The 57,671-nt window shown below is 60.8% G+C and carries 48 protein-coding genes (1 of these 48 running past the window's edge); 24 read left to right on the forward strand and 24 right to left on the reverse strand.

What is annotated here, in order from left to right; genetic code table 11:
- Together PMI16_RS06645 and PMI16_RS06650 are read left to right on the forward strand one after the other, a co-directional pair.
- A partial coding sequence (locus tag PMI16_RS06645; protein ID WP_007877702.1) for a hydantoinase B/oxoprolinase family protein occupies positions 1–2,061 on the forward strand: 2,061 nt, incomplete at its 5' end.
- A 270-nt stretch (positions 2,062–2,331) separates the two neighbouring features.
- Positions 2,332–3,879, forward strand: coding sequence for a methyl-accepting chemotaxis protein (locus PMI16_RS06650; RefSeq protein WP_007877704.1), 1,548 nt, complete (start codon positions 2,332–2,334; stop codon positions 3,877–3,879).
- Positions 3,880–3,949: 70 nt separating this feature from the next.
- Here the strand turns inward: PMI16_RS06650 and PMI16_RS06655 are convergent, their stop codons facing one another.
- Positions 3,950–4,927: an aldo/keto reductase gene (locus tag PMI16_RS06655; RefSeq protein WP_007877706.1), complete on the reverse strand. Its 978-nt coding sequence runs from the start codon at positions 4,925–4,927 to the stop codon at positions 3,950–3,952.
- A gap of 262 nt (positions 4,928–5,189) precedes the next feature.
- Between PMI16_RS06655 and PMI16_RS06660 the strand changes: the two genes are divergently transcribed.
- Positions 5,190–5,891, forward strand: coding sequence for a hypothetical protein (locus PMI16_RS06660; RefSeq protein ID WP_007877708.1), 702 nt, complete (start codon positions 5,190–5,192; stop codon positions 5,889–5,891).
- 73 nt (positions 5,892–5,964) lie between these two features.
- Here the strand turns inward: PMI16_RS06660 and PMI16_RS06665 are convergent, their stop codons facing one another.
- Positions 5,965–6,261 (reverse strand): hypothetical protein, encoded by a 297-nt coding sequence (locus tag PMI16_RS06665; RefSeq protein ID WP_007877710.1) that lies wholly within the window; start codon positions 6,259–6,261, stop codon positions 5,965–5,967.
- A 380-nt stretch (positions 6,262–6,641) separates the two neighbouring features.
- Positions 6,642–9,104, reverse strand: a complete 2,463-nt coding sequence (locus PMI16_RS06670) for an acyl-CoA dehydrogenase (RefSeq protein WP_007877711.1) — start codon at positions 9,102–9,104, stop codon at positions 6,642–6,644.
- Positions 9,105–9,458: 354 nt separating this feature from the next.
- On the opposite strand from PMI16_RS06670, the gene ypfJ reads away from it, so the two are divergent.
- The 13 genes from ypfJ to PMI16_RS06735 all read left to right on the forward strand — a co-directional run bounded on the left by ypfJ (position 9,459) and on the right by PMI16_RS06735 (position 18,456).
- On the forward strand, positions 9,459–10,346 hold the full coding sequence (gene ypfJ, locus PMI16_RS06675) for a KPN_02809 family neutral zinc metallopeptidase (protein ID WP_007877713.1): 888 nt from the start codon (positions 9,459–9,461) through the stop codon (positions 10,344–10,346).
- A gap of 13 nt (positions 10,347–10,359) precedes the next feature.
- The gene (locus PMI16_RS06680; protein WP_007877715.1) at positions 10,360–10,743 is read left to right on the forward strand and encodes an MAPEG family protein; all 384 of its coding nucleotides are present in this window, start codon (positions 10,360–10,362) and stop codon (positions 10,741–10,743) included.
- Positions 10,744–10,752: 9 nt separating this feature from the next.
- Positions 10,753–11,022: a hypothetical protein gene (locus PMI16_RS06685; protein WP_007877716.1), complete on the forward strand. Its 270-nt coding sequence runs from the start codon at positions 10,753–10,755 to the stop codon at positions 11,020–11,022.
- Between the two features lie 30 nt (positions 11,023–11,052).
- Positions 11,053–11,271: an RNA-binding S4 domain-containing protein gene (locus PMI16_RS06690; RefSeq protein WP_007877717.1), complete on the forward strand. Its 219-nt coding sequence runs from the start codon at positions 11,053–11,055 to the stop codon at positions 11,269–11,271.
- Complete coding sequence (locus tag PMI16_RS06695; RefSeq protein WP_007877718.1) at positions 11,268–11,900, forward strand: DUF924 family protein; 633 nt, start codon at positions 11,268–11,270, stop codon at positions 11,898–11,900. The genes PMI16_RS06690 and PMI16_RS06695 overlap by 4 nt, the downstream gene beginning before the upstream one ends.
- A gap of 151 nt (positions 11,901–12,051) precedes the next feature.
- Entirely contained in the window at positions 12,052–12,627 is a 576-nt protein-coding gene (gene pilV / locus PMI16_RS06700) for a type IV pilus modification protein PilV (RefSeq protein WP_007877719.1), read from the forward strand.
- Positions 12,628–12,657: 30 nt separating this feature from the next.
- Entirely contained in the window at positions 12,658–13,581 is a 924-nt protein-coding gene (locus PMI16_RS06705; RefSeq protein WP_237719801.1) for a PilW family protein, read from the forward strand.
- On the forward strand, positions 13,578–14,207 hold the full coding sequence (locus tag PMI16_RS06710; RefSeq protein WP_007877723.1) for a pilus assembly PilX family protein: 630 nt from the start codon (positions 13,578–13,580) through the stop codon (positions 14,205–14,207). Before PMI16_RS06705 ends, PMI16_RS06710 begins: the two co-directional genes overlap by 4 nt.
- Positions 14,208–14,224: 17 nt before the next feature.
- The gene (locus PMI16_RS06715; protein ID WP_034379460.1) at positions 14,225–14,677 is read left to right on the forward strand and encodes a type IV pilin protein; all 453 of its coding nucleotides are present in this window, start codon (positions 14,225–14,227) and stop codon (positions 14,675–14,677) included.
- 15 nt (positions 14,678–14,692) lie between these two features.
- On the forward strand, positions 14,693–15,301 hold the full coding sequence (locus tag PMI16_RS06720) for a GspH/FimT family pseudopilin (RefSeq protein ID WP_007877726.1): 609 nt from the start codon (positions 14,693–14,695) through the stop codon (positions 15,299–15,301).
- Positions 15,302–15,336: 35 nt separating this feature from the next.
- Positions 15,337–16,455 (forward strand): bifunctional diaminohydroxyphosphoribosylaminopyrimidine deaminase/5-amino-6-(5-phosphoribosylamino)uracil reductase RibD, encoded by a 1,119-nt coding sequence (gene ribD, locus PMI16_RS06725; RefSeq protein ID WP_007877728.1) that lies wholly within the window; start codon positions 15,337–15,339, stop codon positions 16,453–16,455.
- Positions 16,456–16,471: 16 nt separating this feature from the next.
- A complete protein-coding gene (locus PMI16_RS06730; protein WP_007877730.1) occupies positions 16,472–17,086 on the forward strand; it encodes a riboflavin synthase in 615 nt (204 codons plus the stop codon).
- Between the two features lie 284 nt (positions 17,087–17,370).
- Positions 17,371–18,456, forward strand: a complete 1,086-nt coding sequence (locus tag PMI16_RS06735) for an alkene reductase (protein WP_007877732.1) — start codon at positions 17,371–17,373, stop codon at positions 18,454–18,456.
- A 154-nt stretch (positions 18,457–18,610) separates the two neighbouring features.
- Here the strand turns inward: PMI16_RS06735 and PMI16_RS06740 are convergent, their stop codons facing one another.
- Positions 18,611–20,152, reverse strand: a complete 1,542-nt coding sequence (locus PMI16_RS06740; RefSeq protein ID WP_007877733.1) for a sensor domain-containing diguanylate cyclase — start codon at positions 20,150–20,152, stop codon at positions 18,611–18,613.
- A gap of 206 nt (positions 20,153–20,358) precedes the next feature.
- Between PMI16_RS06740 and PMI16_RS06745 the strand changes: the two genes are divergently transcribed.
- The 3 genes from PMI16_RS06745 to mctP all read left to right on the forward strand — a co-directional run bounded on the left by PMI16_RS06745 (position 20,359) and on the right by mctP (position 24,222).
- Complete coding sequence (locus tag PMI16_RS06745; RefSeq protein WP_007877738.1) at positions 20,359–22,263, forward strand: AI-2E family transporter; 1,905 nt, start codon at positions 20,359–20,361, stop codon at positions 22,261–22,263.
- 277 nt (positions 22,264–22,540) lie between these two features.
- Positions 22,541–22,720 (forward strand): DUF3311 domain-containing protein, encoded by a 180-nt coding sequence (locus PMI16_RS06750; protein WP_007877740.1) that lies wholly within the window; start codon positions 22,541–22,543, stop codon positions 22,718–22,720.
- Positions 22,720–24,222, forward strand: a complete 1,503-nt coding sequence (mctP, locus tag PMI16_RS06755) for a monocarboxylate uptake permease MctP (RefSeq protein WP_007877741.1) — start codon at positions 22,720–22,722, stop codon at positions 24,220–24,222. The genes PMI16_RS06750 and mctP overlap by 1 nt, the downstream gene beginning before the upstream one ends.
- A gap of 75 nt (positions 24,223–24,297) precedes the next feature.
- Here mctP and PMI16_RS06760 read toward each other — a convergent pair whose 3' ends face one another.
- From PMI16_RS06760 to PMI16_RS06770, 3 genes are all read right to left on the reverse strand, one after another.
- The gene (locus PMI16_RS06760) at positions 24,298–25,632 is read right to left on the reverse strand and encodes an MFS transporter (protein WP_007877742.1); all 1,335 of its coding nucleotides are present in this window, start codon (positions 25,630–25,632) and stop codon (positions 24,298–24,300) included.
- Positions 25,633–25,751: 119 nt separating this feature from the next.
- Positions 25,752–26,699 (reverse strand): dihydrodipicolinate synthase family protein, encoded by a 948-nt coding sequence (locus tag PMI16_RS06765; RefSeq protein ID WP_007877743.1) that lies wholly within the window; start codon positions 26,697–26,699, stop codon positions 25,752–25,754.
- A 126-nt stretch (positions 26,700–26,825) separates the two neighbouring features.
- Positions 26,826–27,704 (reverse strand): LysR family transcriptional regulator, encoded by an 879-nt coding sequence (locus tag PMI16_RS06770; protein WP_007877744.1) that lies wholly within the window; start codon positions 27,702–27,704, stop codon positions 26,826–26,828.
- A gap of 191 nt (positions 27,705–27,895) precedes the next feature.
- On the opposite strand from PMI16_RS06770, the gene PMI16_RS06775 reads away from it, so the two are divergent.
- The gene (locus PMI16_RS06775; RefSeq protein ID WP_007877745.1) at positions 27,896–29,023 is read left to right on the forward strand and encodes a mandelate racemase/muconate lactonizing enzyme family protein; all 1,128 of its coding nucleotides are present in this window, start codon (positions 27,896–27,898) and stop codon (positions 29,021–29,023) included.
- Positions 29,024–29,103: 80 nt separating this feature from the next.
- Here PMI16_RS06775 and PMI16_RS06780 read toward each other — a convergent pair whose 3' ends face one another.
- The 5 genes from PMI16_RS06780 to PMI16_RS06800 form a co-directional block, all read right to left on the reverse strand.
- On the reverse strand, positions 29,104–30,234 hold the full coding sequence (locus PMI16_RS06780; RefSeq protein ID WP_007877746.1) for a porin: 1,131 nt from the start codon (positions 30,232–30,234) through the stop codon (positions 29,104–29,106).
- A gap of 316 nt (positions 30,235–30,550) precedes the next feature.
- Positions 30,551–31,588 carry an L-idonate 5-dehydrogenase gene (locus PMI16_RS06785; protein WP_007877748.1) on the reverse strand — a complete coding sequence of 346 codons (1,038 nt, stop codon included), beginning with the start codon at positions 31,586–31,588 and terminating at the stop codon, positions 30,551–30,553.
- 28 nt (positions 31,589–31,616) lie between these two features.
- The gene (locus tag PMI16_RS06790) at positions 31,617–32,402 is read right to left on the reverse strand and encodes an SDR family NAD(P)-dependent oxidoreductase (protein ID WP_007877754.1); all 786 of its coding nucleotides are present in this window, start codon (positions 32,400–32,402) and stop codon (positions 31,617–31,619) included.
- Positions 32,403–32,433: 31 nt separating this feature from the next.
- On the reverse strand, positions 32,434–33,984 hold the full coding sequence (gene gntK, locus PMI16_RS06795) for a gluconokinase (RefSeq protein WP_007877758.1): 1,551 nt from the start codon (positions 33,982–33,984) through the stop codon (positions 32,434–32,436).
- A 38-nt stretch (positions 33,985–34,022) separates the two neighbouring features.
- On the reverse strand, positions 34,023–35,375 hold the full coding sequence (locus PMI16_RS06800; RefSeq protein ID WP_007877759.1) for a GntP family permease: 1,353 nt from the start codon (positions 35,373–35,375) through the stop codon (positions 34,023–34,025).
- Positions 35,376–35,797: 422 nt separating this feature from the next.
- On the opposite strand from PMI16_RS06800, the gene PMI16_RS06805 reads away from it, so the two are divergent.
- Complete coding sequence (locus PMI16_RS06805) at positions 35,798–36,847, forward strand: LacI family DNA-binding transcriptional regulator (protein ID WP_007877760.1); 1,050 nt, start codon at positions 35,798–35,800, stop codon at positions 36,845–36,847.
- 220 nt (positions 36,848–37,067) lie between these two features.
- On the forward strand, positions 37,068–38,831 hold the full coding sequence (gene ggt, locus PMI16_RS06810; RefSeq protein WP_007877761.1) for a gamma-glutamyltransferase: 1,764 nt from the start codon (positions 37,068–37,070) through the stop codon (positions 38,829–38,831).
- Between the two features lie 848 nt (positions 38,832–39,679).
- Here the strand turns inward: ggt and tcdA are convergent.
- The 4 genes from tcdA to yajC all read right to left on the reverse strand — a co-directional run bounded on the left by tcdA (position 39,680) and on the right by yajC (position 44,001).
- Positions 39,680–40,543 (reverse strand): tRNA cyclic N6-threonylcarbamoyladenosine(37) synthase TcdA, encoded by an 864-nt coding sequence (gene tcdA / locus PMI16_RS06815; protein WP_007877762.1) that lies wholly within the window; start codon positions 40,541–40,543, stop codon positions 39,680–39,682.
- 89 nt (positions 40,544–40,632) lie between these two features.
- Entirely contained in the window at positions 40,633–41,577 is a 945-nt protein-coding gene (gene secF / locus PMI16_RS06820; protein ID WP_007877763.1) for a protein translocase subunit SecF, read from the reverse strand.
- Between the two features lie 69 nt (positions 41,578–41,646).
- Positions 41,647–43,545 carry a protein translocase subunit SecD gene (gene secD, locus PMI16_RS06825; RefSeq protein WP_007877764.1) on the reverse strand — a complete coding sequence of 633 codons (1,899 nt, stop codon included), beginning with the start codon at positions 43,543–43,545 and terminating at the stop codon, positions 41,647–41,649.
- 123 nt (positions 43,546–43,668) lie between these two features.
- Positions 43,669–44,001 (reverse strand): preprotein translocase subunit YajC, encoded by a 333-nt coding sequence (gene yajC / locus PMI16_RS06830; protein ID WP_034379446.1) that lies wholly within the window; start codon positions 43,999–44,001, stop codon positions 43,669–43,671.
- 276 nt (positions 44,002–44,277) lie between these two features.
- Here yajC and PMI16_RS06835 point away from each other — a divergent pair, with 276 nt between their 5' ends.
- Positions 44,278–45,927 carry an acyl-CoA synthetase gene (locus PMI16_RS06835; protein ID WP_007877781.1) on the forward strand — a complete coding sequence of 550 codons (1,650 nt, stop codon included), beginning with the start codon at positions 44,278–44,280 and terminating at the stop codon, positions 45,925–45,927.
- A 10-nt stretch (positions 45,928–45,937) separates the two neighbouring features.
- Here the strand turns inward: PMI16_RS06835 and PMI16_RS06840 are convergent, their stop codons facing one another.
- The 7 genes from PMI16_RS06840 to PMI16_RS06870 all read right to left on the reverse strand — a co-directional run bounded on the left by PMI16_RS06840 (position 45,938) and on the right by PMI16_RS06870 (position 55,445).
- Positions 45,938–48,352 carry a glycoside hydrolase family 31 protein gene (locus PMI16_RS06840; protein WP_007877782.1) on the reverse strand — a complete coding sequence of 805 codons (2,415 nt, stop codon included), beginning with the start codon at positions 48,350–48,352 and terminating at the stop codon, positions 45,938–45,940.
- A gap of 43 nt (positions 48,353–48,395) precedes the next feature.
- Positions 48,396–49,451: an ABC transporter ATP-binding protein gene (locus tag PMI16_RS06845; RefSeq protein ID WP_007877783.1), complete on the reverse strand. Its 1,056-nt coding sequence runs from the start codon at positions 49,449–49,451 to the stop codon at positions 48,396–48,398.
- A 25-nt stretch (positions 49,452–49,476) separates the two neighbouring features.
- The gene (locus PMI16_RS06850) at positions 49,477–50,529 is read right to left on the reverse strand and encodes a carbohydrate ABC transporter permease (RefSeq protein WP_007877784.1); all 1,053 of its coding nucleotides are present in this window, start codon (positions 50,527–50,529) and stop codon (positions 49,477–49,479) included.
- A 52-nt stretch (positions 50,530–50,581) separates the two neighbouring features.
- The gene (locus tag PMI16_RS06855) at positions 50,582–51,562 is read right to left on the reverse strand and encodes a carbohydrate ABC transporter permease (protein WP_007877797.1); all 981 of its coding nucleotides are present in this window, start codon (positions 51,560–51,562) and stop codon (positions 50,582–50,584) included.
- Between the two features lie 121 nt (positions 51,563–51,683).
- Positions 51,684–52,976 (reverse strand): ABC transporter substrate-binding protein, encoded by a 1,293-nt coding sequence (locus PMI16_RS06860; protein WP_007877801.1) that lies wholly within the window; start codon positions 52,974–52,976, stop codon positions 51,684–51,686.
- A gap of 134 nt (positions 52,977–53,110) precedes the next feature.
- Positions 53,111–54,295, reverse strand: a complete 1,185-nt coding sequence (locus PMI16_RS06865) for a porin (protein ID WP_007877803.1) — start codon at positions 54,293–54,295, stop codon at positions 53,111–53,113.
- Positions 54,296–54,647: 352 nt separating this feature from the next.
- Positions 54,648–55,445, reverse strand: coding sequence for a FadR/GntR family transcriptional regulator (locus PMI16_RS06870; RefSeq protein ID WP_007877805.1), 798 nt, complete (start codon positions 55,443–55,445; stop codon positions 54,648–54,650).
- Positions 55,446–55,754: 309 nt separating this feature from the next.
- Between PMI16_RS06870 and manD the strand changes: the two genes are divergently transcribed.
- On the forward strand, positions 55,755–56,963 hold the full coding sequence (manD, locus tag PMI16_RS06875; protein WP_007877806.1) for a D-mannonate dehydratase ManD: 1,209 nt from the start codon (positions 55,755–55,757) through the stop codon (positions 56,961–56,963).
- Between the two features lie 121 nt (positions 56,964–57,084).
- Here the strand turns inward: manD and tgt are convergent, their stop codons facing one another.
- Positions 57,085–57,671 carry the 3' portion of a tRNA guanosine(34) transglycosylase Tgt gene (gene tgt, locus PMI16_RS06880; protein WP_007877808.1) on the reverse strand. It continues 541 nt past the right edge of the window, so only the last 587 of its 1,128 coding nucleotides appear in the window; its start codon lies off the right edge, out of view — the gene reads right to left on this strand; its stop codon occupies positions 57,085–57,087.

Here is a 57,671-nt window from a genome sequence, read left to right on the forward strand (position 1 = left end):
AACAAACTGGCTACGCAAGCCGCCGACGATCTGCTGTCGCAAGGCGTGACGCCGGCGCAGATCGACGTCATCAAACGCGCCCACCTGCGCTATGACGGCACCGATTCGGTGATCGTGGTGGCCTTCGGCGATATCGCGGGCATGGTGGAGCAGTTCGAGTCTGCTTACAAGAAGCGCTATTCCTTCCTGATGCCGGAAAAGGCCATGATCATCGAAGCCATTTCGGTGGAAGCAATCGGCGTGTCCAATGACCGCGAAGAAAAAGCCGAGCAACTGCCGCCGCGCGCCGGCGCGTTGCAATCGACCGAAACCGTAAAGCTGTTCTCCGGCGGCCAGTGGCACGACACCGCGCTGTATCGCCGTGAAGACATGCGTCCCGGCGACATCGTGCACGGCCCCGCGATCATCGCGGAAAAGAATGCCACCAATATCGTCGAACCCGGCTGGCTGGCCGAAGTCACGCCGCTGAACCATCTGGTGATGCAACGCTATCAGGCGCGCACGCAACGCAAGGCCATCGGCACCACGGCAGATCCGGTGATGCTGGAAGTGTTCAACAACCTGTTCATGAGCATCGCCGAACAGATGGGCCTGCGCCTGCAAAACACCGCCTTCTCGGTCAACATCAAGGAGCGCCTGGACTTCTCGTGCGCGCTGTTCGACGCGCAAGGCAACCTGATCGCCAATGCGCCGCACATCCCGGTGCACCTCGGTTCGATGGGCGAGAGCATCCGCACCATCATCCGCGAGAACGCCGGCAAGATGCAGCCCGGCGACGTCTTCATGCTCAACGATCCCTACCACGGCGGCACGCACTTGCCCGACATTACGGTGATCACGCCGGCCTTCGACAAGGACGGCCGCGACATCCTGTTCTACGTCGGTTCGCGCGGCCATCACTCCGACATCGGCGGCATCACGCCGGGATCGATGCCGGCCAACAGCACCGTGGTGGAAGAGGAAGGCATCCTGATCAACAACTTCCAGCTGGTGCGCGCGGGACGTTTCCTCGAACAGGAAACGGTTGCCCTTCTCGGTTCCGGCCCCTACCCTGCGCGCAACATCGCGCAGAACCTGGCCGACCTGCAGGCGCAGATCGCCGCCAATCAAAAAGGCGTCGACGAGCTGCTGAAGATGGTCGATCACTTCGGCCTGGACGTGGTCCAAGCCTACATGGGCCACGTGCAGGACAACGCCGAAGAAGCCGTGCGTCGCGTCATCACGCTGCTCAAGGACAGCAGCTACGACTACCGGCTCGACAACGGTGCGGTGATCAAGGTGGCCATCCGCGTGAATCACGCCGAGCGCACCGCCGACATCGACTTCACCGGCACCTCGCCGCAATTGAACAACAACTTCAACGCGCCGAGCGCAATCTGCATGGCGGCAGTGCTCTATGTGTTCCGCACGCTGGTGGACGATGAAATCCCGCTCAACGCCGGTTGCCTGAAACCGCTCAACGTGATCATCCCGGAAGGCTCGATGCTCAATCCGCGTTATCCGGCGGCGGTGGTGTCGGGCAACGTAGAAACCTCCAGTTGCATCACCAATGCGCTCTACGGCGCACTCGGCGTGCTGGCCTCGGCGCCGGGCACGATGAACAACTTCACCTTCGGCAACGGCGAGTACCAGTACTACGAAACCATCTCCGGCGGCTCGGGTGCAGGCAAGGGTTTCAACGGCACCGACGTGGTGCAGACGCACATGACCAACTCGCGCCTGACCGATCCGGAAATCCTGGAGTGGCGTTATCCGGTCCGACTGGAGAGCTACGAGATCCGCGAAAATTCCGGCGGCATCGGCCAGTGGCATGGCGGCAACGGCGGCGTGCGCAAGATCCGTTTCCTTGAAGCGATGACGGCGTCGATCCTGTCCAACAACCGCATCGTCCCGCCGTTCGGCGCAGCCGGCGGCAGTCCCGGCCAGTGCGGCCGGAACATGGTGATCCGCAAGGACGGTACGCAGGAAGAACTCGGCTTCGTCGCCAGCACGGAAATGCAGCCGGGCGACGTGTTCGTCATCGCCACGCCGGGCGGCGGAGGTTACGGCAAACCGGTCTGAAGCCGTCGCATGGTTGTCAATATTATTTTCTGAGCAAGTCGTCCCTTTGCGGTATTGCCATCTTTCCGGAAGGCAATACCGCTTTTTTTTCAGGAAAAGGCTGAAGCTTTACCCGTTAATTCAACGTTTTCAAATACATGCATCGTGCTAAGATTTTTCATCATAAATACGACCAAGTATCTTTCGGCAAGCATCGTACAAAAACGATCAACATCGTGGTGTAGGATGCATTTACTCGTCGCAGGAAATATTTAAAAAAGGGGACACGCGGTGAACAACCTGTCTTTGAAACAGAAACTCTGGCTTCCGCTGATTTTTTCCTGGGTCGCGCTGTTTGCGCTGTCGCTCTGGAATATTTATGAAACCAGAAATCTCCAGATCGCCGACCGCCAGCATGCGCTGATCGATATCACGGAGATGTCCTACTCCATCGTCAACGGGCTTGCCCGGCAAGCCGCCGACGGCAAGATGTCAGTCGACGACGCCAAGAAAATGGCGATCGCCCGCGTCGCCGACCAGCGCTATACCGGCAGCGGCTACATCACGCTGGTGGGCGCCGATTCGACGGTGGTCATGCATCCGATGAGTCCCAAACTCAACGGCAAGAACATGTACGACTTCAAGGACGCCAAGGGCAACGAGCTGTACAAGATGATCGCCTCCACCGGTTCATCGGCGGCCGGCGAAGGCTTCCTTGAATACTGGTGGCCGCGTCCCAAGGAAGAAAAAGCCAGTTCCAAGATGGGCTTCGTCAAACGCTTCAAACCGTGGAACTGGGACTTCGTCGCCAGCGTCTACCAGGATGACATCCAGGCCGACTTTTATCGCGCACTGATCCGCGCCGGCGTCGTGCTGCTGATCCTCGGTGCGGTGATGTCCGGCATTGCCATGCTGGTGGTGCGCAACATCTACCGTTCCATCGGCGGAGAACCGGGCGAAGCCTCGCAGATCGCGCGCAAGATCGCCGAAGGCGACCTCACCGGCGTGATCGCCGTGCGCAAGGGCGACGAAGCCAGCCTGGTATCATCGATCGCCTATACCCGCGACCGCATGGTCGACACGGTCAACAGCATCCTGAGCGCAACCGGCTCGATCAAACAATCGGTCGATGAAATCGCCAGCGGCAACATGGACCTGTCCAACCGCACCGAAGAGCAAGCGAGCTCGCTGGAAGAGACCGCCTCTGCGATGGAAGAAATCACCTCGACCGTGAAGCAGAATGCCTCCAACGCCAGACAAGCCAGCGAACTCGCGGTGTCGGCCTCCGAAGTCGCCGAGCAAGGCGGCAATGTAGTGCAGCAAGTGGTGAAGACCATGGATTCGATCAACGCCTCATCGAACAAGATCGTGGAAATCATCAGCGTCATCGACGGCATTGCCTTCCAGACCAATATCCTGGCCTTGAACGCTGCGGTGGAAGCCGCGCGTGCCGGCGAACAGGGACGCGGTTTTGCCGTCGTGGCTTCGGAAGTGCGCAGCCTGGCGCAACGCTCGGCTGCGGCAGCCAAGGAAATCAAATCGCTGATCGACGGCTCGGTGCAGGAAGTGCGCGCCGGATCGGACCTGGTCGGCCAAGCCGGCAAGACCATGGGAGAAGTGGTCGACAGCATCCGCAAGGTCAGCGAAGTGATCAAGGAAATCGCTGTCGCCAGCCACGAGCAAAGCGAAGGCATCGATCAGGTCAACCTGGCCATCACGCAGATGGACGAAGTCACGCAGCAAAACGCCGCGCTGGTGGAAGAAGCTGCCGCCGCATCGAAGTCGATGCAAATGCAGGGCGACAATCTGGTGAAGGTGGTCAGCGTGTTCAGGCTGTAAGCGCCGTCCCCATTAAAAAAGCCCACGGTCTTGCGGCCGTGGGCTTTTTATTTTGTGCGGCACTGACGAATCAATACGGTCCGCGAATCGCTGCATGAATCTTGTCGCGATACAACGCCGCGAGTTTTTCGTGCAGCTCGACGGATAAGCGCGGCAAGGCCGAGACGCCGGCGTTCGACAGCACCTGCGCCGGCGAACTGGCGCCCGGGATGATCACCGACACGGCGTCGTGATCGAGGATCCAGCGCAAGGCCATCTGCGCCATGTTCATGCCGGCGGGAACCAGCCCGGCGATCTCCTGCGCCAAATCGACGCCGGTGTCGAACTCCAGGCCGGCGAAAGTTTCGCCGACGTTGAATTGCTGGCCGTCGCGGTTGAAGTTGCGATGATCGTCGGGCTTGAAGGTCGTCGCGCGGGTCATCTTGCCGCTCAGCAGACCGCTGGCCAGCGGCAGACGCACGATGATGCCGACGCCCTTCTCTTTCGCTTTCGGCAGCAATTCCGCCAACGGCTTTTGGCGGAAGATGTTGAAGATCACTTGCAGCGAGGTCATGCCTTCCTGTTCCAGGCAGAGCAGGCCTTCTTCCACGGTCTCGACGCTGGCGCCGAAACGGCTGATCAATCCATCCTGGCGCAGCTCGCGCATCCAGTCGAAAATCTTGCCGTCCTTGAGCACGGCCGGCGGCACGCAATGCAACTGCGTCAGGTCGAGTTTATCGACGCCGAGACGTTCCAGCGAGCGCTGTGTCGCCGCGCGCACGGCGTCGCGGCTGTAGCCGTCCGGATAAATCGCGCCGCGTCCGAGCTTGGTGGCGACGGTAAGGTCCTTGTGCGATTTCAGGAACTGCCCGATCGAGCGTTCGCTGGCGCCGTCGCCGTAAACGTCGGCGGTGTCGATGAAGCGCACGCCGGTGGCGTAGGCCTGCGCCAGCGTCTGCCGGGCGACGTCGTTGTCCCAATGATCGCCCCAGCCGCCGCCGAGTTGCCAGCACCCGAGGCCGACTTCAGGAACGGTAAGGCCATCGCTGGCGAGCTTGCGTGTTTGCATGTGTTGTCCTTGTTGTTGAATGCTGCCGATGTGCAGTCGGCACGGAGGCGGTCATGGTATGTCCGCTGCGGCGCGTTTTCCAATGAATTATTTGCGGCGGCGAATACGGTTTTTGGCATCGCTTGCCGAGAGTCCTGACCATCTCGGACAAGATTTTTCATGGCAAGTCGGCATGGTACATTTATCAGCGGGCTTTTGCAGACGGTCTGAAAAAAACCGTTTGCCGACACTGACTACATAAAAATTAATCGGGGAAAATCAAATGACAGCTTCCGGTACGGCGCGTTTTTCAGGTTCATCCAAATTCAGCATTCGTGCTCTCCTGATTGTTGCAAGCAGCCTGGTTACCATGCCTGGCTGGGCGCAAGAGACCAGCGGTTCCAGCGTGCAGTTCGATGCTGCCCTGTTTGCGCAACAAGCAGCGACCAAGGGAGTTGTACTGATGTCTGCCGACTGGAGCAGGCATTGGGGCTGTGCCCGATATGAAAATGCGCAGCTGCAATTCCTGGCGTTCGATAAGAACGGCGTGCAGAAAACCTCCGCCGACGGGCAATGGGATGTAATGATCAAGGATGGATCGATTTTGCCGTCGAAGAAAAATTACGGGAATTACGCCTTCATCGTCGAGCCCGGTGAATATTTGCTGACCGGATTCCGCATCAAGCTCGGCAAATCGGTCAGCAACGTCGGCAACTTTTACGGCGACCGCAAGAACATGCTGGAAAACGGCAAATCGAAGGGCGGCAGCTTTACCGTCGCAGCGGGAGAAATCGTCTACATCGGACACTTCAGCCTCGATTGCGCCAAAGCGCCGATGCCTTGGCGCTTTTATCCGGAGACCCGGGAGGATTTCAGCAAGTATCTGGATGAGATCCGGCAGGAATATCCCGGCATCGACAAAGATAAGGTGCAATTCCGGCTATTCGAAACGACGATCATGGGATATCCGTTTAGCCTGCCCTGAGCTGCCGCAATGCTGAAATCAATAAAAAAGGCCGGTGTCGCTACCGGCCTTTTTCAATCTGATCGGCTCATACTCAACGCGCAAAGAAAGCAATCACCCCATACACAAACCCCGCAAACGGCCCGACCACCACGATCGTGACCAGCAGCACTTCAGCCAGCACGTAGGCGACGAGGCCGGCGGCGATGCTCGACAGATAGGCGGTGGCGCCAAGCGTACCCGGCACGAACAGGTTGATCAGCGCCAGCACGATGGCGGCGATACCGAGACCGACGATGACGCGGAATGTGGTTGGACGGTAAGGGTTGAGCCAGCGGAACGGCGGCGCGGCAGTTTGCGAGCTGGGGGACAAGCTGTTGGATGTAGTCATGGCAGTACCGGATTTCGAACAGGGAACAGATTAAAGCGGCGCCGTTTCGCACATTGGATAAAACGCCGGACAGATGATCGTGGCCGCCATTATAAGCCTTTGCGGCCGGTCGACAAAGACAGCCGGCTGTGACGCATGGTCAAGCTGCTCAGAACAAAGGACAGCCTTCAGCAACCGCTCAGCAAAATGTTGCCGAGTTTTCAACCAACATTACTTGCACTAAATCACCGGTCGTCCTGACGAACGTCAGGACCCAGTGTCGTATCGACCGTCTTCACGACACTGGGTCCCAGCGTTCGCCGGGGCGACGGCAGAAGATGAAATAGCATTACCGTCGCCACTTTACGCCTGACTTAAGCGCTTTTGATCAGCACCGGCTCTTACGTTTTTTGCAATGCTTCGGCCATATCCAGATCGGCGCCGAAATCGTCCACCTGCACCGTGATGTTGCCGTAATGCGCGAAATCGTCCAGCACCACGCGCTCGTCGGCGCTGATCAGGCCCTGCTCCATCGCGCGTGCATTCCAGCGCCGCATTTCGATCAGGCTTTGCGGTATCGGCGGCAACACGCCGTCCTTGACGGATGGCTTGAGGCGCGTTTCGATGCCATGCACTTGCGGCAGCAAGTTGAAGGCGCGTTCGCCGCAGCCCAGCGGATCGGTTTCCGCATCGGGCTGATACACGTCGGCCACCAGCCGGTCGCGCGAGGCGCCCGGCGTCTGCATGGCCACCGCAACCTCGCTCGCCAAGCGATCCGACGGTTTGCGATACGAGAGACCGAGCGGGAACATCAAAATGCGCAAGGCCAGCGCGATGAAGGGATTGGGAAAATTGTCGAGCACTTCGAGCATCGCTTCCTGGGCGCGGTACAAGGCATCCTGCACCGACCATTCCAGATACGGCAGATCGTCGCGCTGGCGGCCATCGTCTTCGTAGCGCTTGAGCGTGGCGGAGATCAGATACAGCTGCGACAGCACGTCGCCCAGGCGTGCCGAAATGCGTTCTCGGAATTTCAACGAGCCGCCCAGCACCAGCATCGATACATCCGTCAACAGTGCAAAGCACGCCGACATGCGCGACACGGCGCGGTAGTAGACGCGCGTTTCTTCGGCAGCCTGGGTCGGCGCACCGGCCAGCAATCCCGCGCTCAGGCCGAACACCAGCGCACGCGCCTTGTTGGCGGCGACGAAATTCAGATGGCCGAAGAAGGCCTTGTCGAAATCTTCCAGCGCGCGGTCGTGGTCGGGATCGTTGGCGGCCGCCATTTCCTTGAGCACATAAGGATGGCAGCGAATCGCGCCCTGCCCGAAGATGATCAGGCAGCGCGTCAGGATGTTGGCGCCTTCGACCGTGATGGCGATGGGAATCTGCTGGTACACGCGCGCCAGGAAATTGCCCGGCCCCATGCAGATGCCTTTGCCGCCGATGACGTCCATCCCATCGTTGACGACGATGCGGCCGCGTTCGGTGACGTGGTATTTGGAGATCGCCGAAATCACCGACGGCTTCTCGCCCGCATCAACGGCAAGCGAGGACATGCGACGCGTGGCGTCCATCATGTAGAGATGACCGCCCATGCGCGCCAGCGCTTCCTGGATGCCTTCGAACTTGCCGATGGCGATCTTGAACTGGCGGCGCATGGCGGCGTAGGCGCTGGTGCCCCGCACCGCCATCTTGGAGAAGCCGACGCTGGACGACGGCAGCGAAATGGCGCGCCCTGCGGCGAGGCATTCCATCAGCATGCGCCACCCCTTGCCGACCTGCTCCTGGCCGCCGATAACCCAGTCGAGCGGGATGAAGACATTCTCGCCGGAGGTCGGACCGTTCTGGAACACGGCGTTGAGCGGCCAGTGGCGACGGCCGGTGACGACGCCGGGATGTTGGGTCGGAATCAGCGCGCAGGTGATGCCCGGTTCCGCATTGCCGCCCAGCAGATGGTCGGGATCGAGCGCGCGGAATGCCAGGCCGAGTACGGTGGCGACCGGCGCCAGCGTGATGTAGCGCTTGTTCCAGGTGACGCGAAAGCCCAGTACTTCGCGCCCTTCATGCATGCCCTTGCAGACGACGCCGACGTCGGGAATCGCCGCCGCGTCGGAGCCGGCGTAGGGGCTGGTCAAGGCGAAGCAAGGAATCTCATCGCCACGGGCAAGGCGCGGCAGGTAGTGGTTCTTTTGTTCTTCGGTGCCGTAGTGAAGCAGCAATTCCGCCGGCCCCAGCGAGTTGGGCACCATCACGGAAATCGCCGCGACCGAACAGCGCGAGGACAGCTTCATGATCACTTGCGAATGCATGTAGGCGGAGAACTGTTTGCCGCCGTATTGCTTCGGGATGATCATGCCGAGGAAGCCCTTGTCCTTGACGAACTGCCAGGCTTGCGGCTGCAGGTCTTGCCAGGCGACCGTGGTGTCCCAGTCGCTGACCATGGCGCACAGTTGCGTCACTTCGTTGTCGAGGAAGGATTGCTCTTCCGCCGTCAGCGTCGGCGGCGGCAGTTGCATGAGCTTGTTCCAGTCCGGCTTGCCGGAGAACAGGTCGGCGTCCCACCAGACCGTGCCGGCTTCGATGGCGTCGCGCTCGGTGTCGGACATGCTCGGCAAGATCTTGCGGAAGACGTCCAGCGCCGGACGCGTGATCAGCGTCTGCCGCACCGACTTGATGGCGATCAGCAGGGTCGGCACGCACAGCAGGATCGCCAGCAGCGCGCAGGCAACGAAATTGGCCTGGTCGGTGACGCCGCCTATCCAAATCCAGGCCAGTTCCGCCACCAGCCAGGTCCATGCGCCGACGCGCATCATCATCAATGCCAGAGCGCCTGCTACGAAAACTATGAGCCACAAGATCATGAGAGTCTCCCGTTCGAATTGTTGTTATCTGCATGACAACACCCCGAGGTGCAGATCACGCTGCTTATGGTGCAAAGAATGAGGCAAACGAGGATGCGCCGAGTACGCCGAATGCAGGACGCCAAGCGTATTGAGATATTCCCACAGAAGTTGCGATTGTGAAAACCTTTGCAGCAACCCGCCGTGCGATGTCGCAGCATCCTGCCTGCGCTTGTCTTGATGACCGCATTTCTCCGCAGAAATTCATTCTTTCCCTGATATCGGCATGTGGAAATCATCGCGCACGGCCCCGCTCCATTACAATCTCGCTTAATCAAGTCAGCAGCAATTCAAAGCAACATCAAGGAAACAATCATGAAATGGGAAGGCAATCGCGAAAGCGACAACGTTGAAGACCGCCGTGGCGATGATGGCGGCGGCGGAGGCGGCGGTTTCTCCTTCGGCGGCGGCCGCTCGATCGGGTTGGGCGGCATCGCGGTGGCGCTGGTGGCATCCTATTTCCTCGGCATCAATCCGCTCACGGTCATCAACATGCTCAGCGGCGGCGGGCAGATCGCACCCGTGCAGCATTCGGCGCCGGCGCACAAGCCGCCGCCGGACGACCAGATGGCGCGTTTCGTCTCGACCGTGCTGGCCGATACCGAAGACACCTGGGGCGAGATCTTCAAGGCCGGCGGCGCGACCTATGTGCGGCCCAAGCTGGTGTTGTTCTCCGGCAGCACGCCGACCGCCTGCGGCACCGGCCAGACCGCCACCGGTCCGTTCTACTGTCCCGGCGACCAAAAGGTCTACATCGACCTGAGCTTCTACAAATTGATGCAGCAACGCTTCAACGTCACCGGCAATTTTGCGCAAGCCTACGTGATCGCGCATGAAGTCGGCCATCACGTGCAGAACCTCCTCGGCATTTCCGGGAAAGTCGACAAGGCGCGCCGCAACATGTCGGAGAAGCAATCCAACGCGCTGTCGGTGCGCCTGGAACTGCAGGCCGACTGTTTCGCCGGCGTCTGGGCTTACCATGCCAATGAAGCGCGCCACATCATCGAGCAAGGCGACATCGAAGGCGCGCTCAACGCCGCCTCGGCCATCGGCGACGACGCCCTGCAACGCCAGGCGCGCGGCGAAGTGGTGCCGGACTCCTTCACCCACGGCACCTCGGCGCAGCGCGTGAACTGGTTCAAGCGCGGCATCACGCAAGGCAAGGTCAGCGCCTGCAACACCTTCGAAGCCAAGACGCTGTAAGAGCGGGACATCCATGCCTATTTCCTACTGGTGCATACTGATCGCCGGCCTGTTGCCGATGCTGACGGTCGCGCTCGCCAAATACGGCAGCAAGGATTTCAACAATTCCGAACCGCGCGCCTGGCTGGACAAGCAAACCGGCCTGCGCCGCCGCGCCGATTATGCGCACCGCAATCATTTCGAAGCACTGCCCTTCTTTGCCGCCGCCGTGCTGGTGGCGCAGCAAACCGGCGCCGCCCAGGCATGGATAGACGGCCTGGCGATGGCCTTCATCGCCGCCCGCCTGGCCTACACGGCACTCTACCTGAACGACTTGCCGAGCCTGCGCTCGCTGTCCTGGAGCGTCGGCTATGCCTGCGTGATCGGCTTGTTCGTCGTTTCCGCTTATCATTTTTAAACATCCATCATGAGCAACGCCAGCATCCAGACCCTGCACGACGCACTCAACGCCCTGCGCGACGGCGATATCAATGTCGCTGCCTTTTGCACCGCCTGGCGCGCGCAAAGCGATTTGCTCAAACGCCTGCCGCCGCGCTATGAAGAAGTCGCCGAAGACCTGCTCGGCCGCCTGGAGGCGGGCAGCCTGTTCACCGAAGAGAGCTGTTCCTTCAGCCAGGAAGACCTGCTGAACAATCTCGCCGTGTGGCTGCACAAGGCGGAGAAGACACTGGTTTGATTTTTATTGAAACACCACTACAAGGTTGATATGCAACACCTGGAATTCCAACTGCAAGGTCCCTACGTCGAACTGAACCAACTGTTGAAGCTGGCCGGATTGTGCGACAGCGGCGGCGCCGGCAAAGCCATCGTCGCCGACGGCCACGTCAAGGTCGACGGCAAACAGGAGCTGCGCAAGACCTGCAAGATCACCGCCGGCCAGACCGTGGCATTGGGCGACGTGCGCATCCGCGTACTGGCCGAATGAGCGCGCCCGAAAATATCGACGCCATCCTGGCGTTCTGGTTCGGCGCCGACGGCAGCAGTACGGACGCACCGGCCGCAACGGTTTCCGGCCGCCAGTCGGCGCTGTGGTGGGGCAAGGACGCCGTCGTCGACCAGACCATCAAAGCGCGCTTTGAAGCCGACCTGCTGGCCGCTGCCGGCGGCCGGCGCGACGACTGGGCCGAGACGCCGCAAGGCATGCTGGCGCTGATCCTGCTGCTGGACCAGTTCCCGCGCAACATGTATCGCGACGCCGCCCAGGCGTTCGCCTTCGATGCACTGGCGCAACAATGCTGCCATCTCGGCCTGGCCCAGGGGTTCGACCAGCAGCTGGCGCCGCTGCAACGCGTATTCTTCTATCTGCCGCTGGAACACTCCGAAGACATCGACGATCAGGAATACGCCGTGCAACTGTTCCGCGCGCTCGCCAGGCAGAGCGCCAACGAAGATCCGGCCTGCAAGGCAAGCTTCGACAACTACCTGAAGTTTGCGGACCGGCATCACGCCATCATCGAACGCTTCGGCCGCTTCCCGCATCGCAACCTCATTCTCGGTCGCCCTTCCACTCCCGAAGAAACGGCGTTTTTGAAAGAGCCGCATTCCTCGTTCTGAATAAGACGATCGCCTTCAATATCCCCGAGAGGGATCAACAAAAAATTTTAAATAGCAGGAAAATTGCGCGTTACGGCCATCGCAACGCGCAACTTCGTCTTTCCCGCCTTGGAAATTCCCTCACAATCTGGACTTTTTGCATGAACACGCCATGCGATTCCATGTGAACAAGACCGGTAGAACATCCCGCGAACGCGGCTTTACCCTCATCGAAGTCCTGGTCGCCGTCGTCATCCTGACGCTCGGCGCAAGCGGCGTCGCCGCGATGCAATTGCATGCCTTGCGCACGGCGCAGCAAAGCGGATTCCAGACCGCGGCGACGCAGCTTGCCGTCACGCTGGCCGAACTCATGCGCGCCGATCCTGAACTGGCGCGATCCGCCAACAGCCCGTTTTTGTTTTCATATGAAGCAGCTGCAACAGCGACCGCCACATTGCCACCTTCCGTCACTTGCGTGCAGCGTTCCTGCGACAGTGCCGCCATGACCATCGCTGATGTGCAGGGCTGGCAACAGCAATTGCAACAAGCATTGCCGCATGCCAAAGCCGTCGTTTGCCATGACGGCAATCCGGCGACGGCGAATGGATTGCAGTGGTCTTGCGATCATGCCGGCGATGCCGCCATCGTGATCAAGATAGGATGGTCGGCAAGAGAGAAGACGTCTGCTGCGGAGATGTCTTCCCCGGCGCAATCCGCGCCCTTCGTTGCCATCGCCGTCGCCATCTGAATGCGACGCGGCCCTTCCTTTCGACGCTTATTGCAACGCGGGCAATGCAGGCAAGCAGGCCTGAGCCTGATCGAACTGATGATCGCCCTGGCGCTCGGCATGGGCGTCGCGCTCGCCTCGCTGGCATTGCTCAACGCGGCGAAATCCAGCTACGTCGCCGTCAGCGACGGGGCGCTGGTGCAGGACACGGGACGCTACGCGATCGATGTGCTAAGCCGGGCGATCCGGCAAGCCAACTTCGTTCCTTACGACCATCCGGCGTTTGCCGCCACCGACTCGCTCGACATGACGCAGCTCTCTGCGGGCATCCTTGGGATGGACAACGCCAGACTCAATAGCCAGACCGCCGCGCTCACCGCTTCACAATCGAATACGGCCAACTACGGCAGCGATGTGCTGGCGATCCGTTATTTCGGTTCCAGCGCCGGCAACAAGGCGGACGGCAGCATCCTCAATTGCGCCGGATTCGCCGTGGCGGCACCGGCCAATGCGGCGGCGATTGCCACGCCCGCCGCCGCAGACGATGAACGCGGCTGGAGCATTTTTTACGTCGCCGCCGACAGCAGCGACGAACCGGAGCTGCGCTGCAAATACGTCACCAAAAACGACGGCTGGAGTTCCACCGCCATCGCACGCGGCGTCGAAGCATTCCAGGTTCTGTATGGCATCGGCGATGGCGTCGGCAATCACGTCGACGGCCCCGTCGCGCAATATCGCAATGCCTCGCAAATGACGGCGCAGCAGTGGCGTCAAGTCGTCGCCGTGCGTATCGCCATGCTGGTGCGCGGCGAACAGAACAGCGGCAACGATGCGCCGGAGACCGTCTATGAATTGTTCGGTCCGGCCTATCGCAACGGCCTCGATCCCGGAACCACCGTCACGAAACTCAAACAGCAGCACAGGATGCGCAAGCTGTTCCAGGCCACGGTTCGTTTGCGCAATATGCCGTCATGACGAAACCCCATCGCCAGTCCGGCGCCTCCCTGCTGATCGCCCTGATCATGCTGATTGTCGTCATGCTGCTGGGTGTGTCCGCTGCGCGCATGGCGCTGATGAATGAAAAATCGTCGCGTAGCGATCGCGACCGCCAGATCGCCTTCGAAGCGGCGGAGGCTGCCTTGCGCGATGCGGAACTGGATATTTTCGGTGATGCGGCGAATGCGCGCGGGCAGATCGAAGCATTTCCCGAGTTGCCCGGAAGCTGCCATGAGAGCGGCGCCTTCGCCGGACTCTGCAGCACCGGCGACACGCCACTATGGACGATATTCAACATGCGTGCGCCGACGCCCTGGATCGAGTACGGCCGCTACTCCGGGCAACGCTTTCCCTACGGTACGGCATCCCTGGCGTCGCGGCCGCCACGCTATCTGGTCGAGCTGATCGCGGTCGGCAAACCCGGCGCCGGCGCATCCGCCTTGCGACGCTATCGCGTCACCGCCGTCGGCTTCGGCACGCGAGAAAGCACGCAAGTCGTCTTGCAATCCATCCATGCCATCAACGCCGCTCCCGACCAGGCAAACAAGCCGCCCGTCAGGCTCGGCTGGCGAGAAATCGGCAACTGGAAGGAAAATTCTCATTGAAAGAAAACGGCAATATCATGAAACCCCACTCCCACGGCTTTACCCTGATCGAATTGATGTGCGTGGTCGGCATCATCGGCGTGCTCGCACTGTTCGCCTATCCGTCCTACCGCGGCGTCATCCTCAAGGGAAAACGGGCCGAAGCGCGCGCGGCCCTCATGCAGGCCATGCAACAGCAGGAGCGCTTCTTTTCCCGCTACAACAACTACCAGGCCTATGCCGCCGACAACGCAGGCTCGTTCATCTGGTATTCGGGCAGCGCAGCGGCAAGCAGCGCCTACCAGATCAGTGCAGCAGCTTGTCCCGGCGACGCCATCCGGAATTGCGTCCTGTTGTCGGCAACGCCGGGCGGACCGCAAGTCGATACCCGCTTCCAGGATGAAGTTTGCGGCACGCTGACGCTCAACAGTCTCGGCGAAAGGAGTGCGGCCGGATTGCCGGCTGCATCGACGCCTGCAATGTGCCGGTGAAAGCAAGACTGCGACATGCCGGCACACCAGACGCACAACACACGCCAGGCACGCTGCATACGCCGCGCCGGTTTCACCCTGCCTGAATTGCTGATCGTCCTTGGCATCGTCGGCGTTCTTCTCGCCGCCGGCGTGCCCAGCTTCCGCGCCTATCTGCAAACCCAACAACTTGTCACGGCATCAAGCCAGTTCCTGTTTGCGCTGAACCTGGCGCGCAGCGAAGCCATCCAGCGCGGCGCCCGCGTCGACCTCGGGCCGCGCGACGGTTTGCACTGGGAAAAAGGCTGGGTGGTCTTCGTCAATAAAAATGACGACAACCGCCCGCAATACGACGCCGGCGACGAGCTCATCTACAGCCACGACGATCTCGCGACAGGCTTGCAAGTCGCCACCACGCTGAGCGACAAGTCTTATCCCTACATCGCTTACAATGGTAACGGCAGGCCGCGCAACAACCTCAACGCACTGACGCCGCAATGGGGCTCCTGGCAGTTTTCGCTGAACGGCAAGGAAAGAGTCGTGCGCCTCACCCTGGCCGGTCGCGCCCGTTTATGCAACCCGGCGGACGACACCAGTTGCAGGTTCAGCGGCAGCAACACCGGCACGGCGGCAGAAGGCAACTGACCATACTCACCAACACAGACAACGCAAACTTTAACGTGTCCACTAATTTGTCCCTCTATTCCATCGACATCGACAACGACCGGCAAGCCATGACGCTGGCGCTGGCGCAGGCCGAACTCGGCATGTTCACCACCACGCCCAATCCGCGCGTCGGTTGCGTGATCGTCAAGGACCGCCGCGTCATCGGCGCCGGCTTCACCCAACCGCCCGGCGACAACCATGCCGAAATCCAGGCGATGAAAGATGCGCGGGAGCGCGGCAACGACGTGCGCGGCGCCACCGCCTACGTCACGCTGGAGCCGTGCAGCCATTACGGCCGTACGCCGCCGTGCGCCGATGCATTGGTCAATGCCGGCCTCGGCAAGGTCGTCTCGGCCATGACCGATCCCAACCCACTGGTCGCAGGCAAAGGCCTGGAAAAACTGCAAGCCGCCGGCATCGCCGTCGTGTCCGGCCTGATGCAGGACGCCGCCCATGAAATGAACATCGGCTTCTTCAAGCGCATGCAGCAAGGCACGCCCTGGATACGCATGAAATCGGCCGCCAGCCTGGACGGCAAGACCGCCTTGCACAACGGCAAAAGCCAATGGATCACCGGCCAGGCGGCGCGCGACGACGGTCACTTCTGGCGCGCGCGCGCCTGCGCCATCGTCACCGGCATCGGCACCGTCAAGGACGACAATCCGCAACTGAGCGTGCGCGCGGTCGACACGCCGCGCCAGCCGCGCCGCATCGTCATCGACAGCAAGCTGGCGCTGTCGCCCTCCGCCCATATCCTGGCCGGCGGCGGCACCTGGGTGTTCACCGCCAGCGAAGACCGCGAGAAGATTGCCGCCCTGGAAGACCAGGGCGCTGAAATCATCGTCCTCCCCAATGCCGACCACAAGGTCGACCTGCCGCGCGTGATTGCCGAGCTCGGCCAACGCCAGCTCAACGAAGTCCACATCGAAGCAGGTTCCAAACTCAACGCCTCGCTGATCCGCGAAGGCTGCGTCGACGAATTGTTGCTGTATCTCGCGCCCAGCCTGCTCGGCGACGGCCGCAGCATGTTCGACCTGCCGGCGCTGGACGACCTTTCCGGCAAAATCCCGCTGCACTTCCACGAGGTCAAGCAAATCGGCGAAGATTTGCGTATCCTTGCACGGTTCCGTTAATTTTTTGGGCTTCATCATGTTTACAGGCATCGTCGCCGCCGTCGGCAAGATCACTTCCGTTCAACCTCTGGGCAATACCGCCGACGCCGGCGTGCGCCTCGACATCGACGCCGGCGCGCTGCCGATGGATGACGTCGCGCTGGGCGATTCGATCGCCCTCAACGGCGCCTGCATGACGGTCGTCGAAAAGACCGCCAAAGGCTTCACCGTCGATGTCTCGCGCGAAAGCCTCAACCTCACCGCCGGCCTCGATGCCCCCGGCGAAGTCAATCTGGAAAAAGCACTGACCCTGGCGGAACGTCTTGGCGGCCACCTGGTGTCCGGCCACGTCGACGGCCTCGGCGTGGTGCGCAAGTTCGAACCGGTCGGCGAGTCCTGGGAACTGATCGTCGAAGCCCCGGCCTCACTCGGCAAGTACCTGGCCTATAAAGGTTCGATCGTCGTCAACGGCGTCTCGCTCACCGTCAACCGCGTGGAAGACGTCGCCGACGGTTGCCGCTTCTCGATCAACCTGATCCCGCACACGATTCAGGTCACCACGCTCAAGCACCTCAAGGTCGACGGCAAGGTCAATCTGGAGATTGATCTGATTGCGCGTTATGTTGAACGCATGTTGTCGGCTGCCAAGTAACGCCCCTCCCCCAACCCGGACAGACAGAGGCCTGTCCGGTTGCATCGCCTTCCGCCGTATCCCCCTGGCTGCGCCTTGCCCTCAGCAGGGTTGAAAATACCCAGCTCGTCGCCACCTTCCTCTCTGCCCTAACAAGCAAATTTTCGCATTAGACGACCGGTCTAATTTTAAGGTATCATGGACCCGTGTCGCGTTATTGCGAGCCGTATTTTCTGGTTACCGCCTGGTTACCGTTACTAAGACAGTGAAGCACCGCTGTCTTTTTTCTTGCTAAAGGATATTTCATGACATCCCTGTTCGATCCCATCCAGTTCGGCGATATCGCCCTCGCCAATCGCATCGTCATGGCGCCGCTGACGCGCAGCCGCGCAATCGAAGGTCTCAAGCCGGGTCCGCTGACGGTTGAGTACTATCGCCAACGCGCCAGCGCCGGTCTGATCATTGCGGAAGCCACGCAGATCACCCGCATGGCCCAAGGCTATATCGGCACGCCCGGCATCCATTCCGAAGAACAGGTCGCCGCATGGCGCGAAGTCACCGATGCCGTGCATGCCGCAGGCGGCAAGATCGTGCTGCAGCTGTGGCACGTCGGTCGCATCTCCCACAGCTCGCTGCTGCCGGACGGCGCAGCGCCGGTTTCGTCGACCGATCGCGCCGCCAACGCCAAGACTTTCACCGCCGACGGCTACACCGATGTGTCGACGCCGCGTGCGCTGCGCGACGACGAACTGCCGGGATTGGTGGAAGACTATCGCCTGGCCGCGCGCAATGCGATCGATGCCGGCTTCGACGGCGTCGAAGTGCATGCCGCCAACACTTACCTGCTGGAGCAGTTCCTGCGCGACAGCGTCAATGACCGCAGCGGTCCGTACGGCGGCAGCATTCCCAACCGCGCGCGCCTGCTGATCGAAGTCATGCAAGCCATCGCCAAGGAAATCGGCGGCGGCCGCACCGGCATTCGCCTGAGCCCGATGACGACCTTCAACGACACCGCGCTCGACAGCCAGCCGCAGGCGCTCTACAACTACGTGGTGGAACAGATCGCACCGTTGGGCCTGGCTTACCTGCATGTCATCGAAGGCGAAACCGGCGGCACACGCCAACCGGCCGGCGCAAGCTTCGACTATGCCGCGCTGCGCAGCCGTTTCCCGGGCGCCTTGCTGGTCAACAACGGCTTCACCGGCGCCGAGGCGCAATCGGTATTGGGCGACAAGCTGGCCGACGCCGTGGCGTTCGGCCGCCTGTTCATCGCCAATCCCGACCTGGTGCGTCGCCTGCGCGAAGCCCAGCCGCTCAACCCGCTCAGGGAAGAAGGCATGTACGGCGGCGGTGCGGAAGGCTATGTCGACTACCCTGTACTGGCAGCTTAAGCAAAGCGAAGAAACAGCAAGAGCATCCTGCCGCGTCGGCAACGACCGGCAGCAGCGAATGAAAAAACGCCGCCGGCATCACCCGGCGGCGTTTTGATTTTCCGGCGCCCGCAGCAAGGCCGCAGTGATTGCAGGGCAGGCTCTGGAACGCCGCTTATTTTTTACTGATTTTCGGCAACGAAAAACTGGCCACCTGATCGTGGCCGCGTTGCTTCGCCATCTGCAGGGCATGGTCGGCCGAGCGTATCAGATCGGCGCCAAGGTCGTTCTCATCCACCGGGTCCAGGCAGCTCACGCCGATGCTGACGGTGACGACGCCGTCGTCGCTTTCCCAATGGGGGATCGCAAGGCCGCGGGTCGCTTCGCACAATCGTTCGGCAAAACCCACTGCCGCCGTCAACGTGCAATTGGGCAGGATGATGCCGAACTGTTCGCCACCATAGCGTGCGGCAAGGTAAGGCGATTGCCTCAGGTTCGTCCTGATCGCGCCGGCGATGCTGCGCAGGCAGTCGTCGCTGCCGACATGCCCATACAGATGATTGAATACCTTGAAATGATCGATATCCATCATCATGAGCGCCACCGCCGCCTGCCGGTCCTTGGCCTGGTCGAGCTCGCTCTTTAGCTGCGCATCGAATTGACGGCGGTTCGGCAAGCCGGTTACGTCATCCTGCAAGGCAAGCTGTTCCAGCGACTGGCTGAGCCGCTCGGCTTTCGCCTGCGCATCCAGGGCACTGGTCTCGGTCCTGGAGCGTTGGCTGACCTGCGTGATCAATCTGTTGCCGGCGTACAGCAATGCAAACAGGAGCAATGCGACGCTGCCGCCGTGCAAAAAGGACTCGCGCCACCAGTCGGACAGGATTTCATCTTCGGACATCGCGACCGCCACGAACAAGGGGAAGCTTGCAACGCCGCGATAGACGTTGATGCGCGTGACGCCGTCCTGCGACGACTTGATGAGCGCGGAACCTGTCAGCGTATTTTCCTGGTATTGGCGGAACAAGGCGGTGCCGGTCATGTTCTTGCCGGCAAATTCGTCGCGCATGGGACGGCGATACAGGAGCATGCCGTCCGAACGAACCAGTACGATCGCGCCGTCGCTGCCGATGTCGAAGGTCCGATAGAATTTCTCGAAATACCCCATATCGATGTTGGCGACGACGACGCCGCCGAAACTGCCGTCAGGCATGTTGTAGCGGCTGCTGACCGTAAATCCCCAACGCCCTGTCGACCTGCTTTGTATCGGCACGTCGATATGGGTGCCGGGATCGACATGATTCTGATGGTAGCGAAAATAGGCGCGGTCGCGCCCGTTCAATTCCTTGTTGAGTTTTTCCTGCGACGTCATGATCAGATTGCCGTCCCGGTCCAGCACATAGAGACCGTCGATTTGCGGCAAGGAAGCCAGTCGCGCCCGCAGCGCCTGATGCGTGCGTTCCAGGCCTGCGGGCGATGCGCCATCGCGCGGCAATCGTTCGAGTACGTCGCCGATGACGATCCCGGCTTCTTTCAGGGTATCTTCGGCGTGCTGTGCCAGCGCGCGCGTCACGTTCGAGATGGATGCCCGGCTTTCCCCTATTTGTACCTTGCGGCTATAGCCTATTCCCCACATTTCAAGAATAACAATGGCCAGCGCGATGAACGCAATAAAAAACCGCGCTCGCCTGCCTGTGAAGACGTTCTTTTTGTCAGACATGATTCCCGGGTGAAATAAAAAATAGCTCCAGCAGCATAGTATTTTGAAAACCCGAGCAGCGATACTTCTATTCGCCATCCGGCGCCAACAAGTTTGCTCCGGAAACGGATCGCTTTCGCATGATAAAGTTGGCAAAGGGAAATGCACGCTTTCATGGCATCCCATGCCGATCATCGGTCCGTTTAATCATTCCAGAGGTCCCTTCCTTGTCGAATCAACAAGAACCCCGGCGCCAATCCAATCAAGTTGCCGGCATCCTCGGCACGGCGACTGTCCTGGCCCTGTTGTATTTCGGCCGCGACGTCCTGATCCCGATCACGCTCGCCATCATCCTGAGCCTGCTGATCACGCCCTTCATCCATCGCCTGCGTCAGATCGGCCTGGGGCAAACGCTGTCGGTGGGCGTCGCCGTCGTGACGCTGGCGCTGTCGCTGGCGGCGGTCGGGCTGGTCATCGGCACGCAGGTGGTGCGCATCGGCGCCAGCCTGCCGCAATATGCCGACACCATCCGCAGCAAGATTTCGGTGCTCGATCAGTTGACGCTGGGAAAACTGGGCGAGCTCAACGGCCAGGCCGGACGCTGGATCGAGCATCTCTCCGACGACAAGGACGCCGGCAGCACGACGCCGCCGCGCAACACCACGCTGCGCGGCAACAACACGGGCCCCATCCCCGTCGAAATCCATGCGCCGCCGCAAAAACCGCTGCAGCTGCTCACGCGCATCGTGTCATCGGTGTGGGCGCCGCTGGAAACCGCCGGCATCGTCTTCGTGGTCCTGATCTTCGTCCTGCTGGAACACGAAGCCCTGCGCGACCGCTTCATCCGCCTGGCCGGCGGCAACGACCTGCGCGCCACGACCATTGCCGTCAACGATGCCGGCGAGCGTCTGTCGCGTTTTTTCGTGTCGCAATTCGCCGTCAACATCGGCGTCGGCGTGCTGGTGTGGACAGGCCTGAGCATCCTCGGCCTTTCGCAGGCCTTGCTGTGGGGAGCGATGGCCGCGATCCTGCGCTTCATCCCTTATGTCGGCGTGTGGATCGCCGCCTTCTGCGCGACCTTGCTGGCGGCGGCGATTTCGCCGGGCTGGTCGCTGGCCGTCATGACGCTGCTGCTGTTCCTGGTCATCGAAGTCGTGTTTGCGCAACTGGTCGAACCCAAGCTGTACGGCCACACCACCGGCCTGTCGCCGTTGTCGGTGGTGATCGCTGCGATCTTCTGGAGCTGGATCTGGGGGCCGGTCGGGCTGGTGCTGTCGACGCCGCTGACCTTGTGCCTGGTGGTGGCGGGCAGATATTTCCGCGCGCTCAACATGTTTGAAATCCTGCTCGGCGAGATTCCCGCGCTCACCTTGCCGCAAAACTTTTATCAGCGCGCCCTCTCCGGCGACACGCAGGAAATCATCGCCAGCGCACGTCAGATCTTGAAGCGCAAATCCTTCGCAGCCTATTGCGACTCGGTGCTGGTGCCGGCGCTGCATCTGGCGCGCGCGGATCTGGATGCCAACGCGATCAGCAAGAGCGAACAACTGAAAGTCGGCAGCGCCATCGCCTCCGTCATCGAAGCGCTCGGCGAAAATCCGAAATGGTGGCGGCAATACAGCCGCATCTCCATGCTGGAAGACGTCAACATCGGCCGCCAGCTACGCCGTCGCCGCGAAGCCGTCATCGGCGGCACGCAAGGTTCCTTCGACGTCCCGGCCGGCACCATCGTGCTGGGTATCGGCGCCGGCTCCGGCGGTGACGAACTGGCGGCGGAAATCCTGGTGCGCATCCTGCGCAAGCAAAACGTCGACGGCCGCCACGTCACGCTTGGCGAAATGGGCGAGGCGCCGCCGCCCGACGTCAAACCCGGCATCGTGGCGATGTTCTGCCTGGTCAGCATCGAGCCGGCCAAGGAGCAGGCGCAGATCGAATCGGCGCTGATCCAGATGCAGCAACGTCTGCCTCACGTCAAACAACTGGTGCTGCAAATCGCCAGTCCGTTCGAGCAATTGCAGTTGCAGGACAACGCCATGGCAGGTGCACATGAGGTCGTGTATTCGTTTGAGGAAGCGGTGCAGAGTTGCCTGCGCACTTTGCATGTTTACGATAAACCCGGCGGCAAAACCTGAGTCTTCCATTGTTGCGACAAAACTGACCATTCGCTGACAAAAAAGCGAAGCGTAAATTTTGAATATCGCTGCCAGCCTTTTCTGATGTGATTTCCTTTAAATCACAAAAGCAAGCAACTCATTCCGAAATTCGTCAAAGCAAGGCCCACGGCGGCTTTCCGCCGCCCTGCAAAGTACTGAAAAATGCCGTACCGCAAACAGAAAGTGGGGATTGTTACTATAATTGCGCTGCAATTTTAATAACAATCCTTCCACCAAAAGTATGAGGAGAATTTCTATGCGGCTCTTACTCCTGTTGCCGTTCATTGGTCTATTGTGGGTCCCGTTTTACAACGACGAATTGCCCGCGCTGTTTGGCTTTCCGTTTTTCTACTGGTATCAGTTCATGTGGGTTCCCCTCACCGCGCTGATCATCTGGATCGTCTACAAAGACGGCCTTAAAAAGGGAGTCGAATGATGAATTCCTCTTCCATCAACTGGACGGCGCTCGGCGTCTTCATCTTTTTCTTCGCACTGGTCACCGTGATGGGCTTCTGGGCCTCGCGCTGGCAAAGCGGCGGCAAAGCCAACAAGGGGGCACACCTCGACGAATGGGGCCTGGGCGGCCGCAACTTCGGCACCTGGATTACCTGGTTCCTGGTCGGCGGCGACTTCTATACCGCCTATACCGTGATCGCGGTGCCGGCGCTGGTGTATGCGGTCGGCGCTTACGGCTTCTTCGCGCTGCCGTACACCATCCTGGTCTACCCGATCGTGTTCCTGATCATGCCCAAGCTGTGGCACGCCGCGCAAAAGGCCGGCCATGTGACCGCTGCCGACGTTGTCTTCGGCCGCTACAAGTCGCGCAAGCTGGAGCTCGCCATCGCCCTGACCGGCGTCGTTGCCACCATGCCCTACATCGCGCTGCAACTGATCGGCATGGAAGTCGTCATCAAGGCGCTCGGCGTCACCGGCGAACTGCCGCTGCTGGCGGCCTTCGTGATCCTGGCGCTGTACACTTACTCGGCCGGCCTGCGCGCGCCTGCGCTGATCGCTTTCGTCAAGGACCTGATGATCTACATCGTGGTGCTGGTGGCGGTGGTGCTGGTGCCGATGAAGCTCGGCGGCTACGGCGTGGTGTTCGCGTCGGCGCATGATGCGTTCGCAGCCAAGGGCGGCATGACCGGCCTGACGCTCAAGCCCGCGCAGTTCCTGCCGTTTGCGACGCTGGCGCTGGGTTCGGCGATGGCGGCCTTCATGTATCCGCATACCCTGACCGGCATCTTCGCGGCCAAGAGCGCCGACACGATCCGCAAGAACGCGGTCTTCCTGCCGGCCTATACCGTGCTGCTGGGCCTGATCGCGCTGCTGGGCTACATGGCCTATGCGGCGGGCGTCAAGGTGGAAGCCAACAACGACATCGTTCCTGCACTGTTCAACGCCATGTTCCCAAGCTGGTTCAGCGGTTTTGCGTTTGCGGCGATCGCCATCGGCGCGCTGGTGCCGGCGGCGGTGATGTCGATCGGTGCGGCCAATCTGTTCACGCGCAACTTCTGGAAGCCGTACGTCAACCCGAACGTGTCGGCAGAAGGCGAAGCCAAGGTCGCCAAGATCGTGTCGCTGGTGGTCAAGTTCGGCGCGCTGGTGTTCATCCTGTTCCTGCCGACCAAGTTCGCGCTTGATCTGCAGTTGCTGGGCGGCGTGTGGATCCTGCAAACCTTCCCGGCACTGGTGTTCGGCCTGTTCATCGGCTGGTTCGGCGCGAATGCGCTGCTGAGCGGCTGGGCGGTCGGCATCATCGGCGGCAGCTGGCTGGCGTATGCGGACGGCATCAAGCCGGTGCATACCTTCCACATCGGCGCAGATTCGTACACCATGTACACCGGTCTGATCGCTCTTGCGATCAACATCGTTGTCGCCGTCGTCGTGCAGTTGGTGTTCGGCAAGGGCGGCACCAAGGCGCCGGCATTGAAGCACTGATGCGGCAGCCTTGCCCGCGACAAGAAAAGCCACGTTCCTGCGAACGTGGCTTTTTTATTTGTAGCGCAGACCGATTCAGCGATTCACGATCTTCGCCGGAATGAAGCTCAGCACCAGCACCGCCGACAAGGCCAGCATCGCCGCCACGAAGAACAAGCCCGACGATACCGAATGCGTCTGCGTCTTCAGCCAGCCGATCACCGAGGGACTGACGAAGCCCGCCAGATTGCCGGTGCAATTGATCAGCGCAATCCCCGCCGCGGCGCCCGCGCCGCCAAGGAAAGCCGTCGGCAAGGCCCAGAACATCGCCACCGCCGTCACCACGCCCATGGCGCCCAGGCTCAGGCCGAAGATGGCCGGTGTGATCTGGTTCTCGCTCATGGCGCAGATGCAGAAACCGCCGGCGGCGACCAGCACCGGCACGATGACGTGCCAGCGGCGCTCACGGAAATGATCGGCGCTGCGGCTGGCCAGCAACATGGAAATCAGCGCCGCCGTGTAAGGAATCATCGCCAGCAAACCGATGTGGAAAGGATCGGCGATGCCCGCGCTGCGGATGATGCTCGGCAGCCAGAAGCCGATCGCATACGAACCCATGATCACGCCGAACAGGATCAGGCACAGCAGCCACACGCGCGGCGACAGCATGACGCTCTTGACCGAGCTGTGCGTGCGGACCTGGGCGTCCTGGTCGATCTCGTTCTTGATGAGATTTTTTTCTTCGGCGCTGAGCCATTTGACGTCGGCCACGCGGTCGTCGAGATAGCAGTAAATCACGATGCTCAGGATCACCGCCGGAATCGCTTCCAGGATGAACAGCCACTGCCAGCCCGACATGCCCATGGTGCCGCCGAAGGCGTACATGATGTAACCCGACAGCGGTGCGCCGACGATGCCCGACACCGGATTGCCGGCCATGAACATCGCCGTCATGCGACCGCGCCGATGCGACGGAAACCAGTAGGTCAGATACAGGATCACCCCGGGGAAGAATCCCGCCTCCGCCACGCCGAGCAAAAAGCGGATCACATAAAACATCATCGGCGAATCGACCCAGGCCGTCGCTGCCGACAGCACGCCCCAGGTAATCATGATGCGCGCGATCCAGCGCCGTGCGCCGAGCTTGTGCAGCAACAGATTGCTCGGCACTTCAAACAGGAAATAGCCGAGGAAGAACAAGCCCGCGCCGAGACCGTACACGGCGTCGCTGAATTGCAGGTCGTTGAGCATCTGCAGCTTGGCGAAACCGATGTTGACGCGGTCGAGGTAAGCCACGACGTAGCTGACGAACAGCAGCGGGATGAAGCGCCAGGCGGCGCGTTTGAATACGGCGTTGGCGGCGTCTTGCGACGCCGCAGGTGCATTGAGTGTCGCGCGCGCGGCCGAAGCCGGCGTGGTATTGGGTTGCATGATGTCTCCTGTTGTCTTGTCGGCGACGGTGGCTCCGCACGTTGTACGCCGGCCTCGCCGCACTTTTTTATATTCTGTAGTGATGTTCTGTGATGTTCTGTATATGTCGCTGCCTTGATTCAATGTGCCGCAGCTTCCTCCACCTGTCCGCGATAGAGCCGGAAGCCGAGCGCATCAAGTTGCCGCAGCAGGGTCTCGCGCTGGATCCGGTCCAGCTCCACCAGCGGCGCGCGCAGCTTGTTCCAGGCCGGGTCATTGAGACCGGACGCCATCGCTGCCTTCATCGCCGCGATGATCGGAAACTGGCCGAAGGTCGCACGCACCTGGTTCAACGCCGCCTGCCTGGCGTCGGCATCATCCTGCCGCCAGTCGCGCAGCAAACCTGCAATGCCGCCCGGATTGACGTTGGCCGTGGCGGAAATCATGCCGGCGCCGCCATGACGCATGGTGTCGACCAGACAGGTTTCGCTGCCGGCAAAGACATCGAAACCGTCCTTGCCGAATTCCTTGAGCATGGCCACCGTATTCTGCCAGTCGCCGGAACTGTCCTTGACGCCTGCCACCACGCCGGGGAAGGCCTTCAACAGGCGTTCAATCAATGACAGGCTGATGCCGACCTGCGTCACCGGCGGGATGTGATACAGGTAGACGCGCAGGCGCGCATCGCCGACGGCATCGATCATGCCCGCAAACGACCGGAACAAACCTTCTTCGCTCACGCCTTTGTAAAAAAACGGCGGCAACATCAGCACGCCGCCGCAACCGGCAACCATCGCATGGCGCGCCAGCTCGACGGTGTCGTCGAGATTGCAGGCGCCGACGCCGGGCATCATGCGCGCGGCCGGCATGCCTGCGGCGAGGACGGCGTCGAGCAAGGCGCGCTTTTCTTTCACGCTCATCGAGGTCGCTTCGGAATTGGTGCCGAAGATCGCCAGGCCGACGTCGTGATTGAGCAAGGTACGGCAATGTTCGATGAAGCGCGGTACCGATGGCGCGCCGTCCGCCTCGAAAGGCGTCAGCACCGGCGACAGCACGCCGCGCAGTTTGGGGATAAGTGAAGTGGACATGAGCTTGGTCTCCTGATGTATCGCTGATGACCGCCAGTATTGCGCGATCAGGGCAGGAGAATAGTTATGCTCTGCTTGCGTCAATCAATAGAATTTTTATCTTTCCGATCGGCAAGCAGTTGAGGTCTATCTGACCTCTTTCCATTTCTTGACCAGTTCAAGGAAAGAACTCACCAGCCGCGTACGCGCCGAAGTGCGTGTCCAGATCATGCCGACGATGCGCTTGGATGAGCGATGCGGCAAGGGCCAGCGCTTGAGCGCCAGATTGTTGCCGCGCGCCGCCAGCCAGGCCGGCACCAGCGACACGCCGATGCCGCGATCGACCAGCGCCGCAATCGAATCGAGACCGTCGAGTTCGCAGCGCTGGCGCGTGCGGATGCCGTACTGGCGCAGATAGGCATCGGCGAACTGGCCGCCAACGGTGCCGCGATCGTAGCGCAGGAAAGGCTCGCTCTCCAGCGTCGCATGCACGTCGGTGACTTTCATCGAGGCCGGCGTGAGCAAGACCAGCGGTTCTTCGCGCATGGTGTGCCAGCCGCAACTCTTGGGCAGCTCGAACAGCGGCTGGATCAGCAGCGCCGCATCGAGATCGCCATCGACCACTTTGCGAAACAGCGTGGCGGAAGTACCTGGTTCCAGGTAAGTGTCCACTTGCGGATGCCGGCTCAGGAACTGCGACACCAGATCCGGCAACACCGCCAGCATCATGGTCGGCGCACCGCCGAGACGCAGTTGCCCGGACAAGTCCGAACTGTCGTTGAGGTCGTCGCGCAGATCGCGAATGTCGCGTAAAACCTTGCGGCCGCGTTCGAGGATGCGCGCACCCGCCTCGGTCGGCGCCACCGTGCGGCCGGAGCGGCGGATCAGGCTCATGCCCATTTCCTCTTCCAGCATCTTTACGCGCTGCGCCACGGCGGCAGGCGTGAGGTCGAGCCGGCGCGCCGCCTCGGCGATGGAGCCGAGTTCGGCCACGTGGATGAAGCTTTGCAAAAACCGTGAATCCATGATGTCTCCTCCCTGCGGGCGATGATCGCATCTCGCCCATTCAATAGAATAATTATCTTTTCAAGATATCGGAACGTACTGTTTTCATCGATTGGCGTCAATCAGAATGTGCCCGACGCTGCACCGGATCTACATCACTACATGTGACGTGCAGCGCACTCATTCATCGACCAATCAGGAGGAAACACAACATGCCCATCATCCAATCCATCTCGGTCTGCTTCGCCGAAGTGCCGCTCGACCGCGTCACCTCGTTCGCCACGCGCACGGTGTCGTCGCGCCATTACGGCCTGGTCAAGGTGCGTTCGACCGACGGCGTCGAAGGCATCGGCTTTTGCTACGTCGGCAGCACCGGCGGCGCGATCCTGACGGCGGCAGTCGAACAGTTGCTGGCGCCGGTGCTGATCGGCAAGGACTCTTACGCAGTCGAGGGCCTGTGGCAGGCGATGTACCAGGAAGCTCTGCTGCAAGGCCGCGCCGGCACCGTCATGCGCGCGCTCAGCATCCTCGATACGGCGCTGTGGGACCTCAATGCGCGCACCCACAAGCTGCCGCTGCACAAGTATCTGGGCGCGGTGCATCTCGATGAAGTGCCGGCCTACGCCAGCGGCGGCTACTATCTCGACGGCAAGACGCCGCAGATGCTGGGCGATGAAATGGCCAGCTACGTCGACAAGGGTTTCAAGGCGGTGAAAATGAAATCCGGCCGCCTCTCGCCCAAGGAAGAAGAAGCCCGCGTGCGCGCCGCGCGCGAGGCCATCGGCCCGGACATCGAATTGATGCTGGACATCAACAACGGCTGGGGCGACGTCACCGAAGCCTTGCAACACGTGAACCGCATCGAGCAATACGATCCCTACTTCATCGAAGAACCGTTCTCGCCCGACGACATCGACAGTCACGCCAAACTCGCCAAGCTGACACGCGTGCCCATCGCCACCGGCGAAATCGGTTACGGCCGCTGGTATCACAAGGAGTTGCTGGACAAGGACGGCGCCGCGATCCTGCAAACCGACGCCGTGGTCTGCGGCGGCATCACCGAATGGCGGCGCATCGCCGCGACGGCGGCGAGCTACGGCAAGATCATGTGCCCGCATTGGTTCCATGACGTGCATGCACCGCTGGTGGCTGCCACGCCGAATGCGCGCTACGTGGAGTTCTTCTGGGACGATCAGGTGCTGAACTTCCGCCGCCTGATCGACCGCCAACTGGAGCATCGCAACGGCAACGTGATCCTGCATCAGACGCCGGGGCTGGGTTTCAACTTCGACGAGGCGCAGGTGGCGAAGTACGGTAAGTGGATAACGATCAATCAGTAAACGCATTAAAAAATGGCAGGACCGGATCACCGGTGCCTGCCATTCTCAATTACTGCTTACGTCCTCAAGATCTCATGCCATCAGAACTTGTGGCGCAAGCCCAGACGCACCACGTTCTGCGAGCTGTCGTCGGCAGGCGACGACGAGTACGCTGCGTTCACCACACCCGGATTGATGGTGTCGCTGGCGCGCTGGTTGGTGTACAGCGCATAAACGTCGGTGCGCTTGGACAGGTAGTAATCCACGCCGACGTTCAGCTGCGTGGTCGAGACCTTGGTCTTGCCGGTGGTCACGCGGTTGATGTTGGCGCGGTCATAGATCACGCTGCCCAGCAAGTGGAAGTTGCCGGTGAGTGCATAATCCACGCCGACGTCGAAGATGTTGGCTTTGGTCGCGGTCGTGATCTGCACCAGGCCTGTCGATGCCACGGCTGCCGCTGCCGGCTGCTTGGATTGCGACCATGCCGCGTACAACTTGGCCGGACCGGCCTGATAGCTGGTGCCGATGGTGAAGGTCTTCAGATTGGTGTCGCCTGCGCGGGCCGGTAATGCGTCCGCCGCCAGCTTGCTTTGGTAATAGGCGGCGCCGATGCCGAACGGACCATTGGCATAGTTGCCGGCAAAGCCGAACGCCTGACCTGCCGAGGTCTTGCCCGCCACTTCGCCGAAGCCGTAGAACAGGCTGCCGGTGAAGCCGCTCAGGTTGGCCGTGTCGTAACGCACCGAGTTGTCGGTACGCGCGCCGCCTGCGGTGCGATCGAGGTTGTTGAAGTGGCCGCCCTTGACGCCGTTGCCGCCGAAGGTCTGCACCGAAGTGTACTTGGAGCCGATGTCTTCAAGGTAATCGGTTTGACGACCGATGGTCACGGTACCGAAGGCGCCGCTCAGGCCCACGACCGATTTACGATCGAACAGCACGTTGGCGGTGCCGAGGCCGCCGTTGTCGGCGTTGAAGCCGTTTTCCAGATTGAAAATGGCGGTCAGACCGCCGCCCAGATCTTCCGCGCCTTTGAAGCCGATGCGCGAAGTTGCCAGATCGCCGGAATCGATGCTGAAGCGGCTGCCGTTGTTGGCGCCGACCTTGCTGGTGTAGGTCAGGCTGGTGTCGATGACGCCGTAGACGGTGACGCTGCTTTGGGCGTGGGCGGTGATCGAGGCGGTCGTGGCGGCCAAGGCAGCCAGAGTCGCCAGGGCGAATACGTTTTTCTTCATGAAATCCCCTGAATTGGATGTGGATAGGTAGGTATATGTTCGATTTCTTTTTTTTCGTTCGGATGAACGCCTGCGGTATCGTGTGGTGACGACCCGTCAATGGAAGGTGCTGCAGCGGGATTGTAGGTGTGCAGCCCTGGATCGAACATGGGCCGGATTATATTTTCGTCATATCCAAGGAGGTATAGCGGATAACCCTTACTGATGCATTCTTACAACAAACCAACTGGCATGTTTTAACTTGATCTGCCTGTGAGCAGCATAAAAAAAGCCGCTCTGATGAGCGGCTTCGGATTGCCTGCCGACAGAAGAAAGTCTAGTCGAAGCTCAACTGCACCTTCATCATCTTCGAACGGTCGCCGGCAATCTCAAACGCTTCCACCGATTTCTCGAACGGATACGTCGCCGAAATCAGCGGCTTCACGTCGACCAGCTTCTTGTTCATCAATTCCACCGCCAGCGCGAACTCTTCGTGGAAACGGAAGGCGCCGCGCCATTCCAGCTCTTTGCCGACCAGCAAGTTGGCCGGGAAGTTGATGTCCCCGCCCAGGCCGACCTGCACGATCACCGCGCCGGGACGCAGTGTGTCGAGCGCGCCGCGCAAGGCTTGCTCGTTGCCGCTGACTTCGAACAGCACGTCGAAGCTGCCCTTCTCCTGCGTAAAAACCTTGAGCGCCTCGGCATCCTGCGCAACGTTGATGGCCTGGTCGGCGCCAACTTTGAGCGCGCTTTCCAGAGGCATCTTCGCAACGTCGGTAACGACGATCTGCAAAGCGCCTGCGTGGCGCGCCGCGATCACGGTCAAGGCGCCGATCGGACCGCAGCCGGTGACCAAAACGCGCTTGCCGAACAAAGGACCGGCGCGACGCACGGCATGCAGCGCGACCGATAGCGGCTCGGCCATGGCGGCTTCGCCGTCGGTGACGTGATCCGCGACGACGTGCGCCTGTGCGCGCTCAATGACGATCTCCTGGCGGAAAGCGCCCTGCACGTGCGGCATGCGCATCGCGCTGCCGTAGAAACGCATGTCGAGGCAATGATTGTGTTTGCCTTCCTGGCAGTATTTGCACAGGCCGCAAGGATTGCTCGGGCTGATGGAAATGCGCGTGCCCGGCTTGATGTCGCCGATGGCGGAGCCGGTTTCGGCGATCACGCCGGAGACTTCATGGCCGAGCACCATCGGCTCCTTGATGCGCACGGTGCCGAAGCCGCCGTTGTGATAGTAGTGCAGGTCCGAACCGCAGATGCCGCCGGCTTTGACTTTGACCTTGAGCTGATGCGGTTGCAGTGCAGCGGTTTCCAGTTCCTGTACGCGCAAATCGTGCGGCGCGTGGATGACGATGCCTTGTTGCATGGTGTTTGTCCTTGTCTTTTCGAATTGCTTAGAGTGTTGCCGTCACGCCGCCATCGACGTAGAGGATGTGGCCGTTGACGAACTTCGATGCGTCGCTGGAGAGGAATACGGCTGCACCGACCAGGTCTTCGACGTCGCCCCAGCGTCGCGACGGCGTGCGGCCGATCAGCCACTCGGAGAATTTTTCATCGGCCACCAGCGCCATGTTCATCTCGGTCTTGAAGTAGCCGGGACCGAGACCGTTGACTTGCAGGCCGTACTTGCCCCAGTCGATCGCCATGCCCTTGGTGAACATTTTCACCGCGCCTTTGGTGGCGGTGTACGGCGCGATATTGGGACGGCCAAGTTCGCTCTGCACCGAGCAGACATTGATGATCTTGCCGCGGCCGCGTTTGATCATGCCTTGTGCGACCGCCTTGGCGGTGAAAAAGACGCTGTTGAGGTTGGTGCTGATCAGGTCGTTCCAGTCGGATTCCTTGAAATCTTCCAGCGGCGCGCGGCGTTGAATGCCGGCGTTGTTGAACAGGATCTCGATCGGGCCGATCTCGGCTTCGATCTTCGCCACTGCCGCTTCCACCGACGCCGACGAGGTCGCGTCGAAAGAAGACTCGTGGATGGTATAGCCCTCTTCGCGCAGCTTCGCGGCAACGCCGGCCAGCTTGGCGGCATCGCGACCGTTGAGCACGATGGACGCGCCCGCCGCCGCCAGACCGCGCGCCAGCGCCAGGCCGATGCCGCCGCTGGAGCCGGTGATCAATGCCAGTTTGCCGGTCAGCGAAAAACTCTGCAGACCTGCGGGTAGTGTTGCACTCATTCTGTCTCCTTGTTTGGGTTGTACTGCATGTCTACTTCACGCTCAGCCGCTGGAACTCGGACAACGCCCGGTATTCATCGGCCAGCTTGTTCGGGATAGCCAGGAAAATCGGGCGCAGGCGTTCGTAGATCGCGACATTCTTCTCGATCGGCACGTGGCGGTTGGTCGAACCGACCATGTCGGAAATCACATCCAGCGAGCGAATCATGCCCAGCGCAAACAGGCCGAGCACGGCGGCGCCCAGGCAAGACGATTCGACGCTTTGCGGCACCACCACTTCGCGATTGAAGATGTCGGCCATCATCTGGCGCCACAAGGCCGAACGCGCGAATCCGCCGGTGGCCATCATGCGTTGGGTCGGACCGATAAGGTCTTCGACCGCCGGCAGGATGGTGTAGAGATTGAAGATCACGCCTTCGAGCGCGGCGCGGATCATGTGTTCCTTGCGGTGATGCAGGGCCAGTCCGAAGAAGGAGCCGCGCAGGTCGGCGTTCCACAGCGGCGCGCGCTCGCCCGCCATGTAGGGATGGAACAGCAGGCCTTCGGCGCCGGGAGATACTTTTTCGGCGATGTCGGTCAAGGCATCGTAAGGATCGACGCCGGCCTTGCGCGCGGCGTCGGCTTCGGCGGTCGCCAGCTCGTCGCGCACCCAGTGGAAAATATTGCCGCCATTGTTGACCGGACCGCCGACGACCCAGTGCTTTTGCGTGAGCGCATAGCAGAAGGTGCGGCCGGAAGGATCGGTCATCGGCCGGTCGATCACGGTGCGCATCGCGCCGGAGGTGCCGATGGTGACCGCGACCTGGCCCGGGTGGATGGCATTGACGCCGAGGTTGGACAACACGCCGTCATTGGCGCCGAGGACGAAAGGCGTATCGCTGTTCAGTCCCAGCTGCGCGGCGACGTCGGCCGGCAACCCGGCGACGTGATGCGTGGTCGGCACCGGCTCGGACAATTGCGCGGCGTCGATGCCGAGCAAGGCCAGCGCGCCCTTGTCCCAGTTCAGTTCCTGCAGGTTGAACAGGCCGGTCGCGGAGGCGATCGAGTAGTCCACCAGCCAGCGGCCGAACAAACGGAAGAATACGTATTCCTTCACGCCGACGAAACGTTCGGCGCGGGCATAGATGTCGGCATGGTCGTAACGCAGCCACATCAGTTTGCACAGCGGCGACATCGGGTGGATCGGCGTGCCGGTGCGCTGATAGATAGCCTGGCCGTCATGCTCCTCGCGGATGCGGCGCGCCCACAGGCTGGCGCGGTTGTCGGCCCAGGTGATGCTGTTGGTGATCGGCTGGTTGTCCTTGCCGATGGCGATGACGCTGTGCATCGCGGCGCTGAAGGACACCAGCGCGATTTCGCCGCTACTGGCCTTGGCCTTTGCCTTGGCCGCTTTCACCGCCTCGCCGATGGACGCCAGCACGGCGTCGTAAATCTGCAGGGGATCCTGCTCCGCCATGCCGGGCACGGTGCAGAGCAAGGGGTATTCGACCGCATGCTGGGCAACGACCTGGCCGTCCAACGTGAACACGACAGTTTTGGTGCTGGTGGTGCCGATATCGACGCCGAGCATGAAGTGCGACATGAGTGTTTCCTTTACTGCGGGTCTCAACGTTACTGTGTTCAGACCACTAAATTGAGCAACATGATGAAAACGAGCGCCACCACCGAGATGATGGTCTCCATCGCCGTCCAGGTCTTGAATGTTTCGCCGACGCTCATGTTGAAGTATTCCTTGACCAGCCAGAAACCGGCATCGTTGACGTGCGACAGGATCAGCGATCCGGCGCCGGTGGCCAGCACCAGCAATTCACGGTTGGTGCCGGGAATCAGCGTCACCAACGGCGCCACGATGCCTGCACCGGTAATCGTTGCCACGGTCGCCGAACCGGTCGCCACGCGAATCACGCCCGCCACGAACCAGGCCAGCAGCAACGGCGAAATCTGCGCATGCACGGCCAGTTGACCGATGGCGGTGCCGACGCCGCTGTTGACCAGCATTTGCTTGAAACCGCCGCCCGCGCCGATGATCAGCACGATGGCCGCGGTCGGCGCCAGGCTTTGATCGACGAACTTCAACACTTGCTGGCGCGTGAAACCGCGCGCCACGCCAAAAGTGTACAGCGACAGCAGCAGCGCCGCCAGCAAGGCCACGATCGGGTTGCCGATGAAATCCATCAGGTCGCGCATGGCGCTGCCTTCCGGCAAGGTGACGTCGACGAAGGTCTTCAGCAACATCAGGAAGACCGGCGACAACACGGTGATCAGCGTGATCCCAAATCCCGGCAGGTCCTTGGTTTGCGGTTCGCGCGCCAGTTGTTCCATCAGCTCGTCCGACGGCTTGATGTCGACGTATTTGGCGATGAAGGCGCCGAACATCGGGCCGGCGATGATCACGGTCGGCAGGCCGACCACGAGACCGTAGAAGATGGTCTTGCCGATGTCGGCGCCGAAGATGCCGATCGCCAGCAACGGACCGGGATGCGGCGGCACCAGGCCGTGCATCACCGACAGGCTGGCCAGCATCGGCATGCCGATCTTGAACAGCGGCACGCCCGAGCGGCGCGCCACGATGAAGACCAGCGGGATCAGCAGCACGAAGCCGATTTCAAAGAACAGCGGGATGCCGACCAGGAAAGCGCCGATCATCATGGCCCAGTGCACGCGCTGCTTGCCGAAGGCACGCACCAGCGTCTGCGCGATCTGATCGGCGCCGCCGGATTCGGCCATCATCTTGCCCAGCATGGTGCCCAGGCCCAGCACGATGCCGACGAAGCCGAGCACGCCGCCGAAGCCGTCCTGGAAGGACTTGACGATCTTGGGCAAAGGCATGCCGGAGATCAGGCCGAGGAAGCCGGAGGTGATGATCAGGGCGATAAAGGGGTGGATGCGCAGGCGCGTGATCATGACGATCAGCACCACGATGGCGAGGAAGGCGTTCAACAACAGGCTTGCTTCGTTACTCAATCCGAACATGAGGATGTCTCCAGGGTCGATAGCGCACAGAGGCATCCGGAAGCAAAAGCCGCCATTGCCGCGCCGTCGACACCATGCCTGCCATCCACTACGGAGTCTTTACATTGTCTCGACGACGCGCCTTGTCGCTCAGTGCTGCGTTCAGGCTGCCGTGCCACTATCTGCGTAGTGTTTATTAAAGGAAATTTTCTTGTTACTCGCCGATCACATGCCGATTGCACATTGAAATGTTAGCGTTAACATCGGCCGCGATGATAACGCTACCAAAATTTATGTGTCAAATCATTTGTATGAATATCTGCGCGTGGAGAGGCCCGCGGCAACTGCGATGCGGCGGCGCAACATGATTGATGACGGCGGTTAAATCGTCTGGGGAAAGAGCGCTCGGGTATGATGTCGCCAACAGAGATTCCCGCCCCATCATGAACAAAAAAGCCGTTGCCGAAAAACTTGTCAAAACCAGCAAAGGGAGCCGCGCCACCGGTCGCGTGACGATCGTCGACGTCGCCGGCGAAGCGAAGGTCAGCCCGATGACCGTTTCGCGCGCGCTGAAGACGCCGGAACTGGTGCAGCAGGAAGCGCGCGACCGCATCGCCGCCGCCATCAGGAAACTCGGCTACGTCCCCAACCAGGCCGCCAGCACGCTGGCTTCCGCGCGTTCGCAGGTGATCGGCGTGCTGGTGCCGTCGCTGACCAATGCGGTGTTCATCGAGACGCTCAGCGGCATCCGCGACTACCTGTCGCAAGCAGGTTATCAATTCCTCATCGGCGAGACCGGCTACTCGAAAGAGAAGGAAAGCCGGCTGATCTCCACCTACCTGGCGCATGCGCCCGCAGGCTTTCTGCTGTCGAGCTCGGACCAGCATGAATTGCTGCGCCGGCAATTGGCAAGCAGCAATATTCCGGCCGTGCGCATGTTCGACCTCGGCAAAAGCAATGCCGACATGTCGGTGGGATTTTCGCAAACCAAGGCCGGTTATGCGGTGGCGCAGCATCTGATCGAACGCGGCTATCGCCGCCCCGCCTTTCTGGCGGCGCAGCTCGATCCGCGCATGATGAAACGCCGCGAGGGTTTCCGCAAAGGCCTCGCCGAAGCAGGACTGGATCCGAACGTCGAAGTCTTGCTGCCGACGCCGACCACGGTGGACATGGGTGCGCAGCTGCTGGCGCGGGTGCTGGATATTTCACCCGATTGCGATGCGGTATTTTGCTGCAACGACGATCTCGCGCTGGGCGCACTCTTCGAATGCCAGCGCCGCGGCATCAAGGTGCCGCAGCAAATGGCGATTGCCGGTTTCAACGACTTGTCATGGGCTGCCTGCGCGACGCCATCGATCACCACCATCATCACGCCGCGCTACGACATCGGCTACAAGGCGGCGGAATTGCTGATTCGTCAACTCAAGGGCGAACCGGTCGAAAAGGCGCGCCTCGATCTCGGCTTTCAACTGGCCGTACGTGAAAGCACGTAGATCCTGCGGCTGGTGCCTGCCACACGTAGCGCGTGACTCATCAATCATCATGTCCGGCAAGGGATTGATGCAACGAGCACAACGCATGCTGTACCGCACATAAAATTTATCAATAAATTCTATGGACACGATTTCTCCTGAAGCTACAATCGTCTGGTGCGAAAGCATACGCATCATCATAACTAGATTCAAATCAAGATAACCTCCAGGAGAATCACCCATGCGGAAAATCAACGGCTTGCTCAAGCCGGCCACCATGGCATTGCTGCCCCTCTGTACTTCCCTCGCCTTCCTGCCTGCCCACGCACAGACCGCTGCGCCGGCAGCCGCGCCAGTGGTCAAGTACGACCTGACCTACGACATCATCAGCCCGGTGATGGCGAAAAACGGCATGGTCGCGTCCGAGCAGGAACTGGCGACGCAAGTCGGCCTCGACATCCTCAAACGCGGCGGCAATGCGATCGATGCCGGCGTTGCCGTCGGCTTCGCGCTGGCGGTCGTGCTGCCGAATGCAGGCAATATCGGCGGCGGCGGCTTCATGATGATCCACGATGCGAAGACCGGTAAAAACGTCGCGCTCGACTTCCGCGAAATGGCGCCTGCCAAAGCCAGCCGCGACATGTACCTGGACGACAAGGGCAACGTCGCACCGGGCCGCTCGCTGTACACCCACCTGGCCATCGGCGTCCCCGGCACGGTCGCGGGCCTGACCCACGCGCTGCAAAAATACGGCACGATGAAACTGTCCGACGTGATTGCGCCTGCCGTCAAACTGGCGGAAAAAGGTTATCCGGTCAGCCCGAGCCTGGCGCTGATCCTGGCCGCGGAACGCGACCACCTCGGACAATGGGAATCGAGCAAGGCGATCTTCTTCAAGGATGGACGTCCGCTGCAAGCCGGCGAAAAACTGGTGCAGAAAGACCTGGCCAAATCGCTCAAGCTGATCGCCCAAAAGGGTCCTTCGGTGTTCTATGAAGGCGAAATCGGCAAGAAGATCGTCGCTGAAATGGACAAGCACAACGGCCTGATCACTGCTGCCGACCTGAAGAACTACAAGGTCGTCGAACGCGAACCCGTGGTCGGCAACTATCGCGGCTATCAGGTGATGTCGATGCCGCCGCCAAGCTCGGGCGGCATCCACATCATCCAGATGATGAATATCCTGGAACGCTATCCGCTGAAGCAATACGGCGCCGACAGCGCACAGACCATCCACCTGATGGCCGAAGCGATGAAGCTGGCCTACGCCGATCGCGCGGAATACCTGGGCGATCCGGATTTCAACAAGGTGCCGGTCAAGGGCCTGACCTCGCGCGGCTATGCCGACGAACTGGCGAAGAAGATCAATCCCGATCGCGCAACGCCGTCTTCGGAAATCAAGCCGGGCAAGCCGCAACCGTATGAAAGCGACCAGACCACGCATTTCTCGGTCGCCGACAAGCAAGGCAACCTGGTCGCCACGACCTATACGCTGAACCTGAACTTCGGCAGCGGCATCGTCGCCACCGGCACCGGCATCACGCTCAACAACGAGATGGATGACTTCTCCGCCAAACCGGGCGTGCCGAACGCCTTCGGCCTGGTCGGCGGCGAAGCCAACGCCGTCGGCCCGGGCAAGCGTCCGCTGAGCTCGATGTCGCCGACCTTCGTGCTCAAGGACGGCAAGCCTTTCCTGGTCACCGGCAGCCCGGGCGGCAGCCGCATCATCACGACCACGATGCAGACCATCCTGAACGTGATCGAGCATGACATGAACGTCGCCGAAGCGACCATCACGCCGCGCATCCATCATCAATGGGCGCCGGACCAGCTGCGTATCGAAAAGGGCATCAGCGCCGACACGATCAAGATCCTGCAGGACAAGGGTCAAAAGATCAGCGTGCAGCCTTCGATGGGACGTACGCAGACTATTCAGATCAAGGATGGCGCTTTTTATGGCTATTCGGATCCGCGCAATCCGGATGGACGTACGTTGGGGTTCTGATGGTTTAGCTGTTTCTGCTTCATACAATGAGAATGCCGCCTGGTGAGAGTCAGGCGGCATTTTTTATTGGTGTGCGGGTTTTGTGTAGCGGTCTTATTGTGTTTTGTTCCGACGACCGCTTTACGCTATTTGATCTTGTTCTATCGTCGATCAACCGTGCCGGGGGTAGCCCGGCGGCTACTCACTTTCTTTGCTTCGCCAAAGAAAGTAAGCAAAGAAAGGCGACCGCGGGATCCAGGCCCTTCGGGCTTCCCGGTGCTGCGAAGCAAAAAATGGGAAGGGAAAACAACTCGCTTCGCTCAGACATTTTTCCCTTCTTTTTCCATTTTTCGCATCGCATCACCGGCTGGCTCCAAGCGGTAACTGCCACAGCGGCTCGCCTTCGGCATCGCGCTGTCAAACTTACTGCGGGTGTTTTTTAGGCCCTCGTCCCAGCGAACGCTGAGACCCAGTGGCGTCAGCGCTTCTCTCAACCGTCTTTACGCCGCTAGGTTCCAACTTTCGTTGGAACGACGAAGTAAGAGGATTCAACCACCTCTGTACCCTGGCGAGGCGAAGCGAGCCAGTCTGGCAGTTTCCGCTTGAGAGTAGCCGGTGTCAGCAGGTGAAAATCGGATTAAGAAGGGAAAAATGTCTGAGCGAAGCGAGTTGTTTTCCCTTCCCGATTTTCACCTGCTGGAGCCGGGAACCCCGAAGGGGCTACGACCCAGCGGTCGCCTTCTTTTGCTTACTTTTCTTGGCGAAGCAAGAAAAGTGAGTGGCTGCCGGGCCACCCTCGGCAAAGGTTGATCGAAGAAAGAAAAGATTCAATTACCGATATAGCCAGTCAGAACAACACAAAAACACGCTTAAGGCCGCTCCACAATCTTCCTCAACACAAACCCCGCCGCCACCAACCCAAACGAAGCCGTCACCACCATCGCCGACCCAAACCCGGCACAATTCAATCCGGTAACGCCAGCCTCCTGACGACGCCCATCCGCATCGACGGTATCCAATCCGTCGGCCGCATCATCAGTATCCACCTCGCAAACCTCACCCTCGGGAAACCGCAACGGCTCCGTCGAGAACACCGCATCGATGCCGAATTTGTTCTTCGTCCCGCGCGGAAACTTGTGCCAGGCGCGCAGACGCTTGCGCACCTTCGCCAGCAACGGCTCCTGCTCGGTCCGGCACAGATCGCGGATCTCGATCTTGGTCGGGTCGATCTGACCGCCGGCGCCGCCGCTGGTCAGCAACGGCACCTTGTGTTCGCGGCAATAGGCGATCAGCGCCACCTTGGCGCGCACGTTGTCGATGGCGTCGATCACGTAGTCGAAGCGGCCGACGCCGATCATCTCGCCGACGTTGTCGGGCGTGAGGAAGTCTTCCACCTCGGTGACTTCGCAATACGGGTTGATCTGCGCGATGCGCTCGTGCAGCGCCGTGACCTTGGCCTTGCCGAGCGTATCGGTGAGCGCGTGGATCTGGCGGTTGACGTTGGACTCGGCGAGGTTGTCGAGGTCGATCATGGTGATCTTGCCGATGGCGCTGCGCGCCAGCGCTTCGACGATCCACGAACCGACGCCGCCGACGCCGACGATGCAAATATGCGCAGCACGAAAACGTGCCAGGCCTTGGGCACCATACAGACGGGCGATGCCGCCGAAGCGGCGGTCGAAATCGATATCGGCGTCGCTGGATGCGACGACAGGTTGAACATTGGACATCATGGTTATCCGGGTAACAAAGTAAAACAGGCTGTTTCCTGAGAAACAGCCTGCAGAACAACAATTCTAACGATTAAAACAACTTCCGGTTTTTACACCACCGCACCGTCAGTTTCGTCTTTCGGCTTGGCCGGCTTGATCAGGTCTTCGCGCTTGACGCCCAGCCACATGGCGATCGCTGCCGCAACGAACACCGACGAATAGATACCGAACAAGATGCCGATGGTCAGCGCGACGGCAAAGTAATGCAGCGTCGGGCCGCCGAAGATCAGCATCGACAAGACCATCATTTCGGTGCTGCCGTGGGTGATGATGGTACGGGAAATCGTGCTCGTGATCGCGTGGTTCAACACTTCCGGCGCGGACAGCTTGCCGTAGCGGCGATCGCGGAAGGCTTCGCGCACCCGGTCGAACACCACCACCGATTCATTGACCGAGTAGCCCAGCACCGCCAGCACCGCCGCCAGCACGGTCAGCGAGAATTCCCACTGGAAGAAGGCGAAGAAGCCGAGGATGATCACCACGTCATGCAAGTTGGCGATGACGGCGGCGACCGCGAATTTCCATTCGAAACGGAAGGCCAGGTAGATCACGATGCCGATCACCACCATGCCCAGCGCCATCAGGCCGTCGTGCGCCAGTTCGTCGCCGACCTGCGGGCCGACGAATTCGACGCGCTGCAGCTTGACGTCAGGATCCTGCGCCGTCAGCGCGGCGATGACTTTTTCGCTTTGCTGGGTGGAATTGACGCCATGCTGGGCCGGCAGGCGGATCATCACGTCCTGCGCCGTGCCGAAGCTCTGTACTTGCGTGTCGGTAAAGCCCAGGCCTTCGACCGACTTGCGGATGTTTTCGATGTTGGCCGGCTTGGTGTAGGCGACTTCCATCACGGTGCCGCCGGTGAATTCGATCGAGAAGTGCAAGCCCTTGCTCAGCAGGAAGAACACTGCCAGCACGAAGGTCAGCGCCGAGATGACGTTGAATATCAACGCATGGCGCATGAAGGGGATATCTTTTTTGATGCGGAAAAATTCCATCACATACCTTTCAGTTCTGCGCCTCTGCCGTCTGTCGGGCAAAGGCGCACGGGATTCTGTTCGCTGCGCTTATTTGACTTTGACCTTGACGTCCGACTTCGTGTCGGTGCCGGCGCCCGGTTTCCAGATCTGGCCGATCGCCAGGCTGGTCAGTTTCTTCTTGCGGCCGTACCACAGGTTGGCCAGGCCGCGCGAGAAGAACACCGCCGAGAACATCGACGTCAGGATACCCAGGCAGTGCACCACCGCGAAACCGCGAATCGCGCCCGAACCGAAAATCAGCAACGCCAGGCCGGCGATCAGGGTCGTCACGTTGGAGTCGAGGATGGTCGCCCATGCACGGTCGAAACCGATGCTGATCGCTGCCTGCGGCGAATTACCGTTGCGCAGTTCTTCGCGGATGCGCTCGTTGATCAGCACGTTGGAGTCAATCGCCATACCCAGCGCCAGCGCGATCGCCGCGATACCCGGCAAGGTCAGCGTGGCCTGCAGCGTCGACAGCACGGCGATCAGCAGCAGCACGTTGACCGACAGCGCCAGCGCGCTGAACAGACCGAACAACTGGTAGTACACGATCATGAAGATGGCCATGGCGGCGAAGCCGTACAGCGTCGCGTCGAAGCCCTTGCGGATGTTTTCAGCGCCGAGTTGCGGGCCGATGGTGCGTTCTTCGATGATCTCCATCGGGGCGGCCAGCGAACCTGCGCGCAACAGCAGCGCCAGATCGCTCGAGGCTTCCGCCGAACCCATGCCGGTGATCTGGAAGCGCGAACCCAGTTCGGAACGGATGGTCGCCACGGTCAGGACTTCCCCCTTGCCTTTTTCAAACAGGACGATGGCCATCGCCTTGCCGACTTTTTCACGGGTGGCGTCGCGCATCTTGCGGCCGCCGTCGCCGTTGAGGTCGATGCTGACGGCAGGCTGGTGATTCTCATCGAAGCTGGCCGAGGCGTTGGAGATGTAGTCGCCGGTCAGGACCGGGTCCTTGTACAGCACGACCGGTGCGCCCTTGCCGACCTTGAACAACTCGGAGCCGAAAGGAATCGCTGCGGTTTCTTCGGTGCCGCGGGTCACGGAGTCGTCGACCATGCGCACTTCCAGCGTGGCGGTGCGACCGATGATGTCTTTCGCGCGGGAGACGTCCTGCACGCCCGGCAGCTGGACCACGATACGGTCGGCACCCTGGCGCTGGATGATCGGTTCAGCCACGCCCAGTTCATTGACGCGCTTGGACAGGGTCGAGATGTTTTGCTTGACGCCGTCTTCCTGCGTTTGCTTGAGCGCTTCAGGACGCAGTGTGGCGACCAGCTTCAGGTCGTCGCCGGTGCCGGCGTCTTGCAAGGCCAGTTCGGAGACTTCGCCGGCCAGCACGTTGCGCGCCTTGTCGCGGGTGTCGGCATCGCGGAACAGGATGTCGATCTGGTCGCCGTTGCGGTTGATGCCGTTATGACGGATGTTCTTGTCGCGCAGCACGCTGCGCACGCTGGACTGCAAACCTTGCAGACGCTTGTTCATCACTGCCTTGACGTCGACCTGCATCAGGAAGTGCACGCCGCCGCGCAAGTCCAGACCCAGGTACATCGGGAAGGCATGCAGGCTTTGCAGCCACTGCGGCGTGTTCGGCAGCAGGTTGAAGGCGACGATATAGGTCGGATCGGCAGGATCGGTATTCAGGCCTTTTTCCAGCAAGGTCTTGGCCTTGAACTGGGTGTCGGTATTGGCGAACCGGGCGCGCACGGACGGCGCGGTGCTGGCGTTATCGAAAATCACGCTCTCTGGCGCGAGGCTGCCTTGTTGCAGGAGCTGCTGCACGCGCCCGGCGACCGAGCTGTCCACCTTGATGGTGGATTTGGCGCTGCTGATCTGCACGGCAGGCGATTCGCCGAAGAAGTTGGGCAGCGTATACAGCGTGCCGAACAGCAAGGCGATGACGATTAGGACGTACTTCCAGAGAGGATAACGATTCATATTGATTCAGCGTTGATGATGAACATCCAGGATGGATTCGTTTGCAGCAAATGTGAACAAGGGCGCATCCGCGTCAAAAACAAAATACGCGATGCGCCCATGTCAGCCATGCGGCCGGACCGATTACAGTCCCTTGATGGTGCCCTTCGGCAGCAGCGTGGTGATCGCGGCTTTTTGCACGACGACTTCATTGCCTTCGGAAACTTCAACGGTCACGTAGGCATCGGTCACCTTGACGACCTTGCCCAGCAAACCGCCGGAGGTCACGACTTCGTCGCCCTTGGCCAGTGCGTCCATCATGGCCTTTTGTTCTTTTTGACGCTTCATCTGAGGACGGATCATCAGGAAGTACAGCACAACGAACATCAGGACGATGGGCAGGAAGCTGGTCAGATTGCCCATCAGGCCGCCTGGGCCTGCAGCAGTAGTTTGTGCAATTGCATCGGTAATAAACACGTGTCGCTCCAAATGGTTGTTTAAAAAATAGCCCCGCATTTTAGCACTGCGCCGGACGCTTACCCCCATTCCGGACGGGCCGAATCGGGGGAAAGCGCCGATAACGGAAAAAAGCGGCGAAAAAGCTGACGAAAAACGGGAGAAAACTGTCTTGCCGCGAGGAAAACTTGTTATATCGGCATCGCCAATATGGGGGTACGGGGGTACATTAGCAAGCCGACAAGAGCAAAGAATTGCCGCGCATTTTGCCAATCACCTCAGGAGACCCGTTCCACCATGCTGCCCATCGAAGCCCGGCCTTATCAGGAAATCAACGACGCCTTCCGCTGGAATATCCCCGAGTACTACAACATCGGCGTCGACGTCTGCGACAAATGGGCCGAAACCGATCCGGGCAGGCTTGCTCTGATCCACGTCGCAGCCGATGGTTCCAGCCGCCGCTACAGCTTCGGCGAAATCAAGGAAAGCTCCGACCGCCTCGCCAATCTGTTCCTGGCTAGCGGCGCAAACACCGGCGACCGCATCGGCATCCTGCTGCCACAAGCGCCCGAAACCGCGATGGCGCACGTCGCCGCCTACAAGATCGGCGCGATTGCGATCCCGCTGTTTGCGCTGTTCGGCGCCGAGGCGCTGGAATACCGCTTGCACAACAGCGGCACCCGGGTAGTCGTCACCAACGCCGCCGGCGCCGCCAAGCTGGCCGGCATCCGCGACCGCCTGCCGGCGCTGCAAACCATCCTCACCATCGACGGCGCCTTCCACGGCACGATGGATTTGCATCAGGCATTGAAGCAGGCCAGCAGCGACCTGACGCCGGTCAAGACCAAAGCCGACGATCCTGCCGTCATCATCTACACCTCCGGAACCACCGGCCAGCCCAAGGGTGCCTTGCATGCGCATCGCGTGCTGCTGGGGCATCTGCCGGGCGTGGAGCTGTCGCACAATCTGTTTCCGCTGGAAGGCGACCTGCTGTGGACGCCGGCCGACTGGGCCTGGATCGGCGGCCTGCTCGACGTCTTCCTGCCGGCCTGGCATCACGGCGTCCCGCTGGTGGCGCATCGCTTTGAAAAATTCACCGGCGAAGCGGCCTTTCAGTTGCTGCAGGATTACGGCGTGCGCAACACCTTCCTGCCGCCGACCGCATTGAAGATGATGCGCACCGTCGCCGAGCCGGAAAAGCGCTGGCGCTATCAGCTGCGTTCCGTCGCCAGCGGCGGCGAATCGCTGGGGATGGAATTGCTCGACTGGGGCCGCCAGACCTTCGGCCTGACGATCAATGAGTTCTACGGCCAGACCGAGTGCAACATGACGGTGTCGTCTTGCGCCGCCATCATGGATTGCAAACCCGGCGCCATCGGCCGCGCCGCCATCGGGCACAAGCTCGCGATTGTCGATGCTCAGGGCCGGGTGCTGCCGCCCGGCAGCGACGGCAACATCGCCGTGCAGCGTCCCGACCCCGTGATGTTCTTGCAGTACTGGAATAATCCGCAGGCCACGCAAGACAAGTTCGTCGGCGACTGGCTGCTGACCGGCGACACCGGCTGCATGGACGAGGACGGCTACATCCGCTTCGTCGGCCGCGACGACGACGTCATCACTTCAGCCGGCTACCGCATCGGCCCGGGCGAGATCGAAGACAACATCCTCCAGCATCCCGCCGTGAAGATGGTCGCCGTGATCGGTTCGCCCGATGCGCAGCGCACCGAAATCGTGGTGGCCGTCATCGTGCTCAAGGATGGCGTCACCGGCGACGACGAGCTCAAGCGCGAGATTCAGGAGCACGTCAAGGTGCGCCTTGCCGCGCACGAATATCCGCGCGAAATTTTCTTCGTCGATGAATTGCCGATGACGACCACCGGCAAGGTGATCCGGCGCGAGCTGCGAGCGCGCGTCAGCGAGTGGCGCACACAGCCGCAGCAGGCATGATGGCGATGCTCTAGGCGGCCAAGGCAATCGTCAGCTGCAGCCAGCCGCCGGCCTGCTCTTGCGCCAGCAAAGCCCCATTGACGACGGAGATCCGGCGCTTTTCGTAGGCCGGCAGATGTACTTGCACCGAGTTCTGCGGACGCGGCAACTGACCGCTGAAGGACAACTCCAGACTTAGCGTCTCGTCGTCGCCGCGCGCGGCAACACGCCAGTGGCCGTAGCCGCCGTCGCGCCAGGCTTCGGAAACGCCATCGTCTTCAATACAGCTGCCCTCCACTTCGGCAGCGCCTTGCGGCGGCACGATCAGGAAGGCGCGTTGATCCGACGGCTTGCTGAAATGCTGCTCGGCCACGTTCAACGGCACCACGCTGCCTTCGCGAATCAGAAATACCGGCTGCTCCCACGGCGCAGGCAGGGTAACGGTCTTGCCGCCGTCGAACAATTCGCCGCTCCAATACGATACCCAGCGCGCGCCTTCCGGCAGATACACCTCGCGCTCGGTCCGGCCTTCATCCACCACGGAAGCCACCAGCAAGGCGTCGCCCACCATCATGTCGTCGCCGTCTTCATAGCAGCGCGGGTCGCAGGGAAACTCGGCGAAGGTCGGGCGCAGCACCGGCTCGTAGCTGCGATGCCATTGCCACAACAAATGATAGTAGTAAGGGATCAGCCGGTAACGCAGCTTGATCAGGCCGGAAATCTGCGCCGTGACCTGCGGATGCATCCACGGCTCGTTGGCGCTGCGGTCGTCGTTCCAGGAGTGGATGCTGAAGCGCGGCAGGAACACGCCATGCTGCACCCAGCGCAGCAGCAGCTCCGGCCCCGGCGCCGGACCGGCGAAGCCGCCGATGTCGTGGCCGATGTTGGAGATGCCCGACAAGGCCAGCCCCAGCGCCATCTTGATGTTGTAGCGCAGCGTTTCCCACGACGTGTAGTTGTCGCCCGACCAGGTCTGCACATAGCGATGCATGCCGACGCCGCCGGAGCGCGACACCAGGAAAGGCCGCTTTTGCGGCGCATGTTCGCGCTGGGCGTCGCGCGAGGCGCGCATCATCAGCATGGTCTGCAAGACCTTGGCCTGGTGCGCGGGAAAGGCTTTGCCGAAACCGTTGGCGACGGCCTTGGTGTTCCAGACTTCGAATTCGTTGTTGTCGTTCCAGGTGGAGGAGATGCCGTAGTCGAGCAGCGCGGTTTTGACCTGCCCTTTCCACCAGTCTATGGTGGCGGGATTGGTGAAATCGAGATAGGCGCCGACTTCATCCCAGAACTGCACCCAGGACGGCGAACCATCGGGCGCCGCGATCAGCAAGCCGGCGCGTTGCACCTGCTCGAATGCGGGATGGTCCTGCAACAGGCAAGGCTTGATGTTGGCGCACAGCGACACGCCGTTGTCGGCATAGCCTTTGGTGAAGCCGTGGATGTCGGGGAATTTTTCGCGGTTCCAGTTGAAGACGTAGCGCTTGGGCCCGATCGAGGTATAACCGGAAGACAGATGGAAGGAGTCGCACAGGATGTCGTGCTCGTGGCACTTGTCGATGAATTCGTTCATGCGCTCCTGCGCATCGGGAGCATCGGTATAACTCATGGTCGAACCGGAATAACCCAGGCCCGACTTCGGCATCCAGGCCGGCGTGCCGGTCATCCACGTGAAGCGCCTGACCGCATCCAGCGGCGAGTGCGCCGAGGCGATGAAGTAGTAATCGAGATCGCCGTGCTCCGCCACGAAATGGCGATACAGGCCGTGGTAGTTGTCCAGCTCGCGCCCCATGTCGAAGGTGCAGTCGGCCAGCGTGTCGTAGAACAGGCCGAAACCGAGCGCCGCCTGCGGCTGCCAGGTCAGGTAGAACGGGATGTGCTTGTAGAGCGGATCGGAAGTCTTCGCGCTGTAACCCATCGAGTCGACGTTGACCATCTTGTAGCTTTGGTTGGCGCGGTTGAGCGAGCCGGCGCGCTCGCCCAGGCCGAGATAGATTTCGTCGGCGCGGCGCGCCTTGTAGTGATAGACGCGGTCGTCCCACCAGTTGAAGTTGTAGGCTTGCGTCGCGCGGTCTTCCAGCACGGCATGCCAGACGCCGTCGCGCCTGAGCGACCAGCTGCAGCGCCCGCCGTTGAGCGCGATCTCCAGGCGCACGTCCTCGGTCTGCACGTGCAGCTTGTCGGCCTCTTCGCGCAAGGTAAACGCCGGCAGCGCAAAGCCGCTCAGGTCGAGCCGGTCGCGACCGTCGATCGCCACGTCTTCCTGCCCCGGCGCGATGGCCCAGCTGCGCGGGCCGCGCGCCAGGCCGTCCGGCAAGACACGTACGCGGAGGATGTCCTGCTCCAGCACGAAGATGTCGATCGCGGCCGCCGTGTCGCTGAGCAGGCGCAGATGGTTGCCGTCTTGTTTGTCGAGCTGGAATTGCGGTGGGTGCAGCAATGAGGTCATGGCGAAATCCGATGTGCTTGTGTGCTTGTTGCGATATTTATTTTTACGCGGCGTGGCGCTGCATATCAAGTTCGATCCGCGCGCCGTCGGCGCCGAAGCAATGCAACTGCGCCGTCGGGAAATCCAGCAACACGCTGCTGCGCTCCTGCAAATCGGTCTGGCCGTTGACCACGAATTCGAAGTTGCCGTCCTGATTGTTGCCGATTTTTCCGCGAACGAGACTGCTGCCGCCCATGCGCTCGATCTGCGTGATCTGCAAGGCGATCGCACCGGCCGCGTCGGGCACGACATGCTCGGGACGGATGCCGATGGTGTGCGCCGTCGCCGGTAATTGCAGCCGCTGAATCAGATTGGCGTCCAGCGCCGCCACCGGCAGGAAGTTCATGCGCGGCGATCCGATGAATCCGGCCACGAAACTGTTGGCGGGACGGTTGTACAGCTCCAGCGGCGCGCCGATCTGTTCCACCTTGCCGGCGCGCAGCACGACGATCTTGTCGGCCATGGTCATGGCCTCGACCTGATCGTGCGTGACGTAAATCATGGTGGTGCCGAGCCGCGTGTGCAGGTCGCGGATTTCGGCGCGCATGGAGATGCGCAGTTCCGCATCGAGGTTGGACAGCGGCTCGTCGAACAGGAACAGCTTGGGATCGCGCACGATGGCGCGGCCGATCGCCACGCGCTGGCGCTGGCCGCCCGACAATTGCGTCGGCTTGCGCTGCAGCAGTTCTTCCAGGCGCAGCATGCGCGCCGCCTCGCCGACCTTGCTCAGTACGTCGGCTTTCTTGACGCCCGAGTTGATCAGGCCGAATGCCATGTTGTCGTACACGCTCATGTGCGGATACAGCGCGTAGGACTGGAACACCATCGCGCAACCGCGTTCGGCGGCCGACCTGTCGGTGACGTCCCGGCCGGCGATCAGCACCTGGCCCGATGTCGCCGGTTCCAGCCCGGCGATGACGCGCAGCAAGGTCGACTTGCCGCAACCGGAGGGACCGACGAAAACGACGAATTCGCCGTCCTTCACTTCCAGGTCGATGCCGTGCAGGGTGGTCGTGGTGTCGAAACGTTTGACGACTTGTTGCAACTTCAATGTGGCCATTACTCAGCTCCAGATTTTTCAATACCTATTTGACGCCCGCGCTGGCAATGCCGGTGGCGATGTATTTTTGCAAAAATGCGAACACCAGCGTGACCGGCACCAGCGTGATGACGGTCATGGCCAGCAGGTAGTGCCACTCGGTGGTCAGCTCGCCCTGGAAAGAATTGAGCGCCAGCTGCAGCGTGAAATTCTCCGGTTTGGACAAGACCAGCAGCGGCCACAGGAAATCGTTCCAGCGCCACATGACAGAAAAGATCGCCAGCACCGCCAGCGCCGGCGCCGACAACGGCAACACGATCTTCCAGTAGATGCGCCACTCGCTGGCGTTGTCCATGCGCGCCGCTTCGATCAACTCATCGGGAATGGTCAGCATGTACTGGCGCAGCAGGAAGACGCCGGTGGGCGTCGCCACCGCCGGCCAGATCACGCCCCACAGGCTGTTGAACAAGCCGACGCCGGACACGATCAGGAAGGCCGGCACCAGGATGATGGTGGGCGGGATCATCAGCGTCGCCACGATCAGCAGCAACACCGCCTTCTGTCCGGTGAAGCGGTACTTGGACAAGGCAAACGCCGCCATCGAATTGAACAGCAAGGTGATCGCCGTCGCCATGACGGTGATGAAAACGCTGTTGTTGAGGTTTTGCAGGAAGTTGAACTTGCCGAACAGCTCGGTATAGTTGCCCGTCGCTATGCTGACTTCGCGCACCGGCTTGCGTTCCTTGATGTTGATCTTCAGTTCCTGTCCAGGTTGGGCCGGATCGACCATGGTGGCGATGATGCCCATGCGGCGCAGCTCCACCATCTCGCGCGGCTTGCCGTCGGCGCCTTTGACGGTGAACACCGGGTGAGGCTTGCCGTCAAAGGCTTCACCGGTGAGCTTCACCATTTTTTGCGTGTAGGGCAGCAGGGTCGGCGGGAATTCGCTGATCGCCGCCTCGCTCTTGAACGACGACAGCACCAGCCACAGCACCGGCGCAAACATCAGCAGCAGGCCCATCAACAAATACAGGTAACTGAGCCAGTCGGTCCAGTGCAGGCGCCGGCGACCGCGCGTACGGATAAGAAAATTTTTCATGCGGGCAGTCTCAATAGTCTCGTGTCAATTTGCTTTCGGATCCGCGGAGTCATCAGCGCTTTCTCTTTCCCGCTTCACCGGCGCGCGACAGCTTCAGCTGCAGCAGCGTCAGCACCAGGATGCCCGCCGCCAGCACCAGCGAAGCGGCGGCCGCCAGACCGTAGAGATGGATCTGCTCCGCAAAACCGACCTGATAGATGTACTGGACGATGAAGGTCGTGGCCGATCCCGGACCGCCGCCGGTCAGCACGAATACTTCGTCGAAGATCTGGATCGCGCGGATCAGGGCCAACACCACGACCACGATCAGATTGGGCATCAGCAGCGGAATCGTGATGCGGCTCAGGGTGCGCCAGGGCGACGCGGCATCCATCTCGGCGGCGTCGTACACGTCGCGCGGGATCGCCTGCAAGCCGGCGAGCAGGATCAGCGTGTAAAAACCCATGTGCGCCCAGATCGACACGAAGATCACCCAGAAGAAAGACCAGTTGGCGTCGGTCAGCCATTCCTGCGCGTCGTAACCGCCGGCCATCAGGCCGGCATTGAGCAGGCCGTGCCGCTGCAATATCCACTTCCACAACAGCGCCACCACCACCGGCGACAACAGCACCGGATAGAAAAACACGCCGCGCCAGAAACTGCGGCCGATGATCTTGCGATTGAGCACCAGCGCCGTCAGCAACGAAAAGAACACCATCAGCACGACTTGCAGGACGGTGAACTTCGACGTATTGGCAATCGCCTTCCAGAACAAATCCTGGTTGCAGGTGGAGATGTCGAAATGATTGCTGCACTCGAACAGCATGGAGAAATTTTCCGCCCCGACAAAGGGACGCGCCGACGGCATGATCTGCACGCCGGAAGTCATCGCGTAATGGAAATTGATGACGATGGGCAGAAAGGTGAACAGTCCGAAGATGATCAGATTGGGACCGACGAACAGCCAGGCGATGCGCGACAGGCCGAGCCAGCGCTGGCCGATGCGGAAAAACGGTTCGAACAGATTGAAAAAACAGCTTGCGATGAAACCCACGACTTCTCCTGAAGAGCAAAGCTCCGGCAAAAACCACGAAAAAGCAGACGACAGAACGCGGAAAACTCTGTCCGGTAATCAGATCGCGATGGCCCGGCTTGCGGCCATCGCGGCCCGCGGTTTATTTTTTCGCCTGCCTGACCGATTCGGCCATGTCGCTGGAGAGTCGCGTCATGGCGTCGTTGACGCTCATCTCGCCGACGATGGCCTGGGTCACGCGCGTGACGGTCGGGAACATCAGCGAGCGATTGTATTGATAGCCTTGCAGACGATACGCCAGCGGCGACAGACGAGGGATGTCGGTGGAAAAGACTGCCAGTGCGGCCTTGATCTCCGGCGCCGAGGCGTAGTTGATGCCCTTCTGCACCAGGCCCTGATGCGCCGGCAAGTTTTCGGTCTTGGCCATCATCTCGGCGTAGATGTCTTCCTGCGCCAGGAAGTCGAGGAAACGACCGGCTTCCTTGGGCGACTTGCTGCCCTTCAACGCGACGAAGGCAGCGCCGCCCGGCATGCCGGAACAGGCCGCCGGTCCGCAAGGATTGGGCACCACGATCCAGTCGAAGTTTTTGCCGATCTGGCTGCTCATGCGGCGGATCTGCCAGGAGCCGCTCAGGTACATCACGATACGGCCGTTCTTGAAATCTTCAAAACCGTCGCGATAAGCGGAACCGCCGGCGCCGGCCCAGACTTCCTTGGACATGGTGCCGTCCTTGTTCCAGCCGACGAATTTTTGCACCAGCGCCTTGTAACCGTCGTCGATGACCAGATCGCCGTTGGCGTTAAACAGCTTGGCGCCATAGCTGATGGCGGGACCGGCAAAGCGGTGGCCGGAGCGGTCCCATGCCATTGCCGCTTCCAGCTGCGTCGCCTTGGCGACTTTGCGCGTGGCGGCGACCCAGTCGTCCCAGGTCGCTTTCGGCCCCGGCAACGGCACGTTGGCTTGTTCGAACAAGGTCTTGTTGACGTAAGGCCCGGTCACCGTCAGTTGCGACAGCAGACCATAGATGCCCTTGTCGCCGGCGCTGGTGCGCATCCACGACAGGGTGTTGCCGAAATTCTTTTCCCAGTAATTGCGATCCTGCACGTAGGGGCCGATGTCCAGGTAGTACTTGGCCAGTCCGCCGATCTCGGTCACGCGGGCGATGTCGGGGCCTTGGCCCGATGCCAGCTGGACGGGCAGTTGCTCGACCACGGTCTTGTAGGGGACCTTGTCGATGATGATTTTGGTGCCGGGATTTTTTGCCTCGAAACGTTTGGCCAGCTCGGCGGTGACGTCGCACTCGTTGCCGTCCTGATAGCACATGACGCGGACGTCTGCGGCCCATGATGCGGCGCTGCAGCCCACTGCTGCGCAAAACGCCAACAAGCGCATTGCATGACGGTTACGGCCGGGGCGCGCTTTCGATTGACTCATGTTGTCTCCACTGTATTGCGCCGCCTTGAAGCAGCTGCTGATTTTTATTTTTTGCCAAAAAAGCCACCTGTACCTTAGCAGGTCCAGGTGGCCAACCTCAAGCTATTTCAGTCCACAAGCTTACTCAGTCAAACTTAGAAGAAATGACGGAAGCCCGCCATGATCACAGCCTGGTTGCGTCCTGACGATGGCGAACTGTTTTGCGAATCGCCGACGACAGCGACAGCATTGACGATATTGCCGGTGCCGGCTTTACCCAACGTCTGGCCGCGCGCCAGCTGATAGGCTTGCAGCAGGTAGAACGCCGTACGCTTGGACAGCGAGTAGGTTTCTTCCAGCGCGATCTGATGATACTTGGCCGGATCGGTGATGCCGTTGGCGGCGCGCTCGCGGGTATAGCTGTAACCTGCCGCCAGCATCCATGCCGGAGTCGCCTGGAACGTCGTGATCAGGCCCAGCGTATCGAAGGTGGCTTTTTGCGAGAACAGCGAACCGTTGCCAGGCTTGTACTGTGCATTGGCGTAGTTGGCGCCGAACATCCAGTTGCCGGTGGTATAGCGCGTGGCGCCGGCGATCATCACGACGTTGTCGGAAGATGCATAGCCGTTGTTGATTGCCGAGGTGGCGAAACTGCCGGAGGCGGTCGAGTTCCAGGTTGTGGCCGAACCGGAGCCGTTCTTCAGGCGTTGAAAGCCGAGTGCGAAATTCCACGGACCGACGTCGTACTTGCCTGCCAGGCTGTAGGCATTGCCGGTGGAGGTGGAACCGGCCGTTTCACCAAAACCGTACAAGGCGCTGATCTGCGCACCGCCGCCGAAGGTCGGCGAGATGTAGGTGACCGCGTTGCTGATGCGCACGGTGGTGTCCAGGCCGTCGACGTCGCCCGGGTGGGCGCCGGTTGCACCGGTCAACACGCTGGTCGGTCCGATGGCGCCGACATACTGGAAGTAAGGCGTGTACTGGCGACCGAGCAGCGCGCTACCGTAAGTGTTGTTGACCAGGCCGACGAAGGACTGGCGATTGAACAAGGTATTGGCCGAGCTCATGCCGCCGGTGTTGACGTCAAAGCCGTTTTCCAGCGTGAACACCGCTTGCGAACCGCCGCCCAGGTCTTCCGATCCCTTGAAGCCGATCTTGCTGGCGTTCAGGTTGCCGGTGCGCAGATACAGATTGTGCAGACCGCCTTGATTGTTGGTGTAGACCAGCGCATCGTCGATCGCGCCGTAGATCGTCACGCTGCTCTGCGCGGAAGCCTGCACCGATGCGCCTGCCGCGACAATTGCCAGCCCTCCCATTGCCAAACTGCGTCGTAGTTTCATTTCTTCTCCTCTTCTTATGCTCGGATATTCGCGGTATTGCTCCGCCCTAAATTGATTCCGGTATGCAGGGCATGGCCGAACTCAAAACCTGTACAACAACAAATCGAAGACGCAGGAATCCCCGGCAGTACGGACATGCCGACTGCATTGATTTCGTTTTTCAGGGGATGCCGCCGGCGCGAGGCCGGTTACCGCAGAAAGCGTCCTATGCCTATGTATAGGGCGCAAAAGTGCGTGCAAAGGTGCACAGGCTGCTGCAGATGCTGATCATGTTCATCGCTGTCTCCGTCCTGGGTGACGTCCTCTGCGGGACGTTCTTTCATCACGCATGACGAGACCGGGGTCCGGTGTCTTAACGCCATGCCTTTTTAAACTCGTTCATCACACGCTCGAGATGCTCGCGCATCGCGTCGCGCGCCGCGACCGGGTCACGCGCCACCAGCGCATCGAAGACCTTCTGGTGTTCTTCCAGCGAGGCTTCGCGCAACTGCTGCGTGTGGAAATGCTCTTCCAGCTTCTTCCACAACACGCCGCGCAACTGGTCCCACAAAGCCGTGACGACTTGCGCCATCACGCTGTTGCCGCTGGCTTCGGCGATGCGGATGTGAAACAGCCGGTCATCCGCTTCGTTGGCCAGCTTGTCCTGAAAATTGCGCCCCATCGCCGCCAGTTGCGTATAAATCTTGTCGATGTCGGCATCGGTGCGGTTCTGCGCCGCCAATGCCGCCACTTCCGACTCGATCACCCAACGTGCCCGCAACAACTCGAACGGTCCGGCGCCGCCATCGGGGATGAATCCCACCGGCTTGGTCGCCGCGTCGCAGACATAAATGCCTGACCCGCCGCGCACTTCCACCAGCCCCTGCACCTCCAGCGCGATGATCGCTTCACGCACCGAAGTACGACTGATCTCGAACCGGTCCGCCAGGCTGCGCTCCGAAGGCAGGCGCTCGCCCGCCTTGAACTCGCCTTGCAGGATCAGATCTGCAATCTGTTCCGCCAGACGCTGATACGAGCGCTCCGGCGCTGACGCTGGTTCCAACAATTCTGAACGCACTGCTTTTCTTGCTACTTTTGCTGCCTTGTTTGCTGAATTCGTTGCTGCTGCATCCACAGTTGAGGCTGATGATCGAATCTGACGATCTGCCATAAAACCCTCTTTTTTAGCTTTAAATTGGTCTATCCACTGTATAGAAAAGCAGCATTCAAAGCAATCAGTGGCTTACCAATTTGAGCGATACTCTCATTTTGGTCTAACCATGTCAATCATCATGCGCACCGGTTTGTGGCTTAAAAACAAAAGACTACGGAGATCCGGTCCTGTTCGACTATTGCGCCGAGCAAATTGGAATGCCATAATCAATATTGGTTAGACCACATTAAAAATCCACCCAGAACAGCCGGGCGCCCAGGCAATCCAAAACCAGACCGCTCGCATCGAGACAAGGAAATCGCATCCATGAAGATCCTCAGCGCCAAGGTCATCGTGACCTGTCCAGGCCGCAACTTCGTCACCCTCAAGATAGAAACCGACCAGGGCATCTACGGTATCGGTGACGCCACCCTGAACGGACGCGAACTTGCCGTCAAATCGTATCTGGAAGATCACATCATTCCTTGCCTGATCGGCCGCGACGCGTCGCGCATCGAAGACACCTGGCAATACCTCTATCGCGGCGGTTACTGGCGCCGCGGCCCGGTCACCATGACCGCGATCGCAGCCGTCGACATGGCGCTGTGGGACATCAAGGGCAAGGCCGCCAACCTGCCGGTGTACCAGCTGCTGGGCGGCAAGAGCCGCGAAGGCGTGATGGTCTACGGCCACGCCAACGGTCGCGACCATGCCGAAGCGCTGGATGCCGTCGGCCATTACATCGACATGGGTTACAAGGCGATCCGGGTGCAATCCGGCGTGCCGGGACTGGACAAGGCCTACGGCGTCGGCAAGGGCAACATGTATTACGAACCGGCCGACAAGGGCTTGCCCGACGAAGAAATCTGGGACACGCCGCTGTACCTGCGCCATACGCCCGACCTGTTCGAAAAAGTGCGCGTCAAATACGGCAGCGACCATCACCTGCTGCACGATTGCCACCACCGCCTCAAACCGATCGAAGCGGCGCAATTGGGCAAGGCGCTGGAACCGTTCAAGCTGTTCTGGATGGAAGACGCCACCCCGGCCGAAAACCAGGAAGCCTTCAAGCTGATCCGCCAGCACACCACCACGCCGCTGGCCGTCGGTGAAATCATGAGCACCATCTGGGACTGCAAGGACCTGATCCAGAACCAGCTGATCGACTACATCCGCACCACGGTCGTTCACGCCGGCGGCATCACGCACCTGCGCCGCATCGCCGATCTGGCCTCGCTGTATCAAGTCCATACCGGCTGCCACGGCGCCACCGATTTGTCGCCGGTGAGCATGGCCGCGGCGCTCAATTTCAACATGTGGGTGCCGAATTTCGGCGTACAGGAATACATGCGCCACACGCCGGAAACCGATGCGGTCTTCCCGCACGGCTACTACTTCGACAAGGGCTATCTGATGTTGCCCGACGCACCGGGTCTGGGCGTGGACATCGACGAAGCGGCGGCGCTCAAATTCCCTTACGAGCGCGCCTACCTGCCGACTTGCCGACTGCGTGACGGCACGGTGTGGAACTGGTGATGGCGATTTGATTCTACCGCCGTCGTCCTGACGAACGTCAGGATCCAGCGTCGTATCGTAGTCCGTCACGACACTGGGTCCCGGCTTTCGCTGGGACGACTGCCAAATTCTATAGCGGCAATCAGGCGCCGCGCGCGCGGTCTTCCTTGAACCTGGCGACGAATTGGGCGAACTGTCCGTCGTCGATGGCGGCGCGGATTTCCTTCATGATCTGCAGGTAGTAATGCAGGTTGTGAATCGTGTTCAGGCGCGCGCCGAGGATTTCGCCGGTGCGATGCAGGTGATGCAGGTAAGCGCGCGAGAAGTTCTTGCAGGCGTAGCAGTCGCAGGTTTCGTCGAGCGGCTTGGTGTCTTCCTTGTAGCGCGCGTTCTTGATCTTGATGTCGCCGAAACGCGTGAACAGCCAGCCGTTGCGCGCATTGCGGGTCGGCATGACGCAGTCGAACATGTCGACGCCGCTGGCCACGCCGGCGACCAGGTCTTCCGGCGTGCCGACGCCCATCAGGTAGTGCGGCTTGTCGGCCGGCAGGCGCGGGCCGATGTGATCCAGCACGCGCATCATGTCTTCCTTCGGTTCGCCGACCGACAGGCCGCCGATGGCGATGCCGTCGAAGTCGAGTTCGTTCAGGCCCGCCAGCGATTCGTCGCGCAAGGTTTCGAACATGCCGCCCTGGACGATGCCGAACAGCGCGTTGGGGTTTTCGCCCT

It is taken from the genome of Herbaspirillum sp. CF444 (assembly GCF_000282135.1).
Taxonomy (GTDB): Bacteria; Pseudomonadota; Gammaproteobacteria; order Burkholderiales; family Burkholderiaceae_D; genus Herbaspirillum.

Coding starts and splice junctions, on each gene's coding strand:
- PMI16_RS06870 (WP_007877805.1), bottom strand. CDS start 55,445: ATGGCAGATCGTCAGATTCGATCATCAGCCTCAACTGTGGATGCAGCA.
- PMI16_RS06655 (WP_007877706.1), bottom strand. CDS start 4,927: ATGCAAACACGCAAGCTCGCCAGCGATGGCCTTACCGTTCCTGAAGTC.
- PMI16_RS06845 (WP_007877783.1), bottom strand. CDS start 49,451: ATGGCCACATTGAAGTTGCAACAAGTCGTCAAACGTTTCGACACCACG.
- manD (WP_007877806.1), top strand. CDS start 55,755: ATGAAGATCCTCAGCGCCAAGGTCATCGTGACCTGTCCAGGCCGCAAC.
- ggt (WP_007877761.1), top strand. CDS start 37,068: ATGCGGAAAATCAACGGCTTGCTCAAGCCGGCCACCATGGCATTGCTG.
- gntK (WP_007877758.1), bottom strand. CDS start 33,984: ATGTCGCACTTCATGCTCGGCGTCGATATCGGCACCACCAGCACCAAA.
- secF (WP_007877763.1), bottom strand. CDS start 41,577: ATGGAATTTTTCCGCATCAAAAAAGATATCCCCTTCATGCGCCATGCG.
- mctP (WP_007877741.1), top strand. CDS start 22,720: ATGAATTCCTCTTCCATCAACTGGACGGCGCTCGGCGTCTTCATCTTT.
- PMI16_RS06695 (WP_007877718.1), top strand. CDS start 11,268: ATGAGCGCGCCCGAAAATATCGACGCCATCCTGGCGTTCTGGTTCGGC.
- PMI16_RS06710 (WP_007877723.1), top strand. CDS start 13,578: ATGACGAAACCCCATCGCCAGTCCGGCGCCTCCCTGCTGATCGCCCTG.
- PMI16_RS06720 (WP_007877726.1), top strand. CDS start 14,693: ATGCCGGCACACCAGACGCACAACACACGCCAGGCACGCTGCATACGC.
- PMI16_RS06685 (WP_007877716.1), top strand. CDS start 10,753: ATGAGCAACGCCAGCATCCAGACCCTGCACGACGCACTCAACGCCCTG.
- PMI16_RS06840 (WP_007877782.1), bottom strand. CDS start 48,352: ATGACCTCATTGCTGCACCCACCGCAATTCCAGCTCGACAAACAAGAC.
- PMI16_RS06665 (WP_007877710.1), bottom strand. CDS start 6,261: ATGACTACATCCAACAGCTTGTCCCCCAGCTCGCAAACTGCCGCGCCG.
- PMI16_RS06765 (WP_007877743.1), bottom strand. CDS start 26,699: ATGTCCACTTCACTTATCCCCAAACTGCGCGGCGTGCTGTCGCCGGTG.
- PMI16_RS06690 (WP_007877717.1), top strand. CDS start 11,053: ATGCAACACCTGGAATTCCAACTGCAAGGTCCCTACGTCGAACTGAAC.
- PMI16_RS06785 (WP_007877748.1), bottom strand. CDS start 31,588: ATGCAACAAGGCATCGTCATCCACGCGCCGCACGATTTGCGCGTACAG.
- PMI16_RS06660 (WP_007877708.1), top strand. CDS start 5,190: ATGACAGCTTCCGGTACGGCGCGTTTTTCAGGTTCATCCAAATTCAGC.
- PMI16_RS06680 (WP_007877715.1), top strand. CDS start 10,360: ATGCCTATTTCCTACTGGTGCATACTGATCGCCGGCCTGTTGCCGATG.
- PMI16_RS06805 (WP_007877760.1), top strand. CDS start 35,798: ATGAACAAAAAAGCCGTTGCCGAAAAACTTGTCAAAACCAGCAAAGGG.
- PMI16_RS06800 (WP_007877759.1), bottom strand. CDS start 35,375: ATGTTCGGATTGAGTAACGAAGCAAGCCTGTTGTTGAACGCCTTCCTC.
- PMI16_RS06835 (WP_007877781.1), top strand. CDS start 44,278: ATGCTGCCCATCGAAGCCCGGCCTTATCAGGAAATCAACGACGCCTTC.
- PMI16_RS06860 (WP_007877801.1), bottom strand. CDS start 52,976: ATGAGTCAATCGAAAGCGCGCCCCGGCCGTAACCGTCATGCAATGCGC.
- PMI16_RS06715 (WP_034379460.1), top strand. CDS start 14,225: ATGAAACCCCACTCCCACGGCTTTACCCTGATCGAATTGATGTGCGTG.
- PMI16_RS06780 (WP_007877746.1), bottom strand. CDS start 30,234: ATGAAGAAAAACGTATTCGCCCTGGCGACTCTGGCTGCCTTGGCCGCC.
- PMI16_RS06770 (WP_007877744.1), bottom strand. CDS start 27,704: ATGGATTCACGGTTTTTGCAAAGCTTCATCCACGTGGCCGAACTCGGC.
- PMI16_RS06790 (WP_007877754.1), bottom strand. CDS start 32,402: ATGAGTGCAACACTACCCGCAGGTCTGCAGAGTTTTTCGCTGACCGGC.
- PMI16_RS06850 (WP_007877784.1), bottom strand. CDS start 50,529: ATGAAAAATTTTCTTATCCGTACGCGCGGTCGCCGGCGCCTGCACTGG.
- PMI16_RS06760 (WP_007877742.1), bottom strand. CDS start 25,632: ATGCAACCCAATACCACGCCGGCTTCGGCCGCGCGCGCGACACTCAAT.
- PMI16_RS06865 (WP_007877803.1), bottom strand. CDS start 54,295: ATGAAACTACGACGCAGTTTGGCAATGGGAGGGCTGGCAATTGTCGCG.
- PMI16_RS06740 (WP_007877733.1), bottom strand. CDS start 20,152: ATGTCTGACAAAAAGAACGTCTTCACAGGCAGGCGAGCGCGGTTTTTT.
- ypfJ (WP_007877713.1), top strand. CDS start 9,459: ATGAAATGGGAAGGCAATCGCGAAAGCGACAACGTTGAAGACCGCCGT.
- tcdA (WP_007877762.1), bottom strand. CDS start 40,543: ATGATGTCCAATGTTCAACCTGTCGTCGCATCCAGCGACGCCGATATC.
- PMI16_RS06750 (WP_007877740.1), top strand. CDS start 22,541: ATGCGGCTCTTACTCCTGTTGCCGTTCATTGGTCTATTGTGGGTCCCG.
- secD (WP_007877764.1), bottom strand. CDS start 43,545: ATGAATCGTTATCCTCTCTGGAAGTACGTCCTAATCGTCATCGCCTTG.
- pilV (WP_007877719.1), top strand. CDS start 12,052: ATGCGATTCCATGTGAACAAGACCGGTAGAACATCCCGCGAACGCGGC.
- PMI16_RS06730 (WP_007877730.1), top strand. CDS start 16,472: ATGTTTACAGGCATCGTCGCCGCCGTCGGCAAGATCACTTCCGTTCAA.
- PMI16_RS06670 (WP_007877711.1), bottom strand. CDS start 9,104: ATGATCTTGTGGCTCATAGTTTTCGTAGCAGGCGCTCTGGCATTGATG.
- PMI16_RS06735 (WP_007877732.1), top strand. CDS start 17,371: ATGACATCCCTGTTCGATCCCATCCAGTTCGGCGATATCGCCCTCGCC.
- PMI16_RS06775 (WP_007877745.1), top strand. CDS start 27,896: ATGCCCATCATCCAATCCATCTCGGTCTGCTTCGCCGAAGTGCCGCTC.